The organism is Nodularia chucula CCY0103, from assembly GCF_963923915.1.
In the GTDB taxonomy this organism is placed as follows: Bacteria; Cyanobacteriota; Cyanobacteriia; order Cyanobacteriales; family Nostocaceae; genus Nodularia; species Nodularia chucula.
Window position 1 is genome coordinate 1 of the sequence record NZ_CAWUOL010000038.1, and the last position, 42,079, is coordinate 42,079.

The 42,079-nt window shown below is 41.1% G+C and carries 36 protein-coding genes; 20 read left to right on the top strand and 16 right to left on the bottom strand.

Annotated features, from left to right (window positions below; translation table 11 throughout):
- Positions 1–866: NACHT C-terminal alpha/beta 1 domain-containing protein (locus tag ACM0OP_RS12415; protein WP_414528719.1), on the top strand; the 866-nt coding region annotated here is incomplete at its 5' end.
- Between the two features lie 101 nt (positions 867–967).
- Here ACM0OP_RS12415 and guaA read toward each other — a convergent pair.
- The 5 genes from guaA to ACM0OP_RS12440 form a co-directional block, all read right to left on the bottom strand.
- Positions 968–2,587, bottom strand: coding sequence for a glutamine-hydrolyzing GMP synthase (gene guaA, locus ACM0OP_RS12420; RefSeq protein ID WP_414528720.1), 1,620 nt, complete (start codon positions 2,585–2,587; stop codon positions 968–970).
- 223 nt (positions 2,588–2,810) lie between these two features.
- Complete coding sequence (gene cbiD, locus ACM0OP_RS12425) at positions 2,811–3,926, bottom strand: cobalt-precorrin-5B (C(1))-methyltransferase CbiD (protein ID WP_414528754.1); 1,116 nt, start codon at positions 3,924–3,926, stop codon at positions 2,811–2,813.
- 225 nt (positions 3,927–4,151) lie between these two features.
- A complete protein-coding gene (locus ACM0OP_RS12430; RefSeq protein ID WP_414528721.1) occupies positions 4,152–4,451 on the bottom strand; it encodes a DUF7734 family protein in 300 nt (99 codons plus the stop codon).
- Positions 4,452–4,456: 5 nt separating this feature from the next.
- Positions 4,457–5,050: a DUF3177 family protein gene (locus ACM0OP_RS12435; protein WP_414528722.1), complete on the bottom strand. Its 594-nt coding sequence runs from the start codon at positions 5,048–5,050 to the stop codon at positions 4,457–4,459.
- Positions 5,051–5,552: 502 nt separating this feature from the next.
- Positions 5,553–5,786 (bottom strand): Calvin cycle protein CP12, encoded by a 234-nt coding sequence (locus ACM0OP_RS12440; RefSeq protein WP_414528723.1) that lies wholly within the window; start codon positions 5,784–5,786, stop codon positions 5,553–5,555.
- Between the two features lie 715 nt (positions 5,787–6,501).
- On the opposite strand from ACM0OP_RS12440, the gene ACM0OP_RS12445 reads away from it, so the two are divergent.
- Complete coding sequence (locus ACM0OP_RS12445) at positions 6,502–7,743, top strand: FIST signal transduction protein (RefSeq protein ID WP_414528724.1); 1,242 nt, start codon at positions 6,502–6,504, stop codon at positions 7,741–7,743.
- Between the two features lie 3 nt (positions 7,744–7,746).
- Here the strand turns inward: ACM0OP_RS12445 and ACM0OP_RS12450 are convergent, their stop codons facing one another.
- Positions 7,747–8,850: a metallophosphoesterase family protein gene (locus ACM0OP_RS12450; protein ID WP_414528725.1), complete on the bottom strand. Its 1,104-nt coding sequence runs from the start codon at positions 8,848–8,850 to the stop codon at positions 7,747–7,749.
- A 462-nt stretch (positions 8,851–9,312) separates the two neighbouring features.
- On the opposite strand from ACM0OP_RS12450, the gene ACM0OP_RS12455 reads away from it, so the two are divergent.
- The 5 genes from ACM0OP_RS12455 to ACM0OP_RS12475 all read left to right on the top strand — a co-directional run bounded on the left by ACM0OP_RS12455 (position 9,313) and on the right by ACM0OP_RS12475 (position 15,480).
- Positions 9,313–9,615, top strand: a complete 303-nt coding sequence (locus tag ACM0OP_RS12455; RefSeq protein WP_414528726.1) for a sll1863 family stress response protein — start codon at positions 9,313–9,315, stop codon at positions 9,613–9,615.
- Between the two features lie 90 nt (positions 9,616–9,705).
- A complete protein-coding gene (gene trmB / locus ACM0OP_RS12460) occupies positions 9,706–10,353 on the top strand; it encodes a tRNA (guanosine(46)-N7)-methyltransferase TrmB (RefSeq protein WP_414528727.1) in 648 nt (215 codons plus the stop codon).
- A gap of 64 nt (positions 10,354–10,417) precedes the next feature.
- Complete coding sequence (ygfZ, locus tag ACM0OP_RS12465) at positions 10,418–11,392, top strand: CAF17-like 4Fe-4S cluster assembly/insertion protein YgfZ (RefSeq protein ID WP_414528728.1); 975 nt, start codon at positions 10,418–10,420, stop codon at positions 11,390–11,392.
- A 154-nt stretch (positions 11,393–11,546) separates the two neighbouring features.
- Positions 11,547–11,777: a hypothetical protein gene (locus ACM0OP_RS12470; RefSeq protein ID WP_414528729.1), complete on the top strand. Its 231-nt coding sequence runs from the start codon at positions 11,547–11,549 to the stop codon at positions 11,775–11,777.
- Positions 11,778–12,252: 475 nt separating this feature from the next.
- Entirely contained in the window at positions 12,253–15,480 is a 3,228-nt protein-coding gene (locus ACM0OP_RS12475; protein ID WP_414528730.1) for a glycoside hydrolase family 15 protein, read from the top strand.
- 61 nt (positions 15,481–15,541) lie between these two features.
- Here ACM0OP_RS12475 and ACM0OP_RS12480 read toward each other — a convergent pair whose 3' ends face one another.
- From ACM0OP_RS12480 to ACM0OP_RS12490, 3 genes are all read right to left on the bottom strand, one after another.
- Positions 15,542–15,823: a YkvA family protein gene (locus tag ACM0OP_RS12480; RefSeq protein WP_414528731.1), complete on the bottom strand. Its 282-nt coding sequence runs from the start codon at positions 15,821–15,823 to the stop codon at positions 15,542–15,544.
- Between the two features lie 171 nt (positions 15,824–15,994).
- Positions 15,995–16,450 carry a HEPN domain-containing protein gene (locus ACM0OP_RS12485; protein WP_414528732.1) on the bottom strand — a complete coding sequence of 152 codons (456 nt, stop codon included), beginning with the start codon at positions 16,448–16,450 and terminating at the stop codon, positions 15,995–15,997.
- On the bottom strand, positions 16,447–17,481 hold the full coding sequence (locus ACM0OP_RS12490) for a DUF262 domain-containing protein (RefSeq protein ID WP_414528733.1): 1,035 nt from the start codon (positions 17,479–17,481) through the stop codon (positions 16,447–16,449). Before ACM0OP_RS12490 ends, ACM0OP_RS12485 begins: the two co-directional genes overlap by 4 nt.
- Positions 17,482–17,989: 508 nt before the next feature.
- On the opposite strand from ACM0OP_RS12490, the gene ACM0OP_RS12495 reads away from it, so the two are divergent.
- From ACM0OP_RS12495 to ACM0OP_RS12505, 3 genes are all read left to right on the top strand, one after another.
- On the top strand, positions 17,990–18,763 hold the full coding sequence (locus ACM0OP_RS12495) for a MotA/TolQ/ExbB proton channel family protein (protein ID WP_414528734.1): 774 nt from the start codon (positions 17,990–17,992) through the stop codon (positions 18,761–18,763).
- 40 nt (positions 18,764–18,803) lie between these two features.
- Entirely contained in the window at positions 18,804–19,367 is a 564-nt protein-coding gene (locus ACM0OP_RS12500) for an ExbD/TolR family protein (RefSeq protein WP_414528735.1), read from the top strand.
- Between the two features lie 263 nt (positions 19,368–19,630).
- A complete protein-coding gene (locus tag ACM0OP_RS12505) occupies positions 19,631–19,993 on the top strand; it encodes a phage holin family protein (protein WP_414528736.1) in 363 nt (120 codons plus the stop codon).
- A gap of 122 nt (positions 19,994–20,115) precedes the next feature.
- Here the strand turns inward: ACM0OP_RS12505 and psb29 are convergent, their stop codons facing one another.
- Positions 20,116–20,817 carry a photosystem II biogenesis protein Psp29 gene (gene psb29 / locus ACM0OP_RS12510; protein ID WP_414528737.1) on the bottom strand — a complete coding sequence of 234 codons (702 nt, stop codon included), beginning with the start codon at positions 20,815–20,817 and terminating at the stop codon, positions 20,116–20,118.
- Between the two features lie 93 nt (positions 20,818–20,910).
- Here psb29 and ACM0OP_RS12515 point away from each other — a divergent pair, with 93 nt between their 5' ends.
- Positions 20,911–21,507 carry a chromophore lyase CpcT/CpeT gene (locus ACM0OP_RS12515; protein ID WP_414528738.1) on the top strand — a complete coding sequence of 199 codons (597 nt, stop codon included), beginning with the start codon at positions 20,911–20,913 and terminating at the stop codon, positions 21,505–21,507.
- 3 nt (positions 21,508–21,510) lie between these two features.
- On the opposite strand, the gene ACM0OP_RS12520 is transcribed toward ACM0OP_RS12515, so the two are convergent.
- Complete coding sequence (locus ACM0OP_RS12520) at positions 21,511–21,879, bottom strand: STAS domain-containing protein (protein WP_414528739.1); 369 nt, start codon at positions 21,877–21,879, stop codon at positions 21,511–21,513.
- A 230-nt stretch (positions 21,880–22,109) separates the two neighbouring features.
- The gene (gene hemF, locus ACM0OP_RS12525; RefSeq protein ID WP_414528740.1) at positions 22,110–23,153 is read right to left on the bottom strand and encodes an oxygen-dependent coproporphyrinogen oxidase; all 1,044 of its coding nucleotides are present in this window, start codon (positions 23,151–23,153) and stop codon (positions 22,110–22,112) included.
- A gap of 358 nt (positions 23,154–23,511) precedes the next feature.
- Here hemF and ACM0OP_RS12530 point away from each other — a divergent pair, with 358 nt between their 5' ends.
- The 3 genes from ACM0OP_RS12530 (at position 23,512) to rodA (ending at position 26,694) form a co-directional block, all read left to right on the top strand.
- On the top strand, positions 23,512–24,018 hold the full coding sequence (locus ACM0OP_RS12530; RefSeq protein ID WP_414528741.1) for an SRPBCC family protein: 507 nt from the start codon (positions 23,512–23,514) through the stop codon (positions 24,016–24,018).
- Positions 24,019–24,215: 197 nt separating this feature from the next.
- On the top strand, positions 24,216–25,286 hold the full coding sequence (locus ACM0OP_RS12535) for an Mrp/NBP35 family ATP-binding protein (RefSeq protein ID WP_414528742.1): 1,071 nt from the start codon (positions 24,216–24,218) through the stop codon (positions 25,284–25,286).
- A gap of 85 nt (positions 25,287–25,371) precedes the next feature.
- Positions 25,372–26,694 carry a rod shape-determining protein RodA gene (gene rodA / locus ACM0OP_RS12540; protein WP_414528743.1) on the top strand — a complete coding sequence of 441 codons (1,323 nt, stop codon included), beginning with the start codon at positions 25,372–25,374 and terminating at the stop codon, positions 26,692–26,694.
- 45 nt (positions 26,695–26,739) lie between these two features.
- Here rodA and ACM0OP_RS12545 read toward each other — a convergent pair whose 3' ends face one another.
- The 3 genes from ACM0OP_RS12545 to ACM0OP_RS12555 all read right to left on the bottom strand — a co-directional run bounded on the left by ACM0OP_RS12545 (position 26,740) and on the right by ACM0OP_RS12555 (position 28,526).
- Positions 26,740–27,783, bottom strand: a complete 1,044-nt coding sequence (locus tag ACM0OP_RS12545) for a mechanosensitive ion channel family protein (protein ID WP_414528744.1) — start codon at positions 27,781–27,783, stop codon at positions 26,740–26,742.
- A 138-nt stretch (positions 27,784–27,921) separates the two neighbouring features.
- Complete coding sequence (locus tag ACM0OP_RS12550) at positions 27,922–28,275, bottom strand: type II toxin-antitoxin system HicB family antitoxin (protein ID WP_414528745.1); 354 nt, start codon at positions 28,273–28,275, stop codon at positions 27,922–27,924.
- Positions 28,272–28,526 (bottom strand): type II toxin-antitoxin system HicA family toxin, encoded by a 255-nt coding sequence (locus ACM0OP_RS12555; RefSeq protein ID WP_414528746.1) that lies wholly within the window; start codon positions 28,524–28,526, stop codon positions 28,272–28,274. The genes ACM0OP_RS12550 and ACM0OP_RS12555 overlap by 4 nt, the downstream gene beginning before the upstream one ends.
- Positions 28,527–28,765: 239 nt before the next feature.
- Here ACM0OP_RS12555 and ACM0OP_RS12560 point away from each other — a divergent pair, with 239 nt between their 5' ends.
- The 6 genes from ACM0OP_RS12560 to ACM0OP_RS12585 all read left to right on the top strand — a co-directional run bounded on the left by ACM0OP_RS12560 (position 28,766) and on the right by ACM0OP_RS12585 (position 41,208).
- The gene (locus ACM0OP_RS12560) at positions 28,766–29,623 is read left to right on the top strand and encodes a histone deacetylase family protein (RefSeq protein ID WP_414528747.1); all 858 of its coding nucleotides are present in this window, start codon (positions 28,766–28,768) and stop codon (positions 29,621–29,623) included.
- A gap of 140 nt (positions 29,624–29,763) precedes the next feature.
- On the top strand, positions 29,764–33,987 hold the full coding sequence (locus ACM0OP_RS12565; RefSeq protein ID WP_414528748.1) for an AAA domain-containing protein: 4,224 nt from the start codon (positions 29,764–29,766) through the stop codon (positions 33,985–33,987).
- A complete protein-coding gene (locus tag ACM0OP_RS12570) occupies positions 33,965–35,740 on the top strand; it encodes a phospholipase D-like domain-containing protein (protein WP_414528749.1) in 1,776 nt (591 codons plus the stop codon). The genes ACM0OP_RS12565 and ACM0OP_RS12570 overlap by 23 nt, the downstream gene beginning before the upstream one ends.
- Before the next feature lie 190 nt (positions 35,741–35,930).
- Positions 35,931–37,067 (top strand): glutamate--cysteine ligase, encoded by a 1,137-nt coding sequence (gshA, locus tag ACM0OP_RS12575; protein ID WP_414528750.1) that lies wholly within the window; start codon positions 35,931–35,933, stop codon positions 37,065–37,067.
- 388 nt (positions 37,068–37,455) lie between these two features.
- A complete protein-coding gene (locus ACM0OP_RS12580; protein WP_414528751.1) occupies positions 37,456–37,917 on the top strand; it encodes a tRNA (cytidine(34)-2'-O)-methyltransferase in 462 nt (153 codons plus the stop codon).
- A 798-nt stretch (positions 37,918–38,715) separates the two neighbouring features.
- Positions 38,716–41,208, top strand: a complete 2,493-nt coding sequence (locus tag ACM0OP_RS12585; RefSeq protein WP_414528752.1) for a peptidoglycan DD-metalloendopeptidase family protein — start codon at positions 38,716–38,718, stop codon at positions 41,206–41,208.
- 156 nt (positions 41,209–41,364) lie between these two features.
- On the opposite strand, the gene ACM0OP_RS12590 is transcribed toward ACM0OP_RS12585, so the two are convergent.
- Entirely contained in the window at positions 41,365–41,802 is a 438-nt protein-coding gene (locus tag ACM0OP_RS12590; RefSeq protein ID WP_414528753.1) for a DUF2358 domain-containing protein, read from the bottom strand.
- Positions 41,803–42,079: the final 277 nt, after the last annotated feature.

The following is a 42,079-nucleotide window of genomic DNA, read 5'->3' on the forward strand; positions in this document are numbered from 1 at the left end:
TTCTCCTCTTAACATTGCTTTATACATTTAGGTTTTGCCTCGCCCACCTACTTATCAGTGACGCACTTTTGATAGAACGTTCAATATCTTCTGAATTTATATCTTTTACTAATTTTAGTCTTGATATACCCTTTATTAAGGAAATATTTAAAGGCAATCTTTCTACCAGTTATTTTCATTTTGATAAGTGGTATAAAGAACATCAAAAATGGGAAAAAAGATTATCGGAATGGTGTGATGAAAATAAACAAGAGAAACCGAAAAGTTTATTATATTTTGGAGACGAGAAGTCAAAATTTATTGCAGAAAACCGACCACCAAGTTCAATTGCTTATGAAACCTGTAGAGATTTTCTTGTTTCCTCCGCTCAAAATATGACTTACCCGGAATTTTACCGCACTTTGCATGGTGACTCATCGCCAATTCAAAATTTAGAAACCCAATTTACAGATACTGATTCTCTCCTGACTCAACTCAAACCCACAGATAAAATACACCCGCTTGTCCTCAACCTGACAACACTCCAAGGCGAAACAGATATCAGCGCCATATCTCAAGAAATCTGCAACCAAATTTACTGGAGAGTTTTTACCGAACTTCCAGAAATTCCCGCAGTTAACAACGCACCTCAACTGAAAAGAATTATTCCCACAATTACAAAGCATCTGCAAACAGAAAAACTCGCTTTAATTATCCATGACTGTGAACCAAATCAGTCAATTGTGAATTTCTGTCATAAACTAACAGATGTGTTGCATATTGCTTTTATCACTGAAAAACCATTAGACGCACCATTGAGAGGTTTTCCACGAAATCAGTCAAATTTACTCAGTGCTATTCAAAGTTGGGTTAATGAGATGCAATGACATGATTGCTACACTTTAGATACAGCAAATATCAGGTTTTTGGTGGGTTAGCGACAGCGTAACCCACCCTACGTTTTTTGGTTAATTCAACTGGGAAACTATTATTCCCATTCTATGGTTCCAGGTGGCTTGGAGGTGATATCGTAAACCACACGGTTAACACCTTTTACTTCATTGACGATGCGGTTAGAAATGTCTTCTAAAACTTCGTAAGGTATGCGCGCCCAGTCAGCAGTCATCCCGTCTTCACTGGTGACTATGCGGAGGACAATGGGGTAAGCATAGGTACGTTTATCACCCATTACGCCGACACTGCGAATCGGTAATAATACGGCGAAGGCTTGCCAAACATCGTGATATAAACCACGTTTGTTTATTTCTTGACGGACAATTAAATCAGCATCACGGAGAATATTCAACCGTTCGGGGGTGACTTCTCCTAAGATGCGAATTGCTAAACCAGGGCCGGGGAAGGGTTGGCGTTGGACAATTTCTTCTGGTAAACCAATGGAACGCCCGACTTTGCGGACTTCATCTTTAAACAGTTTCCTCAATGGTTCTACAAGTTTAAACCGCAAGTCTTTGGGTAAACCACCTACGTTATGATGACTTTTAATTTTGACTGCTACCCGTTCGCCTGTTTGGGGATCGACGTTGGTATCAGCAGACTCGATGACATCGGGATACAGTGTACCTTGTGCTAAGTAGTCGAAGTGTCCCAGGCGTTTGGATGTTTCTTCAAATACTTTAATAAATTCATGTCCGATGCGGCGGCGTTTTTCTTCGGGATCTGTAACACCCTCAATCATGCTGAGGAAGCGATCGCGCGCCATGACATATTCTACAGGAATATGAAACTGTTCTTTAAATAGCTTCAGTAACCTTTCTGGCTCTAATTTCCGCATAAAGCCTTGGTCGATAAACACACAGGTTAACTGTTCTCCAATCGCTTTATATAGCAAAAAGGCCAGGGTGGATGAATCTACACCCCCAGACAATGCTAACAGTACCCGCTTATTACCAACTCTGGCGCGAATTTCCCGAATTGATTCCTCAACAAACGCTTCTGTTGTCCAGGTGGGTTCGCAATCGCAGATATGATAAACAAAGTTACGAATTAATGGTAAACCACCCAGAGAATGTACTACTTCGGGATGGAACTGTACACCATAAAGTTTTTTGTCGTGGTCGGCGATCGCCGCACAGGGAGTATTATCTGTATGGGCTAACAATTCAAACCCTGGTGGCATTTTGGTGACTGAATCTCCATGACTCATCCACATGGTTGTGCCATCTTCGACGTTAGTTAGCAAGTCTGTGGGGTCATCTATATATAATGATGCTTTGCCATACTCGCCACGTTCGGCTTTTTCTACTTCCCCATCAAGTTGCTTCACCATCAACTGCATTCCATAGCAAACACCTAAGATGGGTATGCCTAAATTCCAGATTTCCGGATCACAGTGAGGAGCGTAATCATCATAAACTGAATTGGGACCACCAGAGAGAATGATGCCTTTGGGGTTTAGCTTGCGTAACTGTTCGGGTGTGGTGCGATAGGAAAGAACTTCGGAGTATACTTGAGTTTCGCGGATGCGACGGGCTATGAGTTCCGAATATTGTGAACCGAAGTCTAAAATGACAATCATTTGTCGATCTAGTAGCCCCAAATTTTCTATTTGAGACCCTTGTTCGGTCTGTAGAGTCACCGATGTATTCATGATGGGGGGAGTTGTGAATGTAAGGTAGATGATTGTATCTGGTCTAAACTAGATCCGGCTTACCGTCTGGTTTAGCTGGTAGATAGGAGAGTGGATCGCCCACACTAGGTAGTAAGTGTTTGCTAGCCTATGCTTATGGCATGGTGTTAAAAAGAATGATTTAACTAGGAGTGAGTACCGAAAAAATTATTTATGGGGATTATTTATGATTATTCATAATAAATTAACACAATTTTTCGCTGAAGATGCAAGCGATTTTGCTCTTAACGATAATTTGGCGATCGCGGTCGAAGAGAATTGAGCCACAAACAGTGGTATCTTTACCTCTACTGCTATGACTTTGAATGTATTCTACAGAACGTGTATCAATAGCTTGGGCGATCGCACCATAAACTTGATTTACCCAATCACTACCTGTTTCAGCATCTAAGGATTTTAAGTATTTTAATGCCGCTTCCGCCGTAGGACTATGAAACACAGCTTGTATATCTTGTGACTTTAAACCCACTAAAGCGCAGTGGGCGGCTAAAATTTCCCGACGACCATCAGCCAAATGATGATGGGTGTGAAAAATCCCCCCAGCTAATTTCATCAACTTACCGTGATAGCCAAATAATAAGATTTCTTTAACCCCCAAAACATCAGCCTCCACTAACAATGGTCCCAGCCAGTTAGCAGTTTTTACCAGTTGTTCCGGATTAATACCAAGTTGACGCGCTAAATCTAGACCATTTTCGCCAATGCAAAATACCAAACTGGTAAACCGACTGGCTTTATCTTGTAATTCCCGACGAAAAGCCGCCAATTGATCTGGTGTACTTAAAGGTTGAGAAATCCCACTTGTCCCCAACAGCGAAAGTCCTTCCACCACACCAAAAGCCGAATTAGAAGTACGCACAGCAAGCGATCGCCCGAAGGGTAAGATAATATTCACCGTAATTTTCTCATCAGGTGCAAGCATCCCACAGAGATTTTCTTGTAGCAGATTTTGAGCATAAGCATAAATCGCCGGCTGATTACCAGCATTTAGCTGTTTCCCAATTCCTTCCCCACCTTGAATAATCACCCGTTCCCCATCTCCTACCCGCCATTCCACCACCGCCCAAATAGGAGTATTTCTCGTCAAATCGAGATTATCACCCGGTTCACTGCGAGTCATAGCCAAAGCCATATTTTCAGATAGTCCTGCTACCTGCTCAATGGGGATTTCTGCCATTTGCGCTGGTGAAATCAAGTCTAGGGAAATAGATGTCAGAGGTTGACGATGACGTAACCAATGTAACGCCGCCATAGCCGCAGCACAGGCAAAAACCGGGAGAGTGTATCCAGAACGGGACATGAGGGAGTGTGTGGGAGGTGTGGGGAGTGTGGGGAGTGTGGGGGGTGTGGGGGGTGTGGGAGGTGTGGGAGGTGTGGGAGGTGTGGGAAGTGTGGGAGGTGTGGGGAGTGTGGGGGAAAGATTGTTACTTCCTAATACCCAATACCTAATACCCAATACCTAATCACCAGTCCCCAGTCCCCAATCACCAGTACCCAGTCCCCAGTCCCCAGTCCCCAGTCCCGATTAAACACCAACTTCTGAGAGTAAAACTTCCATAGCTTCCGCAGAAATTGCAGTTTGGATATAGTCAGGAGATTCGGGATTATAAGGACTTTTTATCCGATCCACACTCAGAATTATGGCTGCATCGGGGATGACTTCTACATCTGGGTCAAATGCAGTTGGACGCATCAAGGAACTAGAGAAACCTTTAAAAATGGCAACTTTATCTTGCTCATCGCCGATTTGTACTGTCACCAATAATACTTCTTGCGGGCGCTTCGTGGTGTATTGTTCCAAGCGCTTACCAATAGAATTATTCATTATTACTACTGTTGTGCAGCTGAACGTCCCTGTTTAGCGAGCTTCACGAGGACAAAGTAAGTGAGGTAAACTACATAAATTATTAAACTAACTATACCCAGAAAGCCCAGGAAACCAGGCGTGCTGTTGTAATGGAAATATTGTTTAAACATTAAGGGTGCTTGAAACCAAACCTGACAGTAGGGAGTGTTTATCGCGGTGGGGGAAATAGCACACCCCAAAAAAGGCACTAGAGCTATTGCACCTAAAATAGAATAAATACTGACACCCCAACGCCAAGAGGTAAAAACGAGCTTCAAAGGGGTACTGGCTTGATAATCTATTTCATCATTAATATCCACCCAAAACCACAGGGAAATGGGAATCAGGATGCGCGCCATCCAAGCGGAGATAAAGCTGACTGGGTACTGAGCAATCATTAAATAAATTGTGATTGCTAGCAAACTGGATACCCGCCAGTAAATAGTTAATAGGCGTTGCATCCCTTCGGCTTTTTGGACAAATGCCCAAATTATCAGGATTAGAGGTATAAATACTAAAAATAACAATGCCAGTCGATAGTCAATCCAGACAAACTGGCGAAACCAAACTTGATTCATAATTTTTTTTGAGATTAGCAATAATATAGCTGGGGAGTGGGGAGTGGGGAGTGGGGAGTGGGGAGTAGGGTAAAAGCTTTTCGGTGTCTAAATTTTATGATCGGTTTATGTTCTAACGTCCTTGGGGGTTGCTATAAATTTAAATCAGTTATGCTGAGATTTGCTTAAGTTCTAGTTAAAAAAAACAAGCAACTGGCAAATCTTTCACTGAAATATCTTGCATAAGCCTACAACACCATCGGGAGAATTGAGGAACTCTTGGGTAAATTATGAACTAGTATGTTCAAAATAGCCCGATTTTTATAGTCTTTGGGAGTTGATCTTGAGGATCATAGACCCTCAATACAAATCTTTTCGACTCACCCAAACTGAGAATTATTCACTTACCCTCTGAAACAGGAAGAAGTTCTATTTAATCTGGGGTTCGCTCAGGTGCAAGATATCAGTCAGTAGATTCTAGTTGCTTGCTGATGCGGCAAAAATAAACTCACCGGCTCACTTTTTAGTCTTCATAAACCCGACACTCTGCCGCTTCTGGGTTATCGTCACAGAACTGTTCTAGGGAATTTTTGGGCTTCTTGTTACGCTGGTGAGAGGCTTCAGCTTGCAGTTCTTCTACTGCATCCCAAGCCGCCGCACACTCAGCAGAGTCTTTACCTGAAATGTCGCAGACAGCGCGGGCTTGTTCTATTTCTGACTCAATTGTTTCTTGGATTTTTTCTTGGATATCGCTCATAGTTTAGTCTCTTTGTGTGGTTTCCGTAGCAGTATAGAAAAACTTTAAGAATGGCATCTTTTTGTTCTATCGTTAACCATTCTAACCACTTAGCTGTTACATTGAGTATTTTAGCTTATTGATCCATGCTCAATACAAGAGATGGATTTTTACCGAAAAATTGGCTTGGAGGTTCCCCGTCCCTGTCTGCCGACAGGCAGGGTTCTACGACGGCTTGTAATTCATTAGTGTACTAATATACTACTATAGTAATTGTAGTGGAAAGGTAATCAACCACTTAAAAAACCTAGCTGTCGAAAGACAAAGCACTGTACCTTGATAATTCAATCTATGCGGTTCTACTGCATTATTCTAGTTTCCTCCTAGCAGTAGGTAAAAGGTTTATAGGGGCTAGACGAATCAGCATTTTGAAACACATTGTTTCAAACAAAACAGGACTTGCACTAATGCAAATAGGGTAGGGCATACCCGAATTAACGCTTGGGGAGAATCCCACCTCTGGTTTAGACGACGCAAGGACTCTAGGTTAAGTGGTTTCGTTGAACCAAGAATCCCCGTCGATTTATCGCGGGGAGTGTCAAACTACACGATTATTTAACGGGAAAAATTTTGTAGTATCCGTACTATAAAAGTATAATCATACAATACATTTGGTGTATGTAGTAGGGGTAGAAATCAAATACTACTAAACTAAGAAAAAATCAGCCGAAAATTCATGGCAGAGCAAATGCAGTGGGCGAATGCCCTATCAACCCGTCCTTCTTTAGAAGCAGCTGTTACAGATGTAGTGGAACAGGCTGTCTCATCGTTAGCAGCACCTGCGGATTTAGGGCTGGTATTCATTTCGTCTGCTTTTGCGAGTGAGTATTCCCGGCTTTTACCCTTGCTTGCAGAAAAACTTTCAGTACCTGTGATGATTGGCTGTAGTGGTCTGGGGGTAATTGGGACTACAGCTAGTGGAGAACCTCAAGAATTAGAGGCAGAACCCGCTATTAGCCTGACATTGGGGCATTTGCCGGGGGTAAATCTGCAAGTTTTTCATGTATTGGCAGAAGAATTACCTGATTTGGATAGTTCCCCAGATGCTTGGATAGATGTAATTGGTGTGAAACCATCTCCAGCGCCGCAATTCATTTTGCTATCTAGTGCTTTTTCTTCCAAAATTAATGATTTATTGCAGGGTTTGGATTTTGCCTACCCTGGCTCGGTAATTATCGGCGGACAGGCTAGTTCTGCGGGTTCTGGTGGTCAGTTAGCGCTGTTTTGTCATGATGCTTCTTCTGAGGGATTGCACCAAGGCTTATATCGTCAGGGAACGGTGGGGTTGGCTTTGAGTGGGAATATTGTTTTAGAAACCATTGTGGCTCAGGGATGCAGACCGATTGGGGAGCCGATGCAAGTCACAAAGGCTGAACGTAATATCATTTTGGAACTGGATGAAAAAGTGCCGCTAGTGGTGTTACGAGATTTAATTGGTGGTCTGAGTGAACAAGAACGGATGCTGGCACAACATTCTCTGTTTGTGGGGATAGTGATGGATCAGTTTAAACTTTCTTTACAACAGGGAGACTTTTTAATTCGCAGCATTTTGGGGGTAGATCCATCTGTGGGGGCGATCGCAATTGGTGATATCATTCGTCCTGGTCAACGTCTACAATTTCAACTGCGTGATGCCGAAGCTTCGGCTGAAGACCTGGAATTACTTCTAGAGCAATATCAAAATCAACAACTTTCCCAACCCTCTGCAACTGCGGCTTTTATGTTTTCCTGTGTCGGTCGAGGTCAAGGTCTTTACGGTAAGTCCAACTTTGATTCGGAGTTATTCCGGCGTTACGTTCACGATATACCCATAGGTGGTTTTTTCTGTAATGGCGAAATCGGCCCGGTAAGTGGTAGTACCTTTGTCCACGGCTATACCTCAGTTTTTGGCATTTGTCGCCAACTCAGTGCTGAGTGAGTTCTACTGGTTTAATAATAAACAAGTATGATTATCAATCAAGGTGGGTATATTATTGGCGATCGCACCATAGGTTTGAATATGATTACGCAAAGTCGGCGGAAACTGGGGATAGTCTAATAAACCATCACCATCAGCAATATTTGCCCAAAAATCTCGCAGACTCGGAGCTAATTGTTCCGCTTCTGCCAATGGTAAATTTAAGGGATACTGAGTTAATAGTTTAACTAAAAACGGGAACGAGCGATCGCCCATCCATTGCCGTGATAAATCCTGCAAATTGGGAAAATCAGGTACTGTTTCTACACGATGGGATAAAATTTGTAACCACTGTTTTCCGGAATTATCCTGTTGAAACTCCAACACCCGATAAGGGTGAGGATAACTCACTAAAGAACCAGTTGTAATATCATAAACACCTTCCGAGCAAGCAATATCCTGAATGTGTAAATGTCCTGTAAATACCAAATTGACACCATAACGCCGCAGAATTTGTAACAATTCCCCAGAATTTTCTAAAATATAGCGCTTACCTATAGGATGGCGCGATTGTTCTGGTAAATGCTCCACAACATTATGATGTACCATCACCAATACTAAATCCTCATCTGCGGCGGCTAATACCTCCTCCAACCATCTCAATTGTGCAGAATCTAAACGCCCTATCAATTCACCCTGTGCATTAAAAAAGTTAGAATTAAGACCAATTAAGCGCACCCCCGGCAACAATTGATGTGTATAGTAAAGTTGCTGAGGATTTTCGTAGCCAAACTTGCGGTAATAGTAGGGAAAATCCGCAAAACCCACTGATTGCTCATTGGCTGTTAGCACCGGAACATCATGATTACCAGGAATAACATAAGTCGGGAAAGGTAATTGTGCTAATCTTTCTTGTAACCACAAATGATTTTCCGGTTCGCTATGCTGAGTTAAGTCTCCCGGAAGCAAGAGAAAATCTAAATTAAGTTGTGTTAAATGTTCTATTGCACTTTCAAAAGCGGGGATACTCACTTCCACTAAATGAAATCGGCTAGGATGATCCCAAATAGTATGGGGAAGGGCAATATGTAGGTCGCTAACTACAGCAAAACGAAAGTTTAGAGCCATTGATTTCTAGAATAATGTTAAAAACAATCTGAAAAACTTCTTTTATACAAAGTATAACCGTTGCTGAGAAATCCGGGATCAGTCAGCTTTTATCCAGTTTATCTATTTTGCTTGAGAGACTTTATGGCATTTCTCCCTTGGGTGGCATAGAAGCCAAGTTATGATATCCATTGTAAAGTTAATAAATTTTAGATAACGTCTCTATATAAATTTGGTATTCAGATAGAATTGGCATGAGTTTATGCAGCATAAATATCTATTTAAAAGCCAAAATTTTAGTGTCAATCACATACAAGATTAAGTCATTTTCATCTTCAGAAATCTCTGAGAAATAAAGGACTTGATATTTATCAGGAGTGGATTGAGCATCAGCGCTCATCCATAAAGCAAAGATATCAACAATAATCTATGCTAGTAAACGAAACAGGGAGTTAAACCCCTGAAACTACTAGATAAAGCAAAATGGAAGATAAAAAAGCCTATCAAGAAAGCATGGAAGCTCGATTCAGTGAATTGGGTGCAAAAATTGATCAACTACAAGCCAAAGCAAATCAAGCACGGGGTGATGTAGAAGCTGACATCAACCAAAAAATTGTTTTTCTCAAGACGAAGCAAGATGAAGTTCATCAGCAGCTTCAGACTCTAAAAGCTGCGGGAGATGAAGCCTGGGTAACTTTACAAGTGGGATTTCAACGTGCTTGGGATGAATTAAGTCGCGCCTTTGAAGAAGCAGCCGCAAAATTTCGAGATAACAAGCCATCATAATCCTTCAGGCTGATAGCAGAAAATCATACAATGAGTATTCCGAGCGTTGATCGGCGCTCGTTTTTTTAACAGAAAGGAGAAATATCAATTTTGGCATTAGTCAGAGTCCGCCAACACGTGAATCCACTGGCGAAAAAGTATCAAACGCCAGCAAACGCCCTAGAATGGGAAAAAGTTTATCCCCAGCCAAACCAACCGCTACATTTAGATATTGGCTGCGCTAGGGGGAGATTTTTGTTGCAAATGGCGCAGCTAGAAACTGACTGGAATTTTCTGGGTTTGGAAATTCGGGAACCGTTGGTGGTAGAAGCGAATCAGTTACGTGGTGAACTGGGTTTAACCAATCTCCATTATTTATTTTGCAATGTGAATAATTCATTGCAGTCTCTGTTATCCTCTTTACCTCCAGGAACGCTACAACGTGTAAGTATTCAATTTCCTGATCCTTGGTTTAAAACCCGCCATGCTAAACGCCGGGTAGTACAACCAGAATTAGTCACAGAATTAGCTGATTATCTGGCGGTGGGGGGAACTGTGTTTCTGCAATCGGATGTGGAGTTTGTCGCGGCCGAAATGCGATCGCGCTTTGCGGAAAATGCCAATTTTGAGCCACTAGGTACAGGAGAATGGTTAACAGAAAATCCTTTACCCGTAGCAACAGAACGGGAAATAGGTACTCAAAACAAAGGTGAACCCGTATATCGGGCTATGTTTGTGAGAAAAACTACAGGATTCTAATTCGGCGGTAATTTGCTAAAATTTCCTCAACGATAATTTTAAAACAGGGCAACTCCTCATTACTATGCCAATATCTGCAAGTGATCTTCAAGATGCAGCAGCTATCCCAGCAGGGGTTGCTATATGCGATCGCACCCACTGGGGACGCATCCGTGTTTCTGACAGTGACCGCATTCGGTTTTTACACAATCAAAGCACTAACGATTTTCAAAGTCTCCAGCCAGGACAGGGCTGTGATACCGTAATGGTGTCATCCACCGCCCGCACCATTGACCTAGTGACTGCCTACATTTTAGAGGATGCAGTGCTGTTACTCACTTCCCCAAATCGTCGTCAATCTTTATTTCAATGGCTGGATAAATATATCTTTTTTGCGGATAAAGTGGTACTGAAAGATGTCACAGAAGAAACCTCAACTTTTAGCCTCATCGGTGCAAAAAGTAATGCCATTGTAGAACATTTGGGTGCTGGGTCAATTATCGGTAAACCCTATGGTGATCATTTGCAAATTGATGGGGTGATAGTGGCTGTGGGTAGTGGCTTGGCTGAACCAGGATATACGCTGATTTTACCCACTGCACAAAAAGAGCAACTCTGGCAAAAGATTTTAACATTAGGGGCGGTAGAATTGAGCGATCGCGCCTGGGAAACATTACGCATTTTACAAGGAAGACCAGCCCCAGATTCCGAACTCACAGATGATTACAATCCTCTAGAAGTGGGTTTATGGCAAACCATCTCCTTTAATAAGGGTTGTTACATTGGTCAAGAAACCATCGCCCGGTTAAATACATATAAAGGTGTCAAACAATATCTCTGGGGTATCCGCCTGAATGCACCTGTGGAAGTTGGCAGTGCGATCGCCATTGGAGATGAAAAAGTTGGTAAACTTACCAGTTATACTGAAACTACAGACGGTCATTTTGGACTAGGTTACATTCGCAGCAAAGCAGGTGGTGTCGGTTTAAAAGTGCAAGTAGGAGAAACTGAAGGTGAAGTTGTGGAAATCCCCTTTGTATCTCACGAATACCCCGAATAAACTCTTATGAAAATTAATCAATTATTTCTGAAAGAGGCATATTTTATAAAATATCTAATAACTCATATTAGATCCCTGAGAGGATGCCTTATTTTTTGTGCAATTAATATTTTTCTAGACTCTAAAATAGAGTTAACTTGATGAGGATAGCGATATGATGAATTTACAAGAAATTCTACATTCTATTGAAAATTTGCCCACAGAAGAACTGGACTATTTGTTTGAGTTTCTTCGCCAGCAGAGAATTGAGAATAGGCGGGTGGAAATTTTGGCTAATGCTCAGGAACTCATGCAGGCTTTTAATGATGGCACAGCCAAGAGAAGAAGTGTTGATGATTTGATTGCTGATTTACTAGGAAATGATCATGGAAGTTGTCTGGAGTAGTGGATTTAAGCGGTCTTTTAGAAAAGTAATCAAGAAAAAACCTGAATTAAAGAATCAAATTGTTAAAGTATTACGGCTTTTGGCAGATGATCCATTTACACCCTCTTTAAAATCCCATAAATTAACAGGAAAATTAACCGGCTTGTGGTCTTATTTCTGTTGCTTATGATTGTAGAATTATCTTTAATTTATCTGAAGATGAGCAGTTGTTAGAAATGGTTATTTTATTGATTGATATTGGCAGCCATGATCAAGTATATTAAATTAGTATTACTACTTTCAGGCTTAATTTCGTCCTGTGACACAGGGATTTACCGGAAATAAACAAACCACAGAGCCACACAGAACACTGAGAAATGAGGAATAGAGAGATTATGTGCGCTTTTGGTGGGTATTTTATGAGGAAGTCTCTAAACCAATATCATTCAAAACTATAGATTCTCCTTTTACAAGGTTTCCCAAAATTAAAAAAATTATGAAAACAGTCACCGCATTGCTAGCTCGATTAGAAGTTTACTACCAGCAAATCAAAACAATTATCCTAGCGCGTCAGAACCCTATTACTGGTTTGCTTCCTGCGAGTACAGCAATAACCGCCCACGGTGATTATACAGATGCTTGGGTACGAGACAATGTTTACAGCATTTTGGGCGTTTGGGGTTTAGCCCTCGCATACCGTAAAATTGATGAGGATAAAGGACGCACTTATGAACTAGAGCATAGCGTCATTAAGCTGATGCGGGGGCTACTGTTTGCTATGTTGCGTCAATCCCACAAAGTAGAACAATTTAAACATACTCAATCCCCCCTGGATGGTTTACACGCCAAATACAACACAGCCACAGGCGATATCGTCGTCGGGGATGACGAATGGGGACATTTACAAATCGATGCTACATCTATATTTCTACTGATGTTGGCAGAGATGACCGCTTCCGGATTGCAAATTATTTATACCGTGGATGAAGTCAATTTTATCCAAAACTTAGTTTACTATATTGGACGCGCTTACCGGACACCAGATTTCGGCATTTGGGAACGGGGAAATAAAATTAATCATGGTAGTGCGGAATTAAATGCAAGTTCTGTAGGTATGGCGAAAGCAGCCTTAGAAGCTATCAACGGATTAGATTTATTTGGTGTGCGTGGTAGTCAAGCATCAGTAATTCATGTTCTCCCAGATGAAATCGCCCGCGCCCGGATTACCTTAGAATCTTTATTACCTAGAGAATCAGCCTCTAAAGAAATTGATGCCGCACTGTTAAGTATTATTAGTTATCCGGCTTTTGCGATTGAAGATGTGCAATTACGAGATCGCACATTTAATGATATTATCCGCAAACTCCAAGGAAAATATGGTTGCAAACGCTTCTTACGAGATGGACACCAAACAGTTTTAGAAGATAGCCAACGTTTACACTACGAACCTTGGGAACTGAAACAATTTGAAAATATTGAGTGTGAATGGCCGTTATTTTTCACTTATTTATTTTTAGATGGGTTATTTCGTGGTGATAGCCAGCAAATTAAAGATTATCAATCACGTTTAGAGTCATTACTAATTGAACATGATGGCGTGGGTTTATTACCAGAACTTTATTACGTCCCGGATGAAAATGTCGAAGCGGAAAGATTAAATCCCCAAAGTCAAACCCGATTACCTAACGAAAATATCCCTTTAGTCTGGGCGCAAAGTTTATATTTTCTCGGTCAACTCTTAAATGAAGGCTTACTAGCTGTTGGGGATATCGACCCATTAGGTAGACATTTATGTATAGGTAAAAAACGCGAACCTTTGGTACAAATTGTTTTATTAGCCGAAGATGAAGACTTACAAATCAAACTCAGAGTGCATGGAATTGAAACTCAAACACCCAAGCAAGTAGAACCAATTCAAGTTAGGAAAGCCGAGGAACTTTCCGCTATTTACACCCAAATTGGACGTAACGATAAACTGGGTTTAACTGGTCGTCCGGTGCGACGGTTGCGGAGTTTGACCACATCTCGCTTTTTTCGGATTCACGGCGAAACCATAGTATTTTTACCTTCGTTTTTGGATTCGCAACAGTTTTATTTAACTTTAGATTATCACTTTCTCCTAGATCAAATTAGAGGTGAACTTGCTTATATTCAAGATTATTGGATTGATTTAGGTCGTCCTACTTTGACTTTAATGTTAACCCATACCATGTTAGAAATCGGTTCTGAGGCTTTATTAGAACTGATGCAGGAATTTAAAAATGGTGTGTGTAACGGTGTAACTGTAAAATTGGGACGACTGAATCAACTGATGCTGACAGCAGGGATGCAAAGGATTGATTTTCTCCAAGATGAGGACTTTTCCCAATCACCGATGCAAAATGCTGGTCCCCGTTGCTATTACTTGGCTTACAATCGTGGGGGAAATTCGCGGTTAGGAAATACCCAAGAATTTCAAATGGAACGGGAAACTGACTTGGCCTTGCTGCTTTCTTCCTTGCGTTCATCAGAAAATCTTTATGAACAAATCGAGTTATTACAAACTTTGATTCGTTTAGAAGGGCTAACCTTTGATACTGGTTTTGGTGGTTCACAGCATCCGGTGACAGTAGCTGATTTACTGGATGAAGTCTACACCAAAGCGGGAGATTTAGGTATCTGGGCGGTGGTACGTCGCGCAGCTGGACTCAGACAGATGGTTGATATCAGCTTATCCGATACAGTCACAAGTATTTTGGTCAGAGGTAAGCAAATCGCTGTAGGTAGAGCTTACAGTAAATCATCCCTGATTTCCGTGCCGATGCCCCACCGGGAAATTACGGATAAAATTAATAACTTTTGTCGTGAAGATATCCGCGATCGCGTCCTCACCCAAGAAATTATTATCTATCTAGGTGTGTTAATGCGATCGGAACCCGAACTATTTCAAGGATTGCTAACTCTGAGAGTTGGCTATCTGATCCTATTAATTACCAGTGAATTAGCACAAGAATTGGGAGTAACTCAAGACGAAGCATACGAAAGATTAATGGAACTTTCACCCTTTGAAGTGAAAATGCGCTTAAATAAAGTATTAACAGGATACACAGGTATTAGTAACTTGTTACGCCAACAGGAATCCTTACACGTCAAGCAAAAAGAAACAGATATTGCTTGGGTAGTGCGACCCACAGAGACAGAACAAACACCAGTTCCCCAAGGTGGTTGGCGGAGATTTCGTCAAGCAGAAGGAGCATTAAACCGAGTTCCCAAAGAATTTTTTCAGCAAGTTTGGCTATTAATGAAACATTGTAAAGGGATTGTGATTGGCGATAAACTAGAGCGCCGGAATCGCTTAGACAGTGAATTGATATTATCAGAAATGACCCCAGGGGAAAAGAACTTCGCGTTAAGAATTGAGCATTTACTCAACAAAATAGAAGCGCCCGAATACCGCAAAGTCAACATTGAAGCCTTAATGGAATTAGCCACAATAGTAGCCAATAATCCCAGCTTACAAATTGAAGAATATATAGTGCTAGACGTATTAATCGGTCACGCAGTCAGACTAGCATGGTTAGAGCAAAATCCCGAAAGAGGCGATCGCTACGACGAAGACAAAGCCTCAGCTTGGAACTCCTTCTATAACACCTCACCTCAAGACTGCGTAAACTACATCTTAAAAGCCTTCCGATTCCTCACAGAATTTGTCCAAGAAATCGAAACCCCAATTCCCACAAAATAGCGCAGAAAATATGCAAATTACTTCTCAGCGTACCTCTGCGCTCACCTTTGCGTTTAAACTCCTACTTAAGAGACACAGCATCAACATCAACAGTTTCAGCACTAGGTTCATCAGAACCCTTGCGAGTCTTCAAAGCTGCGATCGCTAACCCAGACAGCTCAGTAAAAAGCACCGACAAAACTAAAACGTCATCAACTTGTCCGAAAATGGGTATAACGTCAGGTATAACATCTACGGGGCTGAGAATATAAACCAGTGTTCCTAAAATCACCCACCAACGGTACTTGGGATTACGAAGCAAATTCCGATACCAACTATACAGTGATTGGATTGAAAAATTCATGTGTTGACCCTCCAGTTATTTTTAATTTTGACAAATTATGCGAAAAATTCCCGGTAGAAATAACCGCCCTAGCTAGGAGGGTAACATTTGACAATGCAGAGAATGCAATGATCAATTCGGTTAAACTCATTTTAGAGGCTTAGTTTAATCAAATCATGGAAACTGGAAAAATTACTTTATGACTTCTTCCAAAATTTCTACAGCCTTTTTGACATTCTTATACCAATTAGATACACTATGATAGCTCATACCGACACTTTTACCATGAGCTATTTGATGACGATTAATCACTACACTATCTATAGAGTCTTTTATTTCATTACCAATTTTGTTAGTAAATTCGCTTTGCCAAATAGGGCTGAATTTTCCTAAGATTTCGGTAATTCTACTCGTTTTACAGTTTGTTATAGATTCTATCTGTTTGGTCACAAATTTTTGAATATTGGGCGAAGCTTTGTTTTTACAATATTCTTCTAATAAAACCCTCAAAGATTCCTCAATGAATCCTGAAACCAAAATACATAGATATTTTGACCATTCACTTTTAATCTCTGGTTCTATAAAACAGGCAACTTTTTCAAATAGATTATCTATTTTCTGACGATGAGCTAATATAGATTGATTCATAAATGCGTATTTCTATAAAGCTCTCTAACATCCTCCAGCCTCGTCATGAGATTTTTTTTACTTGTGGTCGAGGGTTTAGCTGATGACCAAAAACGCTTGTCATTAATCAGCAATTCATAGAATTTTTTTAATTTTGAACATTCCAAACCTTTTTCTAACTCTTGAGCAGTTAGAAGCATGATGCTATCAAAAAGAATATTGAATGATTTGTTTTCATAAAAGACTTTAGTTCCTATACAATTTTTCAGGAAAGATATTGTATTAAAAAATATATTTTTTATTTCATTTTTTGAAATTATATTTAAATCTTTGTTTCTTAACATAAATTGATTAAGAAAATTGGTCATATCACCGGAATAATTTTCTAAATCGAAATGTAGAGCCAAAAATCTTAAAATATGCTCTTGTTCGTTAGCGCGAATATCATCCTTACCATAAAGCTCTCTCCAGGTTTCATTTCTTGATAAATCTTGAAGGAGTTCACTAAAAGAACCATGATAAATAGCATTCCGAATTTCCTGTGGTTTTAAGGGAGTCCCAGTAGTATTAAGTCGTTCAAATAGATAAAACATTCCACGTGGGTCATAATTTTCAGATATGATGATGCAGTGGATAATAGCATTATCAAGTTCACGTCGCTCCGATGGAGGTAATGTGGAATAGGTTAAACCTTCTAACTGTGGGGTGACACCTTTAAGCTTAAATACTTTCCCAGTATGAAAAGATTCTTGAAAGAAATATTGCAAAGTTTTCAGCCGTTGTTGTCCATCTATAACCAGATATTTTTTAGAAAACTTATCTTTAGCTAGAAAGAGTGCAGGACTAGGAAGACCAAGTAACAAGGTTTCAATAAAGCGTGATGCTTCCTCTTCTTTCCAAACATATTTTCTCTGAAACCCTGGAATAATAAATTCTTCTTCTTCCATACGTTTCACTAATGTATCAACAGGAAAGTCAGCACCGTAATACTCTACTTCTAGCCTTGGACTTTCGCTTGTTTCCATATCGTAGTTCATAGGTTCTTTATCCATTTATGGTAAGTAGATTAGTGCTTGGGTTGCACATACTCTTAGATCGTAGCCTACCCGCTAGTTTATAAACTGCTTTCGTTTAAGATCCCTTGGAAATCACACTATGAAAAACCATCTAACTTGACCTGAAAAAAGTTTTAAGCAGCCAAGAATTGGCTTTTATTCAAGACATTGCCATAATTTAAACAGGATGGTTGCTATGGAAACCGCCGAAGGCCTAGTTTTCTCACCCCACCACCCACCATGCAATTTGAGGATTTTTGAGATATTGTCGCACTCCGGGAACAGTTATAACCTTACAAGGTATGAGCAACAACTTTTTGAGGAATATTTCATCGCCCAGAATGAGATAGCCCAGCCCCAGGTAACATGGAAGACGCTACTAATTCTCTGTGGACAAATATCCATCTGACGATTTTGTATAAGAATATGGTAATTATGCATTAATCTTAAGAATTAAAATGCTTTGGGACTGTTGCTGTAGAAATGGAGGGAGGAAACCTAACCAGTGGATATTTTAGATTTGTTTGAAAAGGGCGGCCCCGCGATGTGGCCCCTGTTTGTGTTGTCAATTTTGTCTATCAGTGTGATTTTCGAGCGTATGTGGTTCTGGTTAAGAATCATGACTCAAGAAAAAGAAATAGTAGATCGTGTGTTAAACGCTGCCCAAGATAGTTGGGCAGTAGCGGCAGATATTGCTAAAAATGCCCGCCATCAGCCTATTGGCAGGTTTCTCTATGCTCCTTTAAGCTACCCAAAAAGTGATCCAGAAACCTTTAGACTGGCTTTAGAAGCCACCGCCGAAGATGAATTAGCGGGAATGCGTCGGGGTGAAAAACTTTTAGAAGCCGTCATCGCCCTTTCACCTCTGTTAGGATTGCTGGGTACAGTTTTGGGTTTGATCGGCTCTTTGAGTGCAATTCGCATTGGCGATTTGGGAACTCAGTCTACAGCTGGTGTGACGACTGGGATCGGTGAATCTTTAATCAGTACCGCGACTGGTTTGATAGTTGCGATTATCAGTTTAGTGTTTTATCGCCTATTTCAAAGTTTTGTAGTTGACCAAGTTAAAATTTTTCGTAAAGCGGGAAATGAGATGGAGTTGTTGTATCGTCAGTCTCCACCTGACTATGACAAAATTTCCGCAGTCCTGGAAGGGGAATCTGCAACAGAAAATCTCAGTCCTCGTCCTCCCCGCAAGCGAGATCCAAAACCCTTTCCTAAACCTCCTGAACCACCGAATACATCTGATTCTTTAGATTCCGTGGGGACAGAGGAATAATTAACATTGCAATACCCGAACCAGGCTTAATGGTGAAAGAATGAAAGTTAATCTGCATACTCCCATTGAAGAAACACAAATTCAAATCCTGCCGTTAATTGATGTCGTTTTTTGTATTCTGACGTTTTTTTTGTTAGCTGCTTTGCAATTTACTCGACAACAAGCAATTAATATTGATCTGCCTAAAGCTAGTACAAGTACGGTAGCTGGTGTTACTTCACAGGTTGGTACTCAAATTGTCACTATTGACGCTGTGGGTAATGTTTACATAGAACAACAGCCTGTACAACGAGAGCAGTTAGCCCAAAATTTAAGTGCATATCTTCAAGCTAATCCTAATGGCATTTTGGTGTTAAATGCCTCACGAACCGCAACTTATAATGATGTGGTGGAAATCCTAGACTTGATGCGTCAAGTAGGTGGCGATCGCGTGTCTTTAGGAATCATACCCGGCCCCAGTCAACTACCTAATGACTCTTTTAATCCCCCTAATTTTCCCATGAGTCCAGAGGGAGGGGCGAATCCTGATTTGATGACTCCAGTTCTACCCAATGAATTTGCGCCCCAAGTACCTGTAGCACCTGAAACAACTCCTAGCCCCTAAAGGTGATATTCGTCCCCCAGGGCAGCGCTAAATTCCCCTTAAAATACATCTTTAGTCATCCAAGTACATAACTGCACATCCAACCCCTTTCCTGACTCAGGAGAGGGGAATATTTTAGCTAAACCTAAAGAGATACGGAATAAATTCTGTTTAGGTAAAAATAGCTGTTAATTTACAAATAATTGGTTCAGCTGCAAAAATTTCTTTATCGTCGAACTTAGTAATTTAGCGCCAATCACCATTCACGTTTCAAGGGTTGTGGCATGAATATTGTGACGCTTTTAATTGTTTGGGTAGTAACATCTATCAGTTTGTTGATTATTAGTAGACTGCCTTTGGGGGTGGAAGTTGACTCTCCGCCAAAAGCCATTGTTTCGGCAGCAATTTTGGGGATTGTCACAGCAGTAGTGAGACCAATTTTAAACCTCATATTTACTGTACCAAACTTACTTACCTTTGACTTGTTATCGGGCATCTTCACATTTATGATTGCCGTGGTCTGTTTTAGTCTCGCCGCTTGGTTAGTGGAGGGTTTTCGCTTACGGTTTGGCATCTGGAGTGCTGTACTAGGGGCTTTCGCTCTGACTATTATTAACAGCCTAATTTACAAGTTGTTAGGGGTGTAAGTAGTTATTAATTCGTAATTCGTAATTAATTCAGGTGACAACTCCTCAATCTATTTATTTATGGAAAAAAACCAGTTTTTTCCGTCGATAACAATTACGAATTACGATTTATAAATTACGAGTTATTCAGTTGGGGGAGCAACTGAAGCACTTTTTTCTTGTTGACGCTGTTCACGTTTTTTGCGATCAGCCGAGAGCATATCTGCCATGACTATCAGAGCTTGAGCCATTTTTTCTAAATTAGAACTGTATAGCTCCAAATCTTTGTTGAGTTTTTCTTCAGATAGATGTAACCCAGCCGCAATGGTTTTTAAGGCTTCAGTACGTTGCTTTTCGTCCTTGACTAGTTCAGGAGCAGATTTTTCTAATAATGTGAATAAACCAACTGCAAATAAGCGGCTGTATTTAAACTCGGAATTGTTGGCGATCGCCTGCAACTGCGCTTGCAAATCTGGATCTCGATCTAAATGACTGGTTTGGCTTAACCAAGCAATTAAATCATTAACTGGTAAGTCTTGGGCTAAAGCTAGCAGACGTTCAGCATCCTGTCGGTAGCGTGGGGATTCTTGTTCTACAGCCTGACAGAGAGCTTGAAAAATCGATTCTTTATCCCGTTCTGGTAGGTAGCCTTCCATGAAGCGGTCAAAACTGGTGACTACACCCAAGGCATAAATGGGATTGTAGCTAAAACCGCTATTTACTGATAGTAGATGCATTTCTACCATCAACTCTTCAACCACCCGCCGATAAATTGTGTTAATGGGGCGAGTGTGAAGGGAGTAAAAAGTTCGCTTTGTATCTGAGACAGTACGGACGTTATTCACAAATAAAATGTTAAGAATGTTAAGGGCGACGTTATTATATTTTGTCGCTTAAAGGCTACTTTGCCAAGTTCAGGTTTCCGATCAGTATTATTTATGAGTTTTGCGCCAAATTTAATTGCGTTAGGTGAGTACCTAGCTGGAAAATTTGATAATCAAGAACAAGCCTTGGCCGATGCTGCTTGGTTTGTGCATCTACATCTTTGGCAAAGACCAGTTGATCTGTTTTCAGAAGACAGTATTACCTTATTTGCCGAGCAAGCTAATATTGTCAATTTAGACCATCCCTATCGCCAGCGAATTATGCGGTTGATGTCTGGGAGTGGCTCGGATACACCCTTGCAGATACAATACTATATGTTTAAAGATCCTGGTGCTTTCAGTGGTGCAGGACAGAATCCGGCTGTGCTGAAAACATTGACCGTGGATCAATTAGATTTATTACCAGGCTGCATCCTCACAGTTAACCAAGAAACAATCGCCGAACATAGTTATAAATTTACTGCTACTCAACCGCCAAATACTCGTTGCTGCTTTACTTATCTGAATCAGATTGTACAAGTTTCTTTGGGATTTGAAGCCACAGCGACACAATTCCACAGCTACGATAAGGGGATTGACTCGGATACTGGAAAAGCAACCTGGGGAGCTATTTTAGGCCCTTACAGATATACCAAGCGAGAACAATATTGACTGTTAAGTGGCGATGCTACGTGGGACACCTTCTAAAGCTTCTTCCTCTGTTTCAAAGATTTCAAAGACTGTATCCATCATTGTGACTTCAAAAACGAGTTTTGCTTCTGGGTGTACATTACAGATGCGGAAACTGCCCTTAACTTTATCAGCATCACGCATCCCTGCCACCAAAGAGGTGAGGCCAGAACTATCAATAAAATTTACCTGACCGAGATTGACCACAACATGGTGGCTGAGTTTAGAGATACATTCCTGTAATTTCAGGCGAAACTGCCAAGCTGTGGTGATGTCTAACCGTCCTGCTGGCGTTAAGACAATAACTTTATTATCGTCTTGGGTTGTATAGGTTGTTTGTTCTATTTGAATCACTAAGCCTCCCCGTGGCAATAGTTTAAATTTTAGTTTGAGATTGGTGAGTCAAAAAAACAGGTTGCGATTGTTGTTTAGCTTCACATCACCAGAAAAATTTCCAGCCATGCAATTAGTTCATTGACTCACCAGCCACAAAATTATCCACCACTATCACTAGAATTAACAAGTTACTGGTGACATATACTACAGTCTTTACCAGCATTACAATGTAGGTTTCTGACTAAGTTTTAAGTAGTGGGTGTCCAGTTGACCCAATCTTGAGGTTTGAGGAAGATTTCATACAACTGAGCTTCTGGAGTTTGGGGTTCTGGCTTATAGCCGTATTCCCAACGCACCAAAGGCGGTAACGACATCAAAATAGATTCTGTGCGTCCGTTGGTTTGCAGACCAAACAGTGTACCTCGGTCATAGACCAAGTTAAATTCTACATATCTACCGCGCCGATACAGTTGGAAATTCCGTTGGCGATCGCCATATTCCATCCCATGTCGTCGTTGGACAATTGGCACATAAGCAGGTAAAAATGCTGCACCACAGTCTTGAACAAAAGCAAACAATTCTTCCCAAGTGCGGCGGGCGGGTTTCCCTACTTGATCGCTGTATTTAGCTGCCGGTCCATGAGGGTCAGTACCACCATACAAGCCACTTTCACTGTGTTGATAATCAAAAAATAGACCACCCACACCCCGTGTCTCATTCCGATGCTTGAGGTAGAAATATTCATCGCACCAGCGCTTAAACACTGGATAGTATTCTGGATTATGCTTGTCGCAAGCCTGCTTCAGAGTTTCATGCAAATGTTTGGCATCTTCAGCAAAGGGATAATAGGGTGTTAAATCCACACCACCACCAAACCACCACACAGGGCCGGCTTCAAAATAGCGATAATTGAGATGGACTGTCGGCACATAAGGATTCCGTGGGTGTAACACCATCGAAGTCCCAGTTACATAAAAGCTGTGTCCTTCAGCATCTGGTCGTTGGGCTAAAATCGAAGGCGGGAGGCGATCGCCCCAAACTTCCGAAAAACCTACACCTGCTTGTTCAAAAATTGCCCCATCACGTAATATGCGCGATCGCCCACCACCACCTTCTGGGCGTTCCCAACCATCCTCATTAAACTTACCCACACCATCTAGTTCCGCCAAATTTTGCGAAATTTGGTCTTGCAATCCTTGCATAAACTGACGAACCCTAGTCTTACCATCAGTCGGGGGTAAAAACTCAGATGATTCTGCTTCTACAGTAGGCGTTTGCGAGTTAGTCAACATAGATTCCCGAACCTAAATTACAATTTTCAAAAATCCACAAATTAGTCAATTTAAACATTTGTGGCCAGCAACAGCCAATAATTAGACTAAATTTGCTTAAACTACTTTTTTCTTACTTAAGAACATTTTGCTCTTGATGGGTATCACTAGAGTTATTTTGCCTCAAATGCGTATAGGCTTGTATATTGACTGCGTTTTTTTTGTACTTCTTGATGTAAACATTCTGGTATCGATACCAGACCCTCTTTAATTAGTCTATCAGCGCACTCTCCCTTGAGACCTTCAGCAGAGACTGTGATCCAGGGTTTCTTAGCATACCAGAGTTATCAACAAGTGCATAGCGAAGAGGATTAGGCAAATGCGAAGTTGGTTATCTAAACTCATCTATAGCAAACATCGTCGGTTTTACGCTTCTCTGGTCAAAACCTATCGAGAAATTAGTTCTGTTTCTGTAGATGAAATGTGGCTGAAGGTAGTTGACTTAACAGACGTTTCCTGGCATCCACTACTCAAAAGTACCAACGTTCCCCACGGATTAGTACCCAAACCCGGATTAATTTACCAAGCCGTCACCCGATTTTCTCCCATACCCATCAGGATTTTTGTCGAGCTGGTTAAACCTAACGAAATGTTAACTATCCGAGTCATGGCCATTCCCGGAGTAGAAGAACGAGTAACTTACCGAGTAGAATCAACAGTCTGTGGCACTTGTTTATCTTATTCAGTCACCCTCCGGGGTTGGTTATCACCCCTAATTTGGTCTTTATGCCGCCCTTATACAGATCGTGTGGCACGTTCTCTAGTGGAATCTGTAGAAAACCCTGGATTACATAGAGTCTCAGCCCAGAAAAATGCCATTTTTTAGGGAGGGGGGAGTGGGGAGAAGAGGCAGGGGGGCAGGGGGCAGGGTGCAGGGGGGAAAATACAGGGTGTGGGATAAAGCTTGTACTCTCGCCCAGATCAAGCGTTCTCAGACTCTCTCGTTCCAAAGAAAGTTAAGATCATACTAGATGATCATAAAATTTGCTTAAATTTTGTTACAGCAGTAACAGTGAAAACAGTATGTACGATGTTCTCGATTCCGGCTCAGTCTTAGAAGTTTTGCGACCAGTAGAAGACCCAGAACTCCGCAAGAGTTTGGTGGAACTGAATATGATTCGCAATGTCAAAATTGACGCGGGTAAGGTAAGTTTTACTTTAGTTTTGACTACACCCGCCTGTCCCCTACGGGAATTTATTGTAGAAGATTGTAAAAAAGCTGTTAACAAGCTACCTGGCGTTACAGAGGTAAACGTAGATGTCACAGCCGAAACACCCCAACAAAAAAGTTTACCAGACAGAACTGGTATTGCTGGGGTAAAAAATATTTTCGCTGTTTCCAGTGGTAAAGGCGGTGTGGGTAAAAGCACAGTAGCGGTGAATGTCGCTGTGGCTTTAGCTCAAACAGGAGCGAAAGTGGGATTACTGGATGCCGATATTTATGGCCCTAACGACCCCACAATGCTAGGGTTAGCTGATGTAGAAATTGCCGTGCGTTCCACAGACAAAGGTGATATTCTCGAACCGGCTTTTAATCACGGTGTGAAATTAGTCTCAATGGGCTTTTTAATCGACCGAGATCAGCCAGTAATTTGGCGGGGTCCAATGCTGAATGGTGTCATCCGTCAGTTTCTCTATCAAGTGGAATGGGGAGAACTAGATTATTTAATCGTCGATATGCCACCGGGAACAGGCGACGCTCAATTAACTTTAACCCAAGCAGTACCCATGTCAGGGGCTGTAATTGTCACCACACCGCAAAATGTCGCCCTGTTAGATTCACGTAAGGGTTTGCGGATGTTCCAGCAGATGAATGTCCCTGTTTTGGGAATAGTGGAAAATATGAGTTACTTTATTCCTCCAGATATGCCCGATAAGCAGTATGACATCTTTGGTTCTGGTGGCGGTTCTAAAACAGCATCTGAGTTGGGAGTGCCTCTACTAGGGTGTATTCCTCTAGAAATTTCCACCAGAGTCGGCGGTGATAGCGGTGTGCCAATAGTGGTTGCTGATCCTGATTCGGCCTCAGCCAAAGCCTTAAAGGCGATCGCACTCAATATTGCGGGTAAAATATCAGTTGCGGCTTTGACATAACTTTTTTATTTTTGTCCCATTCCTGGGCTATGGCCTGGGAATACAAGTTAACAGTAGCCAAAAAACTTAAATATAAAGTATCACAATGCTATCAAAACGTTTTTTACCCACAATTCGCTGGCAGTCTTGGCTGAAACCCTGGAAGCAAGTAGATTTACTACTATTGGGATTGACTCTTGGTATCAGTATCTTTGGTGGACTGATGATTCTGAGTACCGAACTTAGACAACCAGTGGCTGACTGGTTCTGGCATTGGACAGTAGCTGGGATTGGCGTTTTCATCGCCTTGTTTTTAGCTCGTACCCGTTATGAACATTTAATTCAATGGCATTGGGTAACATACGCCCTAACCAATATCAGCCTCCTTGCCGTTATGTTGATTGGTACTAGTGCTAAAGGGGCGCAACGATGGATTACCATTGGTGACTTCAACGTGCAACCTTCGGAGTTTGCCAAAATCGGGGTTATTATAACATTAGCTGCCATATTACACAAGCGCACAGCAGTAAATATCAACAATGTTTTCCGGGCTTTAGGAATCACATCTGTTCCCTGGGCTTTAGTCTTTTTACAGCCAGATTTAGCCACATCCTTAGTATTTGGTGCCATTGTCTTAGGAATGCTTTATTGGGCAAATGCTAACCCCGGTTGGCTGATATTATTAATTTCCCCCATTATTTCTGCCATTCTTTTTAGTATAAATTGGCCATTTTCACAGCCAATAGTAGACTTTTATTTTTTATCTTTCGGACTATTAGGAATACTTTGGGTAATCGCTATGGGAATTTTAGCTTGGCTAACTCTTCCCTGGCGGAATTTTGTTCTGAATGGTATTGGTGCATCAGTTCTCAACTTATTAGGCGGTGAATTAGGAGTCTTTGCCTGGAATAATATATTAAGAGACTATCAAAAAGACCGACTGACGGTATTTCTCAGACCAGGATACGACATTTTAGGTGTGGGTTATCACCAACATCAATCACGTATTGCTATCGGTGGGGGTGAAGTTTGGGGATGGGGTTTATTCAAAGGGCCAATGACCCAACTAAATTTTGTCCCCGAACAACATACAGATTTTATTTTCTCCGTCGTCGGTGAAGAATTTGGCTTTGTTGGTTGTTTCCTAGTCCTGTTTGTTTTCTGCTTGATTTGTTTTCGCCTCTTGCGGATAGCTGAAACAGCCAAAGATAACTTTGGTTCACTATTGGCTATTGGTGTTTTAGCAATGATTGTCTTTCAGCTACTTATTAACGTCGGAATGACAGTAGGTTTAGCACCTGTTGCTGGTATTCCCCTTCCTTGGATGAGTTACGGACGTTCCGCCATGCTGACTAATTTCATTGCATTAGGATTAGTCGAATCAGTCGCCAACTTTCGCCAAACTAAGAAAAAGTATTTTGGGTACTAGGGAGTGGGGAGTGTGGGGAGTGTGGGGAGTGCGGGGTCGAAATAATTAATTTAAATCTAGACTGGAACTTTCGCTTCCCTTATTCTGCACATAAATATCTCGGACAGGAAAAGGAATTTCAATACCTTCTTGTTGATAACGTTTATGTAACTTCTTAATCAATAAATGTGTACCAATACGCTGGTCAAAATATTCATGGACTCGCATATATAATTTAAAATCTATACTGAAATCATTAAAAGTATGAAATCTAATATTAGGTTCAAATTCTACTAATTCTGGGGCAATTTCTGCCATCACCTCTTTGGCTATTTCCACGGTTACCCTTTCTACCTGTTCTAAATCACTATCGTAACCAACACCAATATTCATTGTTAAAGTAATTGCTTTAACTGGTAAGTGGTAATTAGTAAAAATCGCCGATGCTAGACGAGAATTAGGGACAATAATGATATTGTTTTTAAACTCTTTAATAGTAGTATTCCGCCAAGTGATATCTGTAACGTAACCTTCGTAGCCATCATCTAATTTGACATAATCTCCCGTTTTCACTTGCTTGGAGATAATCAGATAAAAACCAGAAAATAAATTAGCTAGGGTATCTTGTAGCGCTAAACCAACGGCTAAACCACCCACCCCTAAAGTTGTAACTATGGGTGTGATTTGCACACCTACAGTTTGCAACAGAATCAGTATTCCTAAAATTAAAACAGCAATCTTTGCTAAGTTAGAAATTAATGATGCGGGTACTCCTTCTGTTCTCTGGATGAATAAATTCACAAACCCAGCAGTCAATCTAGCTAAGACTAAGGTGACTGTGTACAAGAATAAAATCGTAATGATTTTTTGCAGGAGATTTTTAGCATCTTCATTGATAGTCAGAGAAGAATAAACGATTGCACCAAAAAATCCTGCTAGCACAAACCAAAAAAAGGTCATGCGGTGCAAGGCGGAAAAGATAATTTCACTACCGGGAATTTCTTTCTCAACAACAAATTTTCTCAGTTTTGTGAAGATGACTTTTTCACCAATTATTCCAGCTAATAAGCCCAATAGAATAAATGCTATTGTTACAATCCATTCCTGCATGATTAATTTCTAATTAACTATTTTATCGTATTTTTTTTAGGCATTGACAAATTTTACCTTGCTTTACGCATCTGTAGAATAGTAGCCAGAAGGAACAGATACATTTATTCTTTGTGCAAATGTCATATCCCGAAATCCTCAAGCATTTTCTAACGCTTCCCCCTTCAGATAACGTTCCAGTGCATCCGTGACCAACTTATTCAGATTTACCCCCCGTTGTTGAGCAAATAAAGCCGCCTGGCGATGAAGTTGGCTACCTACACGCACATTAAAACTTCCCTTAAACGCCTTCTCTGGCTCAATACCTTTTTCTTCACAGAGAGCTAAATAATCATCAATTGCTTCCTCAAAACTAGCCCTCAAACTAGCCACATCTTCGCCTTCAAAACTGATTAAACTGCGGATATATTCAACCTGTCCGTAGAAGATTTTATCTTCATCACTATAGTGAATAGACCCAAAATAATCCTGGTATTGCATCATGTCATTCATAGCAATTCTTCCCCTTGAAGAATCTCGATAATCTGTTCAATTTGATATCGTTTCAGAATATTTTGAGGATGGGGTTTGTGTAATGTCATGATTACCCCCGCATCATTGAGAAAGCGCCGCCGAGAACCTCCCGTTTTACCCGTGCTGACCTCCTCAAAGCCAAACCCTGAAAGCAAGCTGACTAATTCCTCCCAGGTGAAATCCTTGGGACGACTGAGAAACCGCTTAATTAATTTCTCCTTGCGGGTCATGGGAAATCCAGACAGCTTACTTCCATTATCTACCCTGAGATTCTTTTTGCAACTAAAATTAGTTGCATTATTGCATTAAACTGATGACCAATTTCAAATTCCCGATTCCTCAAAGTTTTTAGCGAACTGACAAGACGCTACGCAGACCTATCGGTTCAGCGCTTGCGCTATCGCACCAGCTAAGTCCACTCCATGAATTGCGTACCTTGAAGATGACAGGGTGTGGCAAAATACATATTATGGAATTGCCAATTATTTACCATCCAGATTATATTGCACCGTTGCCGCCTGGACATCGCTTCCCCATGTCGAAGTTCCGACAACTGTATGAATTGCTTTTGGCTGACGGTGTAGCGCAAACTACACAATTTCACACGCCTAAACTCCCACCCCTGGAGTTAATTGAATTGGTACATACTCCAGAATACGTGAAGGCTTACTGTGAAGGAACGCTAGAACCGAAAGCACAGCGTCGTATTGGCTTACCTTGGAGTCCAGAACTGGTAAATCGTACTTGTGTAGCGGTTGGTGGTACTCATCATGCTTTCCCTAGTTATGGTTCTGGTTTTTGTATTTTCAACGATTTAGCGATCGCCTGTCGAGTGTTACAAAAATTAGGGCTAGTTGAGAAAGTTCTGATTGTAGATTTGGATGTGCATCAAGGAGACGGTACGGCTTTCATTTTTCAAGGAGATGAAAGTGTGTTTACTTTTTCCATGCACTGTGAGGTGAATTTTCCCGGTACTAAACAAACCAGTGATTTGGATGTTCCCCTAGCTGTGGGCATGGAGGATGATGCTTATTTACAAACTCTGGCGAATTATTTACCAGACTTATTATCCCACATCCAGCCAGATTTAATATTATACGATGCTGGGGTAGATCCTCATATCGGCGATCGCTTAGGAAAATTAGCTTTGAGTGATACGGGGCTTTTTCGCCGGGAAATGCAGGTTTTAAGCACCTGTGTGGCTGCTGGTTATCCGGTAGCTTGTGTGATTGGTGGGGGGTACGCTGATGATATCAAGTCTCTGGTTTGGCGACATTCTTTGTTACATAGGGCGGCTAGTCAGGTGTATCATCAGTATGGGTTATGAGTTGAGTGAAATATGGATAGTTTCACGCAGAGGCGCAAAGGAAGAGGGGAATTGAGAGCAGTTTTACTTTTTCCTCAAATAACTCCTCAAATAACTAAAGTTGATTATCTCACCCCACGTTAGGAAGTTTAAGATTATTTATGTCCACTTTTTCTCACAATCGTAATTTCCAAGACTGGAGCTATAAATGTGTTGGATCTGTGGCTAAGGATGAGATACTACAGTTATTGGGTGAGCAAGTTTGTCTGTTTTATGTGCGTCGTCAAGGTGCGGGTAAACATGAAAATGAGGAAATTTGGCAGTTAACTATCGCTACGGATCAAGCGGAATTTCCTTTACCTTTAAAGTTGGAACAGCAAGATAAAACTTTAGGTATAATCGCAGCTGTTAAAGATGATGGTATTGGCGGGTTAAAAATTTTATCGACTCGGTTATTACACGTTTCACGGGGATACGCCGATGCTTACTCTGTCTCTTTTCCCTTGCGTCTCCTCCCTCATGAAAAACATCGTTTAGGTATTCCTAAACCTGCATTGGCACGGGTGGAAAAAATGCCTGTTTGTGGTGATCATATACCGACTGAAGATCAATTGCAAGCATGGAAGGCATTTTTGCAAGTTGAAGAAAATATTGCCAAGGCGCGTCAGTTTTGTGTGGCTTTTGTCGGTAATGATTATGGTCATACTAGACAAATTACTTTTGCAGTAGATGTTAATTCAGCTACTCTTGATGGTTCTCAACAAAATTATTTAAATATAACTAGTTTCTGGGAACGGGTAAAACGTTCTAAAAACCAAGAAGTGAAAATTTCCGAAACTGTCCCTACAGGAAAATTCACCCATAAAATTCCTAAATTTGGTTCCATTGAAAAAGTTGATCCAAAAAATTGTTTAATTAAAGTCAAGGTAGAACGGGAACTGGCTGAATATATCGCTACACAACGTTATCAGCCTCCGATGAAGGGATTTTTGTTTTTTGATGCTGCTGGGGATATTCAACAAGTCAAGCGCAAAAAAGAAGCGTTAGAAAAATTAAAACAGGGACAAACTCAAAATCCTTACTTGGGTAATTTTTTATTCGATGCTTCCCAGGCTAGACGGATAAAAAAAACGGTGGAACTTCAAGCAGATGATTTGTTATTATCTGCGGCTAATGCTGGACAAAAAGCAGCTGTAGAAAAGGTACTAGCGGCTGAAGATTTAGTTCTTATTCAAGGACCGCCGGGAACTGGTAAAACTACGGTAATTGCGGAGATTTGTTATCAAATAGCCCTGCGGGGTGGACGCACTCTCATTGCTTCTCAAGCTAATTTAGCTGTGGATAATGCTTTGAGTCGATTAGTTCACAACCCCGTTATTCGGGCGGTTCGCAAAGGACGGGCTGAGAGAGTGGGGGAGGAAGGACAGCCGTTTTTAGAAGACCAAGTTATTGGTACTTGGCTAGAAAATACAGCCCATGACTGTGAAAGTAGTCTGAATCAACGTCTGGAGAATGTCGATATTTTACGGAATTTATTATTAGCAAAATCCCAATTTAGTGATTATTTCCACTTGGAATTAGAATATATTCAGCAACAAAATCAATTAATTCAGGAACGGAAAAGTTTAGCAGGAGACTGTCAAAAGCTATCAGCTATTTATCAAGAAGGTTTAGTTAAACAAAATAAAATTGCAGCTATACACTTAGGGTTAGATTATATTCTCCAAAATGCCCCAAATGTGAATTGGGAAGCACCAGAAGTAAAAAATTCTTTACCATATCTTCAGCCCTATACACAAGGTAATAGTGTGATTACAGATTTCTTGACAAATGTTAGTCAAGCCATCAATTGCACTGATGAATTGGGTTTGGTTCGTCCTGGTTATGGTGCTTTTGGTTTAGCGGTGTGGTTGCGGGAAGATGTAGCTGATAAAGTTGCTGATTTTACTGTTGCTTTCGGTTACGCTAACGATGCGATGTTAGCTATGTCAAAAGTTGCGGAAGCGGTATCTGCTATCCCTAAAAATTCGCCGAATTTACATCAGCCAGAAATAGATGAACAGCAATTCATCGCTAAACGCCAATTTTTACAACAGACAATTCAAGGTTGGCAAAATCGTCAGAAAGAACTTAATTATGTAATTGCATCTATTCAGGAATGGAAATCTACAGCACCTGTGTTACTATATCAAGTAATCAAGGAGTGTCAGCAATCCAGACAAGTTTTAACAGAAGATGTGCTACAATTGCCAGTAGGTTTGTTGATGTTTGCTCATCAATTGAAATTATCTATCTTACCTAAGAAATATCAGCTTAATTTACCAGATTGGCAGGCTTTACAAAAGGCTTTAACTTATGAATCTGAAGGCGGGTTTGTTGATAGAATTGGTAAGCAGCACAATTTTAGTTACTTTTTAGAAGACAATTTGAGTCAAATTCCTATGGTGCTATCTGCGAGCGATCGCACCCAATGGCGTAAAATCTATGAAGAGTTTAAAAATTATCAACTTCTTAACCAAAATCAGCGCCAATTACTGGTGGAAAATACTCAGTCATTTTTGCTGAGAATGCAAACAGTGTATGGTAAAGTCTGGGAATTAGATCATCTTGACTCGACTCTGAATCAGGTAAGTGCAGATTTACTCTCAAATATTCTCGCTAATGCACGTCAATGTATCGCCAGAGTTAAGGCGGAAACTGAAAAACAGTTGCAGATCCTCCAAGATGAATTAATTGTACTGGAAAAACAGAGAACTGCTCAAGCACAAATATCTGCTACCTCATCTCAAATCGAAACAGCTAATTCACAACTGTCAGAAGTTATCCAGATTTTACAATTAATTCAGCAGCAGCAAAATGTACCTGATAAATTACAGGCTTTAGTTACAGAATATCTGACAACGCAATCAAAAATTTGGCAACATCCCCAGGAATTTGCAACTCAGGTAAATGTTGGGGTAAGTCATTTGAGAAATTTAGAAAGTTTAATTCCCTCAATTGCACCTTTCGCAGTTTTAGAGGTGATTAAAAAATCTTTAGACCAGCAGACAATCATTATAGAAGAAGAAAATACACAGGCTCAACTGCAACTGCAAGAAATCCAAGGACAATTACAACAATTAAATCAGCAACCAGAGATAAAACCCAGTGAAGATTTAATTTTATCCCGAAATTGGTGGGAAAATTTCTGCCAAACTATACCTGATAAATTTAAAATAGCAGATACCCATGCAGATTTATTTAATCTGGAATTTCTCCACCGGATACAAACCCAGTTTGATGCTTGGGAAAACCAACTAAGTGAAGAAGACACTTATCTCAGTCGCTACCAAGATTTTACCAAAGATTGGATTGCAAAAGTCAAAAATCCCTCCGAGCGCGATCGCAACGATTTAAAACGCATTTATTTAGATAATGCTAACGTCGTCGGTATCACCTGCGTACAAGCTGCAAATTACAACTTTACCCAAGAATTTAAAGCCTTTGATGTCGTAATTATTGATGAAGTCAGCAAATGTACTCCCCCAGAGTTACTCATCCCCGCTTTAAAAGGCAAAAAGTTAGTCATGGTAGGAGACCATCGACAATTACCACCCATGCTTGATACTAGCACAGTGGAAGAAGTGGCTCAATCCCTGGGAAGCACAAAATCAGAATTGCAATTTTTAGAAGAATCATTATTTAAAATTCAGTTTGAAGCTGCTGATAAAAGCATCAAACAAATGCTGAATACTCAATATCGAATGCACCCCTTGATTATGGCAGCAATCAATCAATTTTATCAGGGTAAACTAGAATGCGGACTTCTAGAACCTGATACCCAACGCGCTCACAATTTAACCGGGGAAATTATCCAGAAAAATCACCATCTTGTTTGGGTGAAAATCCCCAGAGAACCGGAATTTCAAGAACAACGAGAAAACACTTCCTATTTTAATCCTCACGAAGTAGATATAATTGAACGCCTGTGTCAGCAATTTGAGGACACTTGGGCTGGTAAAATTGCTAATGGGGAACCTAAAAAGGAAATAGCAGTAATTACATTCTATGGCGCGCAGTTGAAAAAAATTGATGAACGTTTACAACCAGAATTATTTCCTTCCTTGGAAATTCGCACAGGTACAGTAGATAGATTTCAGGGAATGGAAAGACCTGTGGTAATTGTTAGTATGGTGCGGAATAATCATCAAGGCGATGTCGGTTTTGCCAAGAAACCAGAACGGGTAAACGTAGCTTTTTCTCGCGCCCAAGAATTATTAGTAATTGTGGGTTGTCACGATTTATTTACCCAGCAAGGGGGAAAAGTTGGCGGTATGTATTTAGAGATTTCTCATACTGTAAATAGTCAAGGAGGTTTCGTAGATGTTTCTCGCTGCTACAGCTAAACCTATTGACGACAAACTGCAAAATTTAGCCGATGAAATTACAGCGCAAAATCCTAATTTATTAGTTTTAGCCGCCAGGGAATTTCGTTATAGTTTACATCAAACTCCTGTAGAAATATCTATTCAGGAACCCCGCGAATTTAATGTACTGGAAGAATTTATCATCCGGGCTGGAATTGAATTTACACCTCCCCCCACAGAAGATGAATTAGCATCTATATTAGGGCTAGATCCGATATTTGTCCGCAGTACCACGGCCAATTTACAATCATTACAAACTTTATCCGCAACCTCGCCCATTACAGTTACAGAAGAAGGACGCAGTTTTTACGCCCAAGGTTCTGTACCACAACCAGCCTATCCTATCCAAATATATGCTGTTTCCGATGCTTTAGATGGCAAGCTGATATTTTATGATGAACCATTTAAGGATCCTCCTTTAAATTTACCGGATTTAGCCGAGTTGATCAAAATTGCGCGCAAAATAAATGATATCTCTGCTTTATCAATTGAGAAGTTACAAAAATGTATTCAGTTATCAGGGTTAGACTTCCATGTCCCAGAGTTAGGGAAAATCGTAACTCAGTGTAAAGTGTTAGCCCCGGCGCAAATCATTTGGAAACCGATTTATCTGTTTGTCATTTGTGATGTTGAGGAAGATAAATTAAGTATCCAAATTAGAAATGGTAAACAAATTTTAGAATCAGCATCCAAACGGATGGAAGTGCTGCAAGGTAAAGGTAAAATTCCTTGGCAAACCTTATGTAAATTATCCCATGAAGCGATTAATCTTGAGCGTGAAGCTATTCTTAATCATAAAAATGCCGAAATAGAATCTAGAGTAGATAAACTTAGTCTAGGGGCTTTAAAGTTAAGGGATGCTGCAATTATTCCCACTTTTCAAGAGGTTTTAAGTTCTGCAAACCGTCAAGTCATTATATCATGCCCTTGGTTGACTTTAGATATTATCAATAAAGATTTTTTGACGCTGTTACAAAAATTAGCCAATGGGGGAGTCTGGATTTTAATAGGATATGGAATTTCCGCAGAAGCAGAAGTAGAAAAAAAATTACGCGCTATGAAAACGCCGGATGGTTTACCTGCTGTACAGGTTTTCTGCTTAGGTAATTCCCCTATTAAAGAGGTGATAGTTGACCAAGGAAATTATCTTTACGGATTTTATGATTGGGTTAACTGTGGTGGCGAATATTTACCCTGCGGTGAGTCGGTTTATCAAGTGACTATTCCTCCGCAGATACAAGAAGCATATCAATTTTTAGCTGATCGTTGCCAAAATAATGCCCAGGAAAAATGGAATCTGGCTTTAGAAAATGGTGATTTTTCTTTAGCTGTAGAAACTTGCTATATTTGGGGGGCGCTGGGAATGCAAAATATCGCTTTCCAGGAGATAAAAGCTAGTAATTGGCTGGAACTTTTCCCGGTGTGGTTAAATGTTATGGTTAGGGATTTAAATTCACAAATATTACCAGATGATGCTGGAATTTTGCCCACAGCAATTTCTCTGTTAAGTCAGCTTTCCGGTGAGGAAGTTTTTATTGATGAGGTACAGGAGGGATGGCGAAAAATTATCCGGGCGATCGCATCTCGTCAACCTGAAACTGCTTTAAACTTACTTACTGAACCAGTATGGACAAATTTTTTGCGTCTGAAAATTGCTCAGGAAAATGATTCACCTGATAGGTTTATTTTACCCCAAAGTTCGTCGCCCAGGAAGAAGAAGCAGAAAAATTAAGGCGTTGTTGAGGGAAGAAGATATGTTTCACGCAGAGGCGCAGAGAGTCAGAGATGATCAGATAAGTAACTGTAGTGCTGCATCACAATACTTCTTAAATAATTGTAAATTTTAAGTTAATTTAAATGTAGATGCAGAAATTCGTCTAATTGGATACAATTCTTATATTAAGAGAGGCGAGGAGAACGAAGTGGTTCTATTAAAAGGCTTTGAGATTGAGATGTATACGGGTACGCCTCAAGGTGAAATAGTCGGACTCTCGGACAAAATTGTCGCTTCGTTGGATGGGTTTGTGCGAGAACCCGATAGCCGCAACGTGGAATATATTACCCAGCCCTTGAGTAATTACGAAAATTTATTGTGTGCTTTGCTACGTCCTCGGCGGGAGTTACGCGCTTATCTCCAGAATTTGGGTAATTACACTCTGATTCCTGGTAGCACTTTATCTTTGGGTGGCAGCGATCGCTTCTTTCGCTCTGACCGTACAAACCCTTATCATGACTATATAGAAAATACCTACCATACAAAAGTAGTTACCGCCAGTGTTCATATTAATGTCGGTATCAGTGACCCAGAAATATTAATGCGGGCTTGTCGGCTGATTCGGTTAGAAGCGCCTCTATTCCTGGCTTTGAGTGCTTCATCTCCCTTCCTGGATGGTCAAGCGACTGGCTATCATTCCAGCCGTTGGGCTGTGTTTCCTCAGACACCTAATAATGTGCCTTTATTTACTAGCCACACCGATCATATTCAATGGGTGGAGTCACAAATAGCAGCCGGAACTATGCAAAATGTGCGCCATTTATGGACATCAGTCAGACCAAATGGCGATCGCCGTCCTCATGACCTCAATCGCTTAGAATTACGCATTTGTGACCTAGTTACAGATCCCATTGCGTTACTAGCCATTGCAGCCCTCTTAGAAGCCCGTTTGTTGCAATTAATAGAAAATCCGGATTTAGATCCGTTAACTCAAAGCAGCTTTTCCCCCTCAGAACTGCTTTCTCTCACAGCCAAAAATGAAGTCGCCGCAGCTACTGCTAGTCTGGATGCGGAATTAATCCATTGGCAAGATGGTAGAACTATAGTTGCTAGAGACTGGATTGCAGAAATATATCAAGAAGTTTGGGCGATCGCTAAACAACATGGTTTTAGCTGTTTCCTCTCACCTTTGCAAAAAATTCTCCGCGCCGGGAACGAAGCCCAACAGTGGTTACAACTCCACGCCGTTGGTGTTGACACTCAAAGAGTCCTCACCCAAGCTATCATCGCCACCGAAGAACGAGAAATAGAACTAGAAAATAAATTGTGTTCCCCCGTGGTGTAAAGCGCTAAGGAGGTGTGGGGAGTGTGGGAAGTGTGGGGGGAAAGATTGTCCCCAGTCCCCAATCCCTAATACCCAGTCCCCAATCCCCAGTCCCCAATCCCTAATACCCAGTCCCCAATCCCCAGTCCCCAATCCCCGATCCCCAGCTTCTGTCATCATCCCCAAGGTAGATTTGGCGGGAGAAACTCCCAAAAATATTTTCTCTCCCCAAAATTCCTGGAAAACACTTCCCTCAGCAGGTTTGAGTCCAATTGAGCCTTTGTTTAAAAAAATTAATCTCTCGGTATTATTTGATAATTATTAAAAAAACCTATCAATCAACTCTATCTAATGGTAGAGTAAAAAGAAAATTAGTATAGCAGTATACAAAGAACACTTTTGACAGACAATGCCCCAGGTTGTTTTAGTTTATCCCCAAATCCCCCCCAACACAGGTAACATTGCTCGGACTTGTGCCGCCACTGGTACAGAATTACATTTAGTAGCACCTTTGGGATTTGAAATTAGCGATCGCTACCTTAAAAGAGCCGGTTTAGATTACTGGCCTTACGTCAAACTGCACCATCACGAATCCCTAGAAGCCTTTGAAGCCGCACATCAACAACGTGGTGGTAGACGCTTAGGCTTTACTGTCAGGGGAGAATTTAATTATGCCAATTTTCAATTTCAAGCCGATGATTGGTTACTGTTTGGTAGCGAAACAGCAGGTTTACCCGCCAAGATTCTCTCAGATTGTGACGCTACCCTTTACATTCCCATGTTACAGCCCCATGTCCGTAGTTTAAATCTTTCGGTAAGTGCCGCCATTAGTTTATTTGAAGCCCATCGCCAATTAGGTTACTTAACATAGACTTACTCAATTAATTGTTGATTAGATTACTTTTCTAACACCTGACTCACGTCTTAATACTTACCAGAGTTGAATTTTACATAGACAATTTATAGCAACCCCCAAAGAAGTTAAGACATAAACTGATCATAAAAGTTAGACACCGAAAGCCTTTTACCCTACTCCCTACTCCCCAGCTATATAAGAAATTTGTATATATGATTCCCAAATATACGGAATTGGAACTATAGTTTTTCATAAACTTCAGTGACCGAGACGAGGAAAATAAAACCTGTCTAACCTTTTCTCCACATAGATTTGAGCTAGTTTGCGGGAATAAGTAATTTCCGGGATGGCAAAAGTAGTCTGAAGTTTGTACGGTTGATTTTTAGTCATGAATCAACGTACAGTCTGTTCTTGGGAAGTGCGGATAAAGCGTAAAAACCTTGAATATATCTACAGCAGAGATCATAGCTTTTCCAGAAGTCCGATCCAATTAGTTAAGTGACAGCCACAGTGGACTCAGTGAATATATAATTATTATTCAGTCCTAACTAGCGAATCACAACAGGTGAAGACCACTGTCAAAAGTAAAAGTTCGATGGTGTGTAAGAGTCAACTGGACAAGTAAGCACAGCAATTTTTAACTTTTGCTAATCAGTGTAAACTTGTCTAAATCAGAGAAGCAAGTTAATCTTGCGTAAGTATCTCTGGTGAAAGTGATCTTGATTTATCATTTGATGTGATCTAAATCATTGACTAGTATCAAACTGAAAAAATCGAGATCAGTTAAGCGCTAGTGATCATAGGAGGTCGTCTTTGAAACGAGCATTGAAAAAAAGAGAAAAGGCTGTGCTGAAAAATATCCCCAGCAGTGATGATGCCCTAGTGGAACACCTAGAACACCTAAATACTAATATTGTAGTGAATCCCAAGGTTAAACGCCGGGTGCGGACGAAAGCTGCCGTGATTGGTTTGGCTATCTCAATGGGAGCAACCAGCCTTTTGGTGACTCGACAAAGCGATCAAGCCCAAGCAGCAGACACATTAGGTAGCCAAAAGGCAACCTCAACAATCCCTGCTGATTTTGACACTACAGTGAAATTTGCTCCCACAAAGCTCAAGACTCAAACAGTCTTACCCATAAGCTTGTCAGAAAATTCTGTCATCGTGGAACCAACAGCAATTTCACAGTTACCGGGGCTTGAAGCTAAACTACAAGTTGCGGCCAGTGGAATGTCTGTGGAAGTTCCGGTTGTGACACCAGATGCCTCCAATGTACAATCCCAACTATTGCAAAGATTGTCACCCCAAAGCCAGCCCAATGAGACAGTAAAAGAACTGTCTAGTGCTGATCGCTTTGATCACCAAATTGACAGCGAACCACAGGCATTAGAAAATCAAGATGTCAGTAGTGAAATTAATGCTCAACTGAAAGCCCAGCAACAATTCGCACTAAATCGCTTACAAGAAAAATCGAACCGTTTAAGAAATAGTCTGGCGGAGTCGCGGTCTGAGGAGACCCAAGTTGCATCAAACACTGACACAGCTTTAACACAGCCGAACAAGACAGAAACAGCGCCAGAAATCAGCGCCAGTCCCAAGGCAATGGAAGCAGCGTCAAATGACAACACAGAAGATTTAATATCAAGATTAAGACAAACACAAGAAACCAGGGAATTAAACCCACAACCCTTTACAACAACCGTACCAGCAACCCAGCAAGTTGTAGCTTTACTGACTAATACAGCTTACGAAGTTAAACCGGGAGACACACTAGCGGCGATCGCTAGTAGATACAATACCTCCATATCAGAGCTGATCCAGGCAAATAATCTCCAGAATCCTAATCAACTCAAAATTAGCCAAAGACTGATTATTCCTGTTACTCCGGTTAACCGCTCTCGCTCCATTCAGGTACCAGTGGTAGTAGACTCCAAGAGCGCCTCCAGTAGCCTTCAGGTCGTAGTAGACTCTAATAGCGACTCTTCCCGCACCCTTCAGCCACCAAGCTACCCCGGTCTGCCTCCTGCTACATCCCAATTACCCGAAACTGCAAATAACCGGATACAGCTAAACACCGTCAATAGACCAGCAGAATCTATTAGACCTCATGCTCAAGGACAGGGTGGAAATACACCAGTACCGCCACTCTTTAGTGAAATGCAGGAAGCGAAACAATCGCCAGTAGAACCTGCAAGCACAACAGAAGACAATCAACATCTCCGCCTCTTACGCGCTGAGATTGAGCGATTACAAGAGAGACACCGCACCCAGCAAGGTGGGAATGTCACCCCAGTAGCCGCAACTGAACCAACAAAACCTCCTTTCCCTACTACCACGGCTCAAACCAATAGCCTACAAGAAGAAATCAGGAGATTACAGGAAAAATACCGAGGACAACAGTCTGGGAATAATACCAGGATAATCGCCACAGAACCAGCAGAAGTTCCCGTGGCGCTTTCCATTAGCCAAACAAATAGTCCAGAAGCAGAAATCCAGAGATTACGGGAGCAATACCGCCAACAACAGTCCGGAATTACTATTAATCCCCCAGAAGAAGCTCCCACAGAGATTTCTGTTAGGCCAACGAATAATACAGCAGCTTTCCCCACTACTAGCGGAGAAACCAAAGTAGCTATTCCCATTCCTGTGCCGAGCCTAAATTCACCAAGCCGTCAATCCACTAATTTGCCCCCCCGGATTCGTAGACCCAACGAGCCAATTAATCCTGAGTTCTCCTCCAGTCTCAATGCATCTGGTAGCAGAACACCAACAACCCCCAATAACATCTCAGACACTCTGGGAAACTTGCGGGGAACCACAGTCACACCACAATTCCAGCCACAATTACCGCCTTTGGCCGCAGTAGATAGATACTTACCCAAACCCATTGATGCCACTACAGCGCCGCCTTCAAGCGGTACAACTGCCTACATCTGGCCAGCAAAAGGTGTACTTACCTCCGGCTATGGTCAGCGATGGGGAAGAATGCACCGGGGTATTGACATTGCTAACGCCACAGGAACACCAATTTATGCAGCAGCAGATGGTGTTGTGGAAAAATCTGGTTGGAACCGAGGTGGTTACGGCATCCTTGTGGATATTCGCCATCCCGATGGTAGTTTAACTCGTTACGCTCATAATAGCCGGACTTTAGTGAGAGCAGGTCAACAAGTTACCCAAGGACAACAAATCGCTCACATGGGTAGCACTGGTTTCAGTACCGGACCACATACTCACTTTGAAATCCATCAACCAGGAAAAGGAGCTACCGATCCTGTAGCCTTCTTACCCAGGGAACGTCAGTAATTTCTCACTTAGATTCAACTGAATAACTATTTTATTTATTGAGGGAGCTTAGTTAGCTCCCTCTTTTTTTATGCACACAATCCTGAAGATGAGATATGGCAACTGCCCAGCAGGTTAAGACATAAACCAACAGGATTTCAACCCACTCCCTACTTCCTACTCCCTACTCCCCACTCCCGGCTTTTGCCAAAACTGCTTTAATATCTCCCCTGGCGGACGATCCCAAGTGTCGATATGCTCATATATCAAACTGTCTTGGTTAAGTTTATAAGTCGAATAGCCATTGAAAAATAGACGTGCTTTCCAGGGAACACGTAAAACTCCCCGAACTGTCCACTTTGCTAAAACAGTATCTTGGGCTGGCTGAGATACTTCATGTAAGTCAAAGTAAATTTCTTGGAAAAAGAGCCGCGCGTGAAATCGCAACGTCCAAAATATAATTCGATAGTTGAATTTCCATTTAAATTTATTTACAGGGTCTTGAAAGTAGATATCCTGCGTATAAATATCATAAGAAATATCTTGTTCAAAAAGTGTTGGCAAATCTTGTTGAAGTGTCTTAATTACTTGTTCAATCTGCAATTGAGATTCCACTGATATTTCCCTTTACAAAAACTTAAAAATATTTAACTAATCTTATAAATGGCGTATTTGAGCCAAATCTTCTGCATTTCCAATAGCTCTAAGCCATAGGGAATAATACTTCTGATATCATCAAACTATTGGGAGCAGATCACAATCAACCTGTGTTTTCTTACTATAACTGATAGCAATTTAGTGAGATAATAAGAGGGTGAGAAAAAAAGAAACTATGTTAATAGGAGTTACGCATTGACAGAATAACAAAATAGTGAATTGATAAATATAGGTC

Coding starts and splice junctions, on each gene's coding strand:
- ACM0OP_RS12505 (WP_414528736.1), top strand. CDS start 19,631: ATGAATATTGTGACGCTTTTAATTGTTTGGGTAGTAACATCTATCAGT.
- ACM0OP_RS12475 (WP_414528730.1), top strand. CDS start 12,253: ATGAAAACAGTCACCGCATTGCTAGCTCGATTAGAAGTTTACTACCAG.
- ACM0OP_RS12515 (WP_414528738.1), top strand. CDS start 20,911: ATGAGTTTTGCGCCAAATTTAATTGCGTTAGGTGAGTACCTAGCTGGA.
- ACM0OP_RS12500 (WP_414528735.1), top strand. CDS start 18,804: ATGAAAGTTAATCTGCATACTCCCATTGAAGAAACACAAATTCAAATC.
- ACM0OP_RS12440 (WP_414528723.1), bottom strand. CDS start 5,786: ATGAGCGATATCCAAGAAAAAATCCAAGAAACAATTGAGTCAGAAATA.
- ACM0OP_RS12490 (WP_414528733.1), bottom strand. CDS start 17,481: ATGGATAAAGAACCTATGAACTACGATATGGAAACAAGCGAAAGTCCA.
- cbiD (WP_414528754.1), bottom strand. CDS start 3,926: ATGTCCCGTTCTGGATACACTCTCCCGGTTTTTGCCTGTGCTGCGGCT.
- ACM0OP_RS12555 (WP_414528746.1), bottom strand. CDS start 28,526: ATGACCCGCAAGGAGAAATTAATTAAGCGGTTTCTCAGTCGTCCCAAG.
- guaA (WP_414528720.1), bottom strand. CDS start 2,587: ATGAATACATCGGTGACTCTACAGACCGAACAAGGGTCTCAAATAGAA.
- ACM0OP_RS12550 (WP_414528745.1), bottom strand. CDS start 28,275: ATGAATGACATGATGCAATACCAGGATTATTTTGGGTCTATTCACTAT.
- ACM0OP_RS12535 (WP_414528742.1), top strand. CDS start 24,216: ATGTACGATGTTCTCGATTCCGGCTCAGTCTTAGAAGTTTTGCGACCA.
- ACM0OP_RS12560 (WP_414528747.1), top strand. CDS start 28,766: ATGGAATTGCCAATTATTTACCATCCAGATTATATTGCACCGTTGCCG.
- ACM0OP_RS12445 (WP_414528724.1), top strand. CDS start 6,502: ATGGCAGAGCAAATGCAGTGGGCGAATGCCCTATCAACCCGTCCTTCT.
- ACM0OP_RS12450 (WP_414528725.1), bottom strand. CDS start 8,850: ATGGCTCTAAACTTTCGTTTTGCTGTAGTTAGCGACCTACATATTGCC.
- ACM0OP_RS12430 (WP_414528721.1), bottom strand. CDS start 4,451: ATGAATAATTCTATTGGTAAGCGCTTGGAACAATACACCACGAAGCGC.
- ACM0OP_RS12485 (WP_414528732.1), bottom strand. CDS start 16,450: ATGAATCAATCTATATTAGCTCATCGTCAGAAAATAGATAATCTATTT.
- ACM0OP_RS12455 (WP_414528726.1), top strand. CDS start 9,313: ATGGAAGATAAAAAAGCCTATCAAGAAAGCATGGAAGCTCGATTCAGT.
- ACM0OP_RS12565 (WP_414528748.1), top strand. CDS start 29,764: ATGTCCACTTTTTCTCACAATCGTAATTTCCAAGACTGGAGCTATAAA.
- ACM0OP_RS12580 (WP_414528751.1), top strand. CDS start 37,456: ATGCCCCAGGTTGTTTTAGTTTATCCCCAAATCCCCCCCAACACAGGT.
- ACM0OP_RS12435 (WP_414528722.1), bottom strand. CDS start 5,050: ATGAATCAAGTTTGGTTTCGCCAGTTTGTCTGGATTGACTATCGACTG.
- ACM0OP_RS12545 (WP_414528744.1), bottom strand. CDS start 27,783: ATGCAGGAATGGATTGTAACAATAGCATTTATTCTATTGGGCTTATTA.
- ACM0OP_RS12570 (WP_414528749.1), top strand. CDS start 33,965: ATGTTTCTCGCTGCTACAGCTAAACCTATTGACGACAAACTGCAAAAT.
- rodA (WP_414528743.1), top strand. CDS start 25,372: ATGCTATCAAAACGTTTTTTACCCACAATTCGCTGGCAGTCTTGGCTG.
- hemF (WP_414528740.1), bottom strand. CDS start 23,153: ATGTTGACTAACTCGCAAACGCCTACTGTAGAAGCAGAATCATCTGAG.
- ACM0OP_RS12470 (WP_414528729.1), top strand. CDS start 11,547: ATGATGAATTTACAAGAAATTCTACATTCTATTGAAAATTTGCCCACA.
- ACM0OP_RS12530 (WP_414528741.1), top strand. CDS start 23,512: ATGCGAAGTTGGTTATCTAAACTCATCTATAGCAAACATCGTCGGTTT.
- ACM0OP_RS12480 (WP_414528731.1), bottom strand. CDS start 15,823: ATGAATTTTTCAATCCAATCACTGTATAGTTGGTATCGGAATTTGCTT.
- ygfZ (WP_414528728.1), top strand. CDS start 10,418: ATGCCAATATCTGCAAGTGATCTTCAAGATGCAGCAGCTATCCCAGCA.